The following is a 56,320-nucleotide window of genomic DNA, read 5'->3' as shown; positions in this document are numbered from 1 at the left end:
AAAGTCGGTCTGCGTAAAGCACGTCGCCGTCCGCAGTTCTCCAAGCGTTAATTTTACGCTATGCGGCAAAAGCGCCCAGGTCAAAGACCTGGGCGTTTTTTATTGGAATATCAAAAAATTATAGTGCTCATACCACCATTGTCCGGGGCGGTTGTTCTTGTGCAGAGCGCTTTGTTTTTTTAACATAGACCGTATTTGATATTCGTCGTCGCAAGACGCCTTTGCGACGGAACGGGTAAGCTGATGGGAGAAACCAGAAATGGCAGATAACGGCGTAAACAAAGGTCGGCGCCGTTTCCTCGTGGGCGCCACCTCCGTTGTGGGGGCGGTGGGCGCTGTCGGGGTTGCGGTCCCCTTTGTGGCATCTTGGCAGCCTAGTGCCAAGGCAAGGGCGGCAGGTGCCCCGGTTCAAGCAGATATATCTAAGCTTGAGCCGGGACAGCGTATGACCGTCGAGTGGCGTGGTCGCCCGATTTGGATTATTAACCGTACGCCTGAAATGATTGAGCGTACACAGTCGCTGGGTGCAGATAGCCTAGCGGACCCCGAATCGGAAGTGCCGCAGCAGCCCGCTTACATTCAGGGTGATTTGCGTTCTATCAAGCCTGAAATTGGCGTGCTGATTGGTATCTGTACGCACTTGGGTTGCTCTCCTCTGTTTCGGCCTGAGCCGGATGCGGAAGGGGTGGGTGTCGACAACTGGCCGGGTGGTTTCTTCTGTCCGTGCCATGGCTCTCGCTTTGACTTAGCCGGCCGTGTATTTAACAACGTACCCGCGCCGACTAACCTTGAGGTGCCGCCGTACCGCTTTGAGAGCGACGATATCATCGTGGTGGGCGAAGACGAGGAGAGTGCCTAATGGCTAATCCAAATAAGGCAAAGGCCGAAAGCGGCATCATGCGGTGGGTGGATGATCGATTCCCAGCCACCCAGATGATGCAAGACCATCTGACCAAATACTATGCACCGAAGAATTTCAACTTCTTCTACATTTTTGGTGTGCTGGCACTACTTGTGTTGGTAAACCAAATATTGACAGGTGTGTGGTTAACCATGAGCTTTAACCCGTCAGCTGAAGGCGCGTTCGCTTCAGTTGAGTACATCATGCGTGATGTAGAGTGGGGCTGGCTAATTCGCTACATGCATACCACGGGGGCGTCTGCCTTTTTCGTGGTGATCTATCTGCACATGTTCCGTGGCCTCATGTATGGTTCCTACAAAGCGCCCCGTGAGCTGGTGTGGATCTTTGGTATGGCCATTTACCTTGCCTTGATGGCGGAAGCCTTCATGGGCTATCTGCTGCCTTGGGGGCAGATGTCTTACTGGGGGGCTCAGGTAATTATTTCGCTGTTCTCTGCGATCCCTGGTATTGGTCCAGATCTTGCGCAGTGGGTACGCGGTGATTTCTTGATCTCCGGTATTACGCTTAACCGTTTCTTCGCGCTGCATGTCGTTGCGTTGCCTATCGTTATTCTGGCGCTGGTAGTGTTGCACATCATCGCATTGCATGAAGTGGGTTCTAACAACCCCGATGGCATCGATATCAAGCAGAAAAAAGACGAGACCGGTAAGCCGCTTGACGGAATCGCCTTCCATCCGTATTACACCGTGAAAGATTTGGTGGGTATTGCGGTCTTCCTGTTTGTTTTCTGTGTGGTGGTGTTCTACTTCCCTGAAGGGGGTGGCTACTTCATCGAGAAGCCGAACTTTGAGCCGGCTAACCCGCTGAAAACACCGGATCATATTGCACCTGTTTGGTACTTCACGCCGTTCTACGCCATTCTGCGTGCCATTACCTTCTCGCTGTTCGGGCTTGACGCTAAGTTCCTGGGTGTTGTGTGCATGGGTGCGGCAATCGCAGTGCTGTTCGTTCTTCCGTGGCTTGACCGTAGCCCCGTGCGCTCCATGCGCTACAAAGGCTGGATGTCTAAAGTCATGCTGCTGCTGTTCTCAATTAGCTTCATCATTCTGGGCGTGTTGGGCGTGCTGCCATCAACGGAAGGCCGCACGATTCTAGCGCAGGTATGTACAGCCATTTACTTCGCCTTCTTCCTGCTGATGCCGTTTTATACCAAGCTGGAGAAGACTAAACCCGTTCCGGAAAGGGTGACTGGCTAATGAAAAAGCAATTATTAGCACTGCTCTTCGCAATAGTGCCGGTAACCGCGATGGCGGCTGGTGGCGCAAGTGTGCCCCATAGCATGGAGCCCGATCTGCAGGATCAGGCATCACTGCAAAACGGCATGAAGCTTTATGTCAACTACTGCATGGGCTGTCACTCGCTGGAGCATCAGCGCTTTGCTCGTGCTGCTGAAGACCTAGACATTCCGCAGGACCTGGTAGAGGAGAACCTGATTTTCTCCTCTGACCTAGCGTTCAACGACCAAATGCACATTGCCATGGATAGTGGTGATGCAGAGTCCTGGTTCGGCGCTGCGCCGCCTGACCTGACTCTGGAGGCGCGTCTGCGTGGTACTGACTGGATTTACTCCTACTTGTTAGGGTTCTACAAAGACCCCAGCCGTCCGACTGGTGTGAACAACACGGTCTACGAGCTGGTGGCGATGCCTAACGTGCTGGAGCCTCTTCAGGGCGTCCAGGAGATGGTTTGTGCGGAGACCGATCAGCCGGTAGCGGGTCATGAGCCTGATCCTCTGTCGGGTAAGTATCAGTCCTGTGATGTGCTGCAGGTGACTCAGCCGGGTGCTATGGAACCCGCCGAGTTCGAGGAAGCGGTATACGACCTGACCAACTTCCTGGCCTACGTAGGTGAGCCGTCTAAGCTTCAGGCTCAAGCGTTAGCACCTAAGGTACTTATTTTTATCTTTATTTTTGGTGTGATTGCTTATCTGCTCAAGCGTGAGTACTGGCGAGACGTTCACTAATTAATAAAGCAAGATAAGTGCTTGGGCGCACGGTGAGAGCCGTGCGCCTTTTGCGTTTGTGCTCCACTGCGAGCTACCTTCCCATAAGAGGGTGCTGGCATGTTATTATCCAAGATTGTTTTGATGCGAGGATGCTTTCATGGGTGTTGTGGCCAAGCGGTCGTCAATGATCTTTTACTCAGGTAGTGATGATCATTTCAGTCATCGTGTACGCATTGTTCTGGCTGAAAAAGGAGTGGCGGTCGATATTGTTGATGTCGACGAAGACCAGCCGCCTGAAGAGTTGGCAGACCTCAACCCTTACAACAGCGTGCCGACACTGCTGGATCGTGAGCTGGTGCTGTATGAATCCAAGGTGATGATGGAGTATCTGGATGAGCGTTTCCCTCATCCACCGCTGCTACCGGTGTATCCGGTTGCACGTGCACAAAGCCGTCTGTGGATGCACCGCATCGAGCGCGAGTGGTGCCCAATGCTTGAGCAGATTCGCACCGGCGGTAAGAAAGAAGCGGATAAGGCGCGTAAAGAACTGCGTGAAAGCCTGATTGGCATTTCGCCCATTTTTGAAGATATGCCCTACTTCATGAGCGAAGAATTTACGCTGGTTGACTGCTGCTTGGCGCCGATTTTGTGGCGTCTACCCGAGCTGAACATCGAGCTTCCCGAAAAACAGGTGAAGCCGCTGCTAGGCTATATGGCACGGGTATTTGAGCGCGAAGCGTTTAAAGCATCTTTGAATGAGCGTGAAAAAGAGATGCGCGCTTGAATTCATTCGGCCTCTTAGCCTGCTGGGTAAGAGGCCATACTTGTTAGGAGGGGGGAGTCTTATGAAGTCGAGCCGTCCCTATCTCGCCCGAGCCCTCTATGAGTGGCTGTTAGACAACGACCTAACACCCTATCTGGTAGTTGACGCTACCCAGCCTGGTGTTGAAGTGCCGCGTCAATTTGTACAAAACGGGCAAATTGTACTCAATGCTGCTCCGACAGCAGTGCGTGACCTGTTTATGGAAAATCAGGCGATTGGTTTTAATGCTCGCTTTGGCGGTCAGCCTATGCAGGTGATGATTCCTATGCCCGCGCTGATTGCTATTTATGCTCGTGAAAACGGCGCGGGCATGGTATTTGGGCACGAGCCGGAGCTGGATGCTGCTGAGTCTGATGAATCAGAAACAGAGGATGAAGCAGCGACAGATAGCACTAAGCCTGAGCTAACGCTAACCGAGCCAGTAGCGGAAAAAGAGGCTGACACGGGAGACGCTAGCGAAAAGCCAAAGAAAAAACCGACGCTGCGGGTAGTGAAGTAATTTTAAAGACGTTGGCATCTGTTTAATAGAAAAGCCTCGCTAGGTTGTTCGCGTAGCGAGGCTTTTCAGCTCTGGATGCGCTAGTCGATATAATCGAATACCTTGACAATACGCTGCACGCCGCCAACAGCTGAAGCGGCATTCACGATGCGGTCAGCCTCCTCACGCGTCACCATGCCCATTAAATAAACGCTGGCATTTTCTGTAGTCACTTTCAATTTCGAAGAGTCGATGCGGTCGTTGGTTGCTAGGTGGCTGATGACATTGGTAGTTAACCAGGTGTCGGCTAAACGCTGAGTGGCTGGTAGATTGGCCGCAATGGTGAGTTCATTGTGGATTTTGTCAACGCCGCGCAGGTTGGATGCTACATTGCCTGCCATGTTTTTAAGTTCTTCACTCGGAACCTGACCAACCAGCAGCAGCGTGCCGTTATAGCTATGGGCGCGAATACGAGCATCACCTAAGCGAGCATCAGCACGCGTTAATGCACGCTCCACCTCACGCTCTATTGTTGCATCGACAGCCTCCACATCACTGCTGCGTTGACCATAATTGGATGGGTTCGAAGCCGTATTGTTAGCACATCCGCTGAGTATAAGCACACTGCAGAGTGCGACAGCTAACAGGGTTGGTGATGAAAAACGCAGGGCCATTGAAATGACTCCTATATCAGTGATTAATCGCAATCAGTGCGCTATTAGTCAGCGCCGCCAAACAGTTGTTCGTCAATTAAATCACAAAGGCAGTGTATGACGAGCAAATGAACTTCCTGGATGCGTGCGGTAGAGGTGGCGGGAACGCGAATTTCGCAATCATCCTGACCGAGTAACGACGCCATATTGCCACCATCGCGCCCCGTCAGTGCCACCACGGTCATATCTCGGTCGTGGGCTGCTTGTATCGCCTGAACAACGTTGGCGGAGTTACCGCTGGTTGAAATAGCCAGCAGGACGTCGCCCGGTTGGCCCAGCGCACGAATTTGTTTGGAAAACACCTCATTATAACTATAGTCGTTAGCGATGGACGTTAAGGTTGAGGTGTCGGTAGTTAGTGCCAACGCAGGCAGGCTAGGGCGCTCACGCTCAAAACGATTCAGTAACTCAGAAGAAAAGTGCTGGCTGTCACCGGCGCTGCCGCCGTTACCACAAGCCAGAATTTTCCCTTCATTAACCAAGCACTGCACCATCATCTGGCTGGCGACCTCAATAAAAGGAGGCAGCACTTCACTGGCGTAGGTTTTGGTGTCAATGCTGGCATTGAAATGGTTGAGTATACGGGATTGAAAGTCCATCAGGGCTTCCTAGTTAAGAGTATTAATAAGCGTCAAAAGCCGCTTTCTCCCAGTGAAATTCGAGAGTGGGCGGTCTGCCTGTAATGGCTAGAATATCAAAGCGACAGGGGCAAGAAAGGTTGTGCTTCGCGATATAAAGTGTCGCCGCGCGAATCAAGCGGCGGCGCTTTTGCGCGTTCACCATTTCTAATGGGTGCCCATGGCGCGTTGTGGCGCGGTGTTTGACCTCAACAAAGACCAATATATCCTGGTCATACATGACAAGGTCAAGTTCACCGCCTTTCACATGATGATTATTGGCGATTAGACGAAGGCCTTGCTGCTGCAGCCACTGAGCGGCTAACTGCTCAATGGCTGCGCCTCGATAGCGGGCGGTTTGCGGGCTATTGCTCATTGCCTAACAAGCCAGGTATTAAAATGGGGGATGGCGTGCCATTTTGAAACTTGGCCCAGGGAAGCTCGCGATGGATACGGCCATCGTCGGACAGCGAAAGCGTACCCGTGCTGCCGTTTAAACCGTTCAGGCTGGCTAGGTCTGACATGCGCTTAGCCAGCTCGTAGGCATCAACGCCCATGGCCATCAAGCGGAACATGGAAGCATCCGCTTCGTCTCGTAGCTGCTGATAAGTAGAGTAAAAGGGCAGCACTTCTTCACCACCTACGGCGGCGTCTGGAATTTGCCACGGAATATCCATAAACATCACATCGTTTAAGTCTTGGTCCAGGCGCGTTTGCAGCCGACCTTCGTGCAAGTGTGATGTGGCGTAGATAGGGAGATCGGGGGCGTAGTAGTAATCCAAGGTGGGCGGCACTTGGCGTGCATAGTCCGGCAGGGCCAGTAAGAAGAGTGCGTCGATGTTGCCGAGGCGGGCGCGTTCGCCGCTCACATTGAGCGCCGTCTGTACGGCGTTGGAAACAGGGCTGTTCGGGTTGTAGCGCACCGCATTGGTGATTTCACCGCCTAGGCGCTGGTACTCATTCCAGAAAGCCTCGCCTACCCGGCGGCCCCAGTCATTATCGGGCACCATAATCGACATTTGACGCTGGCCATCCTGATAGGCGCGGCGGGCCGCCTGGCGTGCTTCGTCTTCCGCCGATAAGCCGTACTGAAGCAGCCGCTGTGCCTGATTGCTTGCGCTGCTACCGTAGTTAAGTGCCAGCGTTGGTAGTGGCACGCTGTCGCGCTGCTCAAGCTGAGTCACCTGGTCCTTGTCCAGCGGGCCAATCATTAGCTGGGCATTCATTTGCTGAGCACGGCTGTACAGCTCATCTAATGAGTACTGGGCGGCATCAACAAAGCTTAGCTGAACACCATCGGCGCTGATCTCGTTATGGCGGCGCATAGCGGTAGCTAGTGTGTTGGCAACGCTGCTTAGCGGGCCAGACTCTGGCAGGGCGACAACGATGCGGCGAACCTCTGTACCCTCAAGCTCGGGTAGAGTGACTTGAACTTGATCTGGCTGCTGGTTCAGCGCTTGTTGTGCCCATTGCCGACGTTCGGCCAAGGTTCGCTGCTGATTCGCCTGCATAGGGAGTTCATCATCTAATACCTGCGTGGCGCGCAGTACGGCACGGGGCTCATTTAAACCACGGGCCAGCTCTGAAAATAGCATGGCCCAACGCACGCGATCGGAATCACTAAGCAGCGCTTCATCGATGCCGCTGGCGATATCAAAAGCATTTTCGCGCTGCCCTTGACGCGCCAAAATATTGGCGGCCTCTAAACGTGTACGAGCAGCCTGCTCCGGTGCTTGCTGTTCCGCTTGGCTGAGCAAGCGGCCGGCATCCTGGTCCGGTACTCGGTCAACCACGCTCGGCGGCTGCATGGCGCACCCGGTGATGAGAAGTGCCATGAAGGCAGTGGCCAACAGGCCACGGAGTGACTGTTTCATGTATCCTTCCTTAGTTTCCATTTGCGCTGTCGCGGTCTTTCAGCAGGTTAGCGTTGCTTTCCACAAGCATAGTGCACCGTCAGAGCAAGCCATTAACAAATCGGGAGTCACGATGACACACCAACATCCGGGCACATTGTACGTGGTTGCCACGCCAATTGGGAATTTGGACGACTTAACACCCCGTGCCGCTCGGGTCTTAGCCGATGTATCGCGCATTGCGGCAGAGGATACGCGCCACAGTGCACGGCTGCTCGCCCATTTGGGGGTGAACACACCAATGATCTCCTTGCACGAGCATAACGAGGCGCAGCGGGTTGATACGCTCGACGGTTGCTTGGCGGCTGGGGAGAACATTGCCTTGATCAGCGATGCCGGGACACCGCTGATTTGCGATCCGGGCTTTGTGCTGGTGCGTGAGCTGCGCGCCAGGGGGCGCCACATTGTGCCCCTGCCCGGGCCTTGCGCGCTGGTTACCGCGTTGTCAGGCGCGGGGCTGCCCACCGACCGTTTTACATTTGGTGGCTTTCTGCCTGCTAAGCCCAGCGCTCGCCGCCAAGCGCTAGAGAAATGGCAGAGCCGCGAAGAGACGCTAGTGTTTTACGAATCTCCCCACCGCATTGTGCATACTCTTGAGGCGTTGTGTGAGCAAATGCCCGAGCGCACGGTGGTGCTGGCGCGGGAGTTGACCAAAACCTTTGAAACTTTTCTTCAGGGATCACCGGCATCGCTACGCGACCAGCTTGCCGACGATCCTAACCAGAGCCGTGGCGAATTTGTCGTGATTATCTCGGGTGCGCCCCCGGCGGTGCAGGGGGATGAGCAGTCGATTGAAGCAAACGAGCTGCTAGCCGCCTTGTTGGCGGAAGGGGTCGGCGTCAAGCAGGGAGCTTCGATTGCCGCCAGAATGCTTGGTGGGCGCAAGCAAGAGTGGTATGCCCGCTTGCAGGCAATGAAAGGTCAGCATTGAGGCGAGGGCGGGGCGCTGGTATGCTTGCCGCCGGAGTTGGCCAGACAGTCGCCGCTAACAGGCCCGCAAGGGTTGTTAGGGGAGGAAAGTCCGGGCTCCACAGGGCAGAGTGCCAGGTAACGCCTGGGCGGCGTAAGCCGACGGAAAGTGCAGCAGAGAGTAGACCGCCTAAGCCCTTCGGGGCCGGTAAGGGTGAAAGGGTGCGGTAAGAGCGCACCGCGCGCCTGGCAACAGTGCGTGGCATGGTAAACCCCACTCGGAGCAAGACCAAATAGGGACCCAATGGCGTGGCCCGCGCTGGGTCCGGGTAGGTTGCTTGAGCGCTGTGGTGACGCAGCGCCTAGAGGAATGACTGTCCACGACAGAACCCGGCTTATCGGCCGACTCCCCATTTCCATGCAAGGCGTGCGTAGTACGTCTTCCCAAATATTGTGTGAGAGTAACATGCCTTCTGTTGACGCTGATCAGGTCACTCGCTTCCGTCATACCAGCGTTTTATTAGAAGGAGCAGTAGACACACTGGTCCATGATCCTGATGGTACTTATCTTGACGGCACCTTTGGGCGTGGTGGCCACTCCCGGCTAATTCTTTCGCGCTTAAGCGGGCAAGGTCGCTTATTGGCTATGGATCGCGACCCGCAAGCTATTGCCGCAGCGGATGAGATCGTTGACTCTCGCTTTCAGATTACCCAGCGTGAGTTTGCCCACTTGGCTGAGTTTGCCAAAGAGCAGGGGCTCTACGGCAAGCTGTCCGGCGTTTTGTTGGATGTGGGTGTTTCTTCCCCCCAACTTGACGATCCTGAGCGTGGCTTTAGCTTTATGCGCAACGGCCCGTTGGATATGCGCATGGACCCCACGCAAGGGGAAAGTGCCGCTGAGTTTTTGGCCCGCGCCAGTGAAGCCGATATTGCCAATGTCTTTAAAACCTACGGTGAAGAGCGCTACGCCAAACGGCTGGCTAACGCCGTGGTCAAGCGCCGTGCTGAAAAGCCCTTCACACATACGGTGGATTTGGCAGAGGTGCTAAAAGCCGCACACCCTGCCTGGGAAAAAGGCAGGCACCCGGCTACCAAAGCGTTCCAGGGGCTGCGTATCTATCTCAATGGCGAACTTGACCAGCTAGATGCCGCCTTAGATGCGGCGCTTGAAGCGCTGGCTCCGGGTGGCCATCTCGTGGTGATCAGCTTTCACTCGCTGGAAGACCGTCGCGTAAAGCGGTTTATCCGCCACCATGTTCGTGGTGACACCCACTTGCCACGGGGCGTACCCATTCGCGATGATCAGTTGAATCGCCGCCTTGAGGCGCTTGGTAAAGGCAGCCGCCCTAGCGACGAGGAAGTAGATGCCAACCCCCGCGCGCGCAGTGCCGTTATGCGGGCGGCCCGTAAGCGAGGCTAATCATGAGCATTGAGCGGCTAGTGCATTGGGCTTCCACGCTGCGGGCAGAGTGGCCGTTTAAGCTGCGCTTTCGCTTGTGGCCCATTACCATGATTGTGCTGTTCTTTGCCTGTTTGCTCACTGGTCTGGCGGTCGTTACAACGACCCATATGACGCGGGTGCAATTTGCAGAGCTACAGCGGTTGGAGCAGGAGAAAAACCAGCTACAGACCGAGTGGGGCCAACTGCTGCTGGAAGAGGGCGCCTGGTCGACACCAGCGCGAATAGAACAGATTGCCACGGAACGGCTAGAGATGCGCATTCCTGATGTAAATGATGTCGAGGTGATTCGGCCATGAGGCGTGAAGGTCGGGGAGGGAAATCCCGCCCATACCCTATTGCGCCGCCGCTTGCCGGTGGGCGCTTTTTCTTTATTTTACTGGCGGTCGGTCTTGCCTCTGCCATTCTGATTGGACGAATTACCTTACTGCAAGTGATTGATCGCCCATTTCTGCAGAGCCAGGGTGATGCACGCACGCTGCGCCATGAAGCCATTCCTGCCCACCGTGGAATGATCACTGACCGTAACGGCGAGCCGCTGGCGATTTCTACGCCAGTAGTAACCGTGTGGGCCAACCCTCAAGAGCTACCTACCGATGCGATCCAGCGGGTCATGCTGGCCCAGGCGCTGGGAATGACACTGGATGACTTCGAGACTCGCGTTGCACGCTACAGCGATCGGGAGTTTATGTATCTACGCCGCCAAATGACTCCCGATGCGGCTCAGCGCATACTCGATTTGCGCACCCCCGGCGTCTATCCCCAGCGTGAGTACAAACGCTACTACCCCGCAGGCGAAGTCGCCGCCCAGCTGCTTGGCGTCACCAACGTTGACGATGTTGGGCAGGAGGGCTTAGAGCTAGCCTATCAACCCTATTTAGCGGGCCATCCTGGCCAGCGCCGCGTGATTAAAGACCGGCGCGGTCGGCTGGTGCGGGAACTGGGCGTGATTCGTGAGGCGCAGCCTGGGGGAGAGCTAACGCTAGCGATTGATCAGCGCATCCAATACATGGCCTATCGCGAACTGCGCGCCGCTGTTGCTGAGCATGAAGCCGACGGTGGCATACTGGTCATGCTGGACGCTCGCACGGGCGAAGTACTGGCGATGGCGAACCTGCCTTCCTATAACCCCAATAATCGGGCGGGCTTGGATCCCAGAGGCTTGCGTAACCAAGCACTGGTGGATGTTTTTGAGCCAGGGTCAGTCATGAAGCCTCTAGCGATGGCCGCCATCCTTGAAAGTGGGGTGGTGGACCGAGACGTGGTGGTGGATACCTCGCCAGGTTGGATGCGGATTGATCAGTTTACAATCCGCGATATTCGTAACTACGGTGAGTTGAATTTAGCGGGTATTCTCGAAAAATCCTCCAATATCGGTATGTCGCGTTTAGCGCTTCAGTTAAGCGACACGGCAATTTGGGAAAAGTACAACCAGCTAGGCTTCGGGCAAAGTCCTGGTACCGGCTTCCCCGGGGAGTCAACCGGCAGTTTGCCAGCACCAGTGCGTTGGTCGCGCAGCGAGCGTGCGGCGCTCTCCTACGGTTACGGCTTATCCGCCTCTGCCTTGCAGCTGGCGAGCGCCTATACAGCGTTAGCTAATGATGGTGAACGGTTACCGCCTTCGCTGTTAAAGTTGTCGGAGCCACCGCAGGGGATTCCGGCAATAGCGCCTAATGTCGCAAACGACCTATTGGATATATTAGAGACCTCAGTGGGGGCTTATTCCGGTGGTCGTCGAGCGCGCGTTGAAGGGTATCGAGTGGGAGGCAAAACCGGCACCGTGCGTAAAACGGGCCAGCAGGGCTATGCCACCGATGCGTATCGCAGCGTATTCGCTGGAATTGCACCCATTTCAGACCCGCGCATTGTGACAGTGGTGATGATTGATCACCCCAAAGCGGGTGAGTTCTATGGCGGAGCCGTGGCTGCTCCGGTGTTCTCCAGTGTCACCGGCAATGCGCTGCGTTTGCTGGATGTGCCGCCGGACTACGAGGTCGAATAGTGTTTAAGGAGATGGCATGAGCGTATGCCCAGACCAGTTATGGAAAGCGTTACACCACGTATGGCCTAGCACCACGCTACCAACGTTACCTGACTTGCCAAAACAGATCAGCTTAATTACCGATTCGCGTAAGGTGACTGCAGGCGATGTATTTGTCGCTGTGCCGGGCAGTCAGCGCGATGGGCGGGAGTATATTGACCAAGCGCTGTCCAGTGGTGCGTCGCTTGTGCTGGCGCACACTAAGCAGCGTGACATTAGTTTGGAAGGGCGCGTGCTATCGCTGCCCCATCTCTCATTGCGGCTTGGGGAGCTAGGTCGCGCACTATTTGATGTTCCCAGTGGCCTTGAGATCATTGCAGTCACGGGTACGAATGGTAAAAGCTCTGTGACCCACTTTATTGCTGAGCTTAGTGAACTGCTGGGGACAGCAGCAGGCGTGATTGGCACATTAGGCGTTGGTCGGCCGGGTGAGCTACTGGAAAGCGGTTTAACCACGCCAGGCCCCTTAGCACTGCAAGCAACGCTGGGTGAACTAGCGCGCCAGGGAGTCAAGCGTGTAGCACTTGAGGCTTCGTCCCACGCGCTAGACCAACAGCGGTTAGATGCTGTCGATGTCAATGTCGGTGTGTTTACCAACCTTACGCGAGATCATCTTGATTATCACGGCAGTATGGCGGCCTACGCGGCGGCAAAAGCCAAACTATTTCGCCGTGCGGAGCTAACTCTTGCGGTTGTTAATGGTGATGATCCCTTGGCGCGCCTGATGTTAGCTGGGTGCGACGAGAGCGTCCGAGTATTAGCCACCGGTAGTGATGAAGCAGTGACGCTTCGCGTTTTGGATTGGCAACCTCATGCGCTTGGTCAGCAGGCGCTGGTGGCGACTCCCGAAGGCGAAAAAGCTCTGGAATTGGGGCTGATGGGGCGCTTTAACTTAGATAACGTACTACTGGCTATGGCGGTGCTTTATGGGTTGGGGGAGCCGCTTGATGCGCTGTTTGCAGCGGCGGCAAAGCTTTCCCCGGTACCAGGGCGTATGGCTTGTTACGGCGGTGGCAGCGCTCCTAGCGTGGTAGTGGATTACGCCCACACGCCGGATGCCTTGCAGAGTGCGTTAGGTGCATTACGTGCCCATTTGGGTGGCCAAGGCAAGCTATGGTGCTTGTTTGGCTGCGGTGGCGAGCGGGATACCGGCAAACGTGCCGAGATGGCTAAAGTGGCAGAGCAGTTGGCTGATTACATAGTAGTGACCGATGACAACCCGCGCCATGAACCTGCCGAGCAAATTCGTCAGCAAATACAAGAAGGTTTTACGGGGCGAGTGCCGGTGAATGATATTGGTGACCGCCGTCAGGCGATTCTCCATGCTATTCATCAAGCAGATCTCAAAGATGTGATTTTAGTCGCAGGTAAAGGGCACGAGGCCTATCAAGAGATTGAGGGCGTACGCTATGTCTATCAGGACGACGAGCAAGTGCTTCATGCCATCGCTACCCGTGGTGTTGCCTAATGTGGTCGGTCGGGGAGTTGGCAAATGTGCTTGGCTGCCAAGTAACAAAGCCTATTGCGGAAGTACCGGTGTCGGCGGTAGTCACTGATACCCGAAAGATTGTACCCGGCTGCCTATTTGTTGCGCTGAAAGGACCGCGCTTTGACGGTCATGACTTTGTGGAGCAGGCGCGAGAGCAAGGGGCCGCAGCGGCTTTGGTGGAGCGTAATCTGGAAAGTGCTCTGCCCCAGCTGGTTTTCGCGGATACCCGCTTAGGGCTAGGGCTTATTGCCCAGGCGTGGCGCAAGCATTTCCAACTGCCTTTGGTCGCAGTCACGGGCAATAGCGGAAAAACCACGGTAAAAGAGATGACCGCTGCGCTGCTTGCACCGTTAGGTAGCGTGCTGGCGACATCCGGAAACCTTAATAACGATATCGGCGCACCGCTGACCCTGCTGCGCTTATCTAAAGAGCATCAAGCGGGTGTTGTTGAGCTGGGCGCTAATCACTTGGGGGAAATTGCCTGGACAAGCCGGTTAGCGGCACCTCAGGTCGCCGTCATCACTAATGTGACCGGTGCACACGTGGGTGAGTTTGGCGGGATGGGGCAGATTGCCCAGGCGAAAAGCGAAATTCTCTCAGGCCTTGGCAGCGACGGTACGGCGGTGATTAATCGGGATGACCGCTATTACGCTTTCTGGGCGGCCTGTGCCGCCCCTAGGCAAGTTGTAAGCTATGGCTTACATGACGATGCGGACGTTCACGCACGGGCACTTTCCTGCGACCCTCAGGGGCGGTATGCTTTCACGCTTGTTGTTCACGGCCAAGCGCTGGGTAATGTCCGGCTACCGTTAATCGGCAAGCATAATGTCAGTAATGCACTCGCGGCATCGGCAGCCGCGCTGGCGTTGGGGGTGTCGCCACAGCAAGTGGTCGCAGGTTTAGGCGGTTTGAAATCCTTGTCAGGACGGCTGAGCGTGGTGCCAGGCTTACGTAACGCCACGCTGCTCGACGACACTTACAATGCCAACCCGGGAGCAGTGAAAGCGGCCCTGGACGCGCTGGCAAGTTTTCCTGCACCACGCTGGTGCGCGCTGGGAGCTATGGGAGAGCTAGGCAGCGAATCCCAAGCGCTGCATGCCGAGATCGGCCGCTATGCCGCATCATTAGGCATCGACTCGCTGCTAACATTTGGCGAGGATGCGCGTGCCGCTTCAGATGCCTTTGGTCGCGGGCAGCACTTTGACGACCACGAGACGCTAGTGCGTCATGTTATTAATACTCTTCCGCCTAACACCACGCTGCTGGTGAAAGGGTCGCGTAGTGCAGGCATGGAAACCGTCATTGCTGCGCTACGTGCGGATGACACAAGGTAAACGCCGTTCATGTTACTTCATCTGGCGAATTTCTTAGCCCACTATCAACCCGAATTTCAAGTTTTTAATTACCTTACGCTGCGCGTGATTTTAGCAGCGCTTACCGCACTCATGCTCTGCCTTTGGCTAGGGCCGTGGGTGATCCGGCGCCTTGTAGAAGGGCAGATTGGTCAAGCAGTGCGCGACGATGGCCCTCAGTCGCACCTCTCGAAGGCGGGAACTCCCACCATGGGCGGAGCGATGATTCTGCTGGCAATTGCCATTAGCACACTAATATGGGGGGATTTAACTAACCACTACGTATGGATAGTGCTCCTTGTCACCCTAGGCTTTGGCGCCATTGGCTGGGTAGATGATTATCGCAAAGTGGTTGAAAAGAACCCCCGTGGGCTACCTGCGCGTTGGAAGTATTTCTGGCAGTCGGTTGTGGGTATTGGTGCTGCTGTGGTGCTTTATTTTACGGCGGCAACGCCTGCTGAAACCAGCTTGCTTATCCCCATGTTTAAAGACATTGCCCTACCGCTGGGCGTGTTCTACATCGTGCTGAGCTATTTTGTGATTGTCGGTAGCTCTAATGCTGTCAACCTGACTGATGGCTTGGATGGCCTCGCCATTATGCCTACCGTTCTGGTTGCCATGGGGCTGTCGGTGTTTGCTTATGCAAGCGGTAATGCGGTATTCGCCAACTACCTGCATATTCCGTTTATACACGGCACCGGCGAGCTGGCAGTGTTCTGCGCCACGATCGCTGGGGCAGGGCTAGGCTTTTTATGGTTTAACACCTATCCCGCCCAGGTATTTATGGGAGACGTAGGTGCCCTTGCGCTAGGAGCCGCGCTAGGGGTAGTGGCGGTTATCGTTCGTCAAGAAATCGTACTGTTTATTATGGGCGGTATTTTTGTGTTGGAGACCGTCTCGGTCATCTTGCAAGTGGGTTCCTACAAGTTGACCGGGCGCCGCATCTTCCGTATGGCACCACTGCACCACCACTACGAGTTGAAGGGCTGGCCAGAGCCGCGAGTTATTGTGCGTTTCTGGATTATCACGGTAGTGCTTGTGCTGCTAGGCCTAGCCACGCTGAAAGTTCGCTAAATAGAGCAAAGGGGCAGTAAGCCGCCTTTGGCGTATGGCATAAGGAGCTACATGGTGCAGGTACCGAACGGATTTACGGTGGTCGTCGGATTAGGGCTCTCTGGTCAGGCGATTTGTCGCCACCTTGCCCGGCAGGGCGTCCCGTTTATGGTGGCCGATACCCGTGAAAAGCCGCCCGGGCTCGAAGCTTTCCGTCAAACCTATCCCGATGTGCAGGTGCATTGTGGTCTGCTCACCTCACTGGATTTGCGCCAAGCCTATGAGGTTGTGGTTAGCCCTGGCGTTGATCCGCGTACGCCGGGTTTGGAAGGACTGCTTGAGCGTCATAACCCTGCCACTGGCGAACCGATGTTGGTAGGAGAAATCGCGCTATTTAAACGCGTTGTTAAAGCGCCTATTGCCGCTATTACGGGTTCCAACGCCAAGTCCACCGTGACCACACTGCTCGGCGAGATGGCGGCTGAAGCGGGTGTCAACGCTGCTGTGGGTGGGAATCTGGGAACGCCTGCCCTGGACCTCTTGGCCCAAAATCCTACAGCTGACCTTTATATTTTAGAGTTATCTAGCTTTCAGCTAGAAACCACGCCCTATTTAGGCGCGGCATCAGTAGCATTTTTAAACCTCTGCGATGATCACCTTGACCGTCACGGCGACTTAGCTGGTTATCGTCGTGCTAAACAGCGTATCTTTATAGGTGCTGAACACGCGGTCGTGAATGCGGATGACCCACAAACATGTCCGGAGCAGCCGGTAGAGCGTATTGAGCGCTTTAGCATTCATGCACCTGATGACGAAGAAGCGTGGGGGCTTGTCGAGGAGCAAGGTCGCTGGTGGTTAATGCAGGGCAATACGCCGTGGCTGGCCGCCGACGAGCTGCGTATGGCGGGGCAGCACAATTACACCAATGCACTGGCCGCGCTGGCTATGGGCCGGGCCTTAGGGTTTGGCCAAGCGGGGATGTGTAATGCCTTGCGACGTTTTGCAGGGCTACCGCACCGCAGTGAAACGATTGCCGAGCTAAACGGCGTTCGCTGGGTCAACGACTCCAAAGGTACTAACGTAGGCGCCACACTCGCTGCCATTAACGGTATTGGTGCAGCGCTGCAAGGGAAGCTGATTCTGTTAGCAGGCGGTGTGGGCAAAGGGGCGGACTTTTCCCCGTTGGCGCCGCCGCTGGCGAACTGTGCACGGGCAGCTATTCTGTTCGGCGTTGATGCACCACGCCTTGCCCAAGCCTTGGAGGGCTTTCTCCCCGTTGAGCGTGTCGATCACTTATCCCAGGCGCTGGAAGCCGCTTTTGCCATGGCTGAGCCGGGCGACTGTGTCCTCCTGTCACCAGCCTGTGCCAGCCTGGACCAGTTTGCTAACTATCAGGCACGCGGTGACGCCTTTCGCCATTGGGTAGAGCAGAAGCGCAGTGAGATAACCCCATGAGCAGTGAGCATCTCAGCAGAGTGCAGCGTTTGCGCGCCGCATTAACCACGCGGCACTTACCCTGCGATGTTTGGCTGATTGTCGCGGTCGTCGCCTTAGCGGGGCTTGGCTGGGTCATGGTCAGCTCCGCGTCGGTTGGCTTATTGGAAAATAGCTACCACTACTCTCACCAACACGGCCTTTTTCTACTGTTAGCGACATTCGCCTGTCTATTTATGTTGTGTATGCCTCTAGAGGCGTGGCGGCAAAATGCGGCGCTGATTTTGCTGGTCAGTATTTTTATGCTGATGTTAGTGCTGGTGATTGGCCAAGAAGTGAATGGCAGTAAGCGCTGGATTTCACTACCTGGGCCACTGCCTAGTTTGCAGGTTTCCGAGCTAGCTAAAATAGGCCTTATTTTTTATATGGCGGCCTTTATGTCGCGCTTTACGTACGAGCTACGCCAGCGTGCCTTCACTATGTGGCGGCCACTTGCTGTGCTAGCCGTACCTGCAGGTTTACTATTTCTTGCCCCAGATTTTGGCGGCATGGTGGTTTACACCGTTTGCGTCATTGGCATGCTAATGATGAGCGGAGCTTCATTGACACTGTTATTAGGTAGCGGCAGTGTGCTGGCGCTTGGTGCGGTCATGATGGTCGCGATGGAGCCTTACCGATTGGCTCGTTGGACAAGCTTTCTTGACCCCTGGGCCGATCAGTTTGCGACCGGCTACCAACTCACCCAGGCACTAATTGCCTTTGGTCGTGGGCATGTCACCGGCACGGGGCTTGGCAACAGCGTCCAAAAACTTCACTACTTACCCGAGGCGCATACCGACTTTATCTTTGCCGTAGTGGCGGAAGAGCTGGGCATGCTCGGCGCGATTGCCGTGGTGCTACTATTTACGCTTTTCATCGTGCGTGCCATGTGGATAGGGCGGCGAGCGGAGTTGGCCGGACACCTGTTTGGTGCTTACGTTAGCTACGGCATTGGCTTTGTTGTGGCAGCCCAGGCGTTTATTAATATGGCCGTCAGCTCAGGCTTGTTGCCGACCAAGGGGCTCACTTTGCCGCTGATTAGCTACGGTGGTTCAAGTCTATTGGTGACAGGAATGATGATTGGATTGCTGCTGCGTGTTGATGCTGAAACCCGGCATCGTCCGCGCCGTACGCCGACTCCCTACCGGGCACGTCGAGAACCGCGTTTATCGTAAATACTCAAGGAGTCGTTTGTGACGACGAACTCACGTCGACGGATATTGATCATGGCCGGAGGGACCGGTGGACACGTTATTCCTGCACTCTCATTGGCGCGTGCGCTACAGGCCAAGGGCGTCGACGTTGAATGGCTGGGAAGTCCACGCGGTATCGAAAACCGGCTGGTGCCCGATGCTGGCATTACACTGCACACCATTGCGATCAAGGGGCTGCGAGGCAAAGGATTGGCTGGTTGGGGTAAGGCGCCTATCAATCTCTCCCGAGCGGTGATGCAGGCACGGGGCATCATTAAGCGCTTTAACCCCGATGTGGTTGTCGGGCTGGGCGGCTTTGCCAGTGGTCCTGGTGGATTGGCTGCGTGGCTTTCAGGGGTGCCACTGGTTATCCATGAGCAGAATGCAGTGGCGGGCTTAACCAATAAGGTGCTTTCGCGCATAGCTACTCGTACTTACGCCGCCTTTGAGGATGCATTTGGCAGCCGTGCCGAAGTCATTGGTAACCCTGTGCGTGAAGAGATCGCAGCACTAGGCGAATATCCTAAACAGGCAGCCGCAATGTCGCAAAGGCCGCTTCGGCTGCTGGTGGTGGGCGGTTCTCTCGGGGCTGTGGCATTAAATGAGCGTTTGCCCCCGGCGCTTGCCGCATTGCCTCCCGAGCGCCGTCCTGATGTGCGTCACCAGGCGGGAAAAGAGCGTGATACGGCAACTGCCCAAGCGTATACAGAGCATGGCATCGTTGCCGAAGTAAGCCCTTTTATTGATGATATGGCCGCCGCTTACGCATGGGCTGACCTGGTGGTTTGCCGGGCGGGCGCGTTAACCGTGGCTGAATTGGCCGCCGCCGCCAAGCCCGCGCTACTGGTGCCGTTTCCGTTTGCGGTGGATGACCACCAGCGGGTTAACGCAGAAGTGCTCGTCAATGCAGGTGCGGCGCAGTGCGTTGTTCAGTCAGCACTCACGCCCGAACGATTAACTCAACTTTTAGATGAATTACTTAACCCAGACAAGCTGGCGGAAATGGCATCTAAAGCGCGTCAAGCAGCATATTTAGACGCCACTGAGCGCCTTGCCGAAGGCTGTCTGGCGCTAGTGAAGCAAGGAGAAACTGCGTGACCGAGTCAGTGATTAATACGTCGCCGTCGCAAGCTCGTCCAGCTGGGCCGGGCATGCGTCGTATCAAGCGGCTGCACTTTGTTGGCATCGGTGGTGCAGGTATGTGTGGTATTGCCGAAGTACTTGCCAACCAAGGCTACCAGGTGAGCGGTAGCGATATGAAAGCATCTGCCGTGGTAGAGCGGTTACGCCAGTGCGGTGTGAGCGTAGCAATTGGCCATGCGGAAGAGCATGTGCAGGGTGCCGATGTGGTGGTGGTTTCCAGTGCCATCGATGAAACCAACCCTGAGATACGCTGGGCTCATGAGCACCGGGTGCCGGTGGTGCGGCGTGCTGAGATGCTCGCTGAGCTTATGCGCTTTCGCCACGGTATCGCCGTGGCAGGTACCCATGGCAAAACCACAACCACCAGTTTGACGGCTACTCTGCTGGCGGAGGGCGGCCTGGACCCGACGTTTGTGATTGGTGGAAAGCTGACCAGTGCCGGGACGAATGCACGCTTAGGGGAAGGTGACTACTTAGTCGCTGAAGCCGATGAATCCGATGCCTCGTTCCTTCACCTGCAGCCCATGGTGTCGATTGTGACCAATATCGACGCTGACCATATGGCCACCTATGGCGGTGACTTTGAGCGTCTGAAAAGCACTTTTATCGAATTTTTGCACAATTTACCGTTTTACGGCCTAGCAGTGCTGTGTATCGATGACCCTCATGTGCGTGGTTTGTGTGAGCAGGTGAAGCGCCAGTTCGTCACCTATGGCTTTGATGAGGATGCCGACTACCGCATCGTCGACTTTTCGCAACGGGGCGGGGAAGTGTCGTTCACCGCTCTACGCCCTGGTGGCGCTGCCCCTCTAGACGTTCGCCTTGCTATGCCGGGGCGCCATAACGCACTCAACGCAATGGCGGCTATTGTCGTGGCTACCGACGCGGGCGTAAGCGATGACGCCATACAGCGCGGGCTAACCGGGTTTGCCGGGGTAGGGCGGCGTTTTCAAGTGCATGGCCACTTTCCGGCACCTTCGGGTGGCGGCGACATCATGCTGGTGGACGATTATGGTCACCACCCTCGTGAAGTCGATATGGTCATTCAAGCCGTACGGGCAGGCTGGCCTGAGCGTCGTCTTGTCATGCTCTACCAGCCCCACCGCTACAGCCGCACACGGGATCTTTACGAAGACTTTGTGCGTGTGCTTTCACAGGTGGATACCTTGATCCTGCTGGATGTGTATAGCGCAGGCGAAGCAGTGCTGCCTGGCGCTGAAGGGAGAACGCTGGCAGGCTCCATCCGCCAGCGTGGCGAAGTCGATCCGCTATTTGTTGAGCATAAGCAGGAGCTGCCTGCTTTGCTAAACAATGTGCTGCGGCCTGGAGATATTTTGATTACACAGGGGGCGGGGGATGTCGGCGGTATTTCGCTCCGCCTTGCCCAGGCCAAACTGGAGCTTGACGAGGTGGCGCTATGAACAGTGGTCAAACCGGCTCTTTAGATCGTGTCGTGGTGGTTTATGGCGGCACATCGGCGGAGCGCGAGGTCTCTCTGAAAAGCGGTGCCGCTGTGCTTGCTTCCCTTCAACGCCAAGGGATTGAAGCGATTGGCTACGATCCGAAGGAGGGCGGTTTGGCTGGTCTTGAGCACCTTGCTCCCAGTGCCGTGTTTGTGGCGCTACACGGGCGTGGCGGAGAAGACGGCACGTTTCAAGGCGCGTTGGAGCTGCTCGGAGTGCCCTACACCGGTAGCGGCGTACTGGCATCCGCTCTGGGCATGGATAAACAGCGCACTAAGCAGGTGTGGCAGGCGGTTGGTTTGCCTACTCCTGAGAGCATTATGCTAAATGAAAACGCCGACTGGTCTGCAGTAGTTAACCAGTTGGGACTGCCGATGATGGTGAAGCCAGTGCATGAAGGTTCTACCCTGGGCATCAGCATTGTCAAAAGCCAGGATGAACTAAAAGCCGCCTATGCCGCCGCTGCCAATTTTGATGCGCGGGTCATGGCCGAGCGATTTATTGTCGGTGATGAATATACGGTCGCGCTGCTGGGGGATGACGTACTGCCTGCTATTCGTGTTGAAGTGCCGGGCGGTTTCTATGATTACGAAGCCAAGTACATCGCCAATACGACCCAATACCACCTACCCTGCGGTTTGACCCAGCAAGATGAGCAAACGCTGGCGACATTGTGCAAAGAAGCGTTTTTAGCGGTAGGTTGCGAAGGGTGGGGGCGTATTGATGTGATGCGCGATGCAGCGGGAAAATTCTGGCTGATCGAAGTTAATACTGTGCCGGGTATGACCGACCATAGCCTGGTGCCTCAAGCGGCGGCCTACGCTGGGATCGACTTCGACCGACTGGTCATGCGTATTTTACAGACCGCCATCCAGCCGAGCACCCCGTAATGGATGCTTTAGCAGTAGGTAAGTTATGAAAAGACGCAACGCATGGTTGGGCGTTGTGCTGCTGGCACTCCTGTTGGGCGCTGGTAGTCGTGCGTTATGGTTATGGCTTGACCGCCCGATTGAGCGTGTTTCTATCCGCGGCGAGTGGGAGTACGTCAGTGCAGATTATCTGCGCACGCAGTTGGCTCCGCTGGTGCAGGATACCACGTGGTTATCGGCAGATTTGGGAGAGCTACGCCGCCGTGCGTTGCGTATCGGTTGGCTAAATGAAGTGCGCATTGCCCGAGAGTGGCCTAATGCGCTGGTCTTTGAACTCGTCGAGCAGGTTCCTGTGGCACGCTGGAATGATGATTTTCTGCTTAATCCTGAGGGTCAGCCGTTTGCGTTTGCTCCCCTGGAAGCGCCTGCTGGGCTGCCCGATCTTTCTGGGCCTGCGGGCAGCAGTGAAGAGGTATTAGCTTACTACCAGCGTTTGACGCCCCACTTTGCCAGCCTGTCACTCTCACTTTCTCAATTGCGCTTAGAGCCTCGCGGTGCGTGGCGCTTACAGTTAGTGGACGGTGCTTGGGTTATGTTAGGTAGACGCCAACATGGAGAGCGTTTGGCAAGATTATCCGCCTCTTGGCAGCGTGAGCTGGCAAGCCTCAGTGAACATATTCGCTATATTGATTTACGCTATCCTAACGGTGTTGCTGTCGCTTGGCATGGTGAAATGAACCTCCAGCAGCGTGAACAAGAAGGTGATGAGTAACCGCTCATGGTAATGTGCAAAAAACAGGTAAATGTGAGTGGTTGCCAACGCCGAAAAACCCATGAATGGGGTTTAAATTGCCCTTCAAGCCAATTATCGTAGGTATGGGCTAGTCGTATTGCGACTATTGTTTCTATACTATGTCCCTAGCGGTGATGTGGGTGAGTTTCATTATCCTGTCCGCGGTCAGCTTGGTTAGATAGCTTTTAGTTAAAGTTTAATGATGGCAATTCAGGTATTGCGTAGGCGTTTTGCTGCCTATTTGCCATACCTGTACTATTCAAAACGATGGCAAGGAGATTTACCGACTCATGGCAGGCTCACCCAACGCATCCAATATGGTTGTCGGGCTGGACATTGGAACGTCCAAGGTCGTCGCAATAGTCGGTCAACCCACCGATGATGGAGGGATTGAGATTGCCGGTATTGGCTCCCATCCCTCGCGCGGTATGAAGCGCGGCGTTGTAATTAATATTGAATCTACCGTTCAGTCGATCCAGCGCGCGGTAGAAGAAGCTGAATTAATGGCAGGCTGTGACATCCATTCGGTATACGTAGGGGTGGCGGGCAGCCATATCAGCTCCATGAATTCCGACGGCGTTGTTGCGATTAAAGAGCGTGAAGTGACTCCCTCGGACATTGAACGGGTAATCGACTCAGCCCGCGCAAGAGCTATTTCGGAAGGTCAGCGCGTTCTGCATGTGTTGCCTCAAGAGTTCTCCATCGATGCCCAGGGGGGAATCCGTGAACCACTTGGGATGTCTGGGGTTCGCTTAGAAGCTCAAGTGCATCTAGTCACGGCAGCTTTAAATGCTGTGCAAAATATTGAAAAGTGTGTACGGCGCTGCGGTTTAGATGTTGATGCCATCATTTTAGAACAGTTGGCCTCTAGCATGGCCGTACTCACCGAAGATGAGCGCGAGTTAGGGGTGTGCATGGTCGATATCGGCGGCGGTACTACCGATATGGCGGTTTTCACCGAAGGGGCGATTCGCCATACGGCGGTGATTCCCATCGCAGGCGATCAGGTCACTAACGATATCGCCATGGCGCTACGTACCCCTACCCAGCACGCCGAAGAGATCAAAGTGAAATACGCCTGCGCATTAACGCAGCTGGCGGCAAGCGATGAAATGATTAAAGTGCCCAGCGTGGGTGATCGTCCAGCCAGGGATTTGTCGCGTCAGGCACTTGCGGAAGTCGTTGAACCTCGCTATGAGGAACTCTTTACGCTAGTAAGAGACGAATTACGCCGTAGCGGCTATGAAGATATGGTAGCTGCGGGAGTGGTGCTCACCGGTGGCACCTCGCGCATGGAAGGTGTAAGCGAATTGGCAGAGGAAATTTTTCACATGCCGGTTCGTATTGCCTGCCCGCAAAATGTCAGAGGCTTGGCAGATGTGGTTCGCAATCCTATCTATGCGACGGGCGTTGGGTTACTGCATTATGCACTGCAGGAAACGCGTCATGGGCAAGGCCTAGAAAGCCACGGGGGAATCGTTGCGGCCCACAAAGGACGTAACGAATTGGCCCGACGTGATATCAAGGATGGCGATTCAGCGCTGGCAAGAATCAAAGGCTGGTTCAAAGGAAATTTCTGATAGGGCCGCAAGCGCGGTTCAGGAGACGGGGCTTATGTTCGAATTGGTAGATAACGCACCCTCGAGCAGTGCGGTCATCAAAGTAGTGGGCGTTGGCGGCGGCGGCGGTAATGCTGTCAACCACATGGTCGAGAGCAATATCGAAGGCGTCGAGTTTATCTGCGCCAACACCGATGCTCAGGCACTCAAACGCGTATCCGCAAAAACGGTACTGCAGCTAGGTAGCGAAATCACCAAGGGCCTTGGTGCGGGCGCTAACCCGGAAGTAGGGCGACAGGCCGCGATGGAGGATCGCGAGCGCATCGCTGAGCTACTTAGCGGTGCCGATATGGTCTTTATCACCGCCGGTATGGGCGGTGGCACCGGAACCGGTGGCGCGCCTGTGGTCGCACAAGTGGCAAAAGAACTGGGCATTCTGACCGTTGCGGTCGTTACCCGCCCGTTCCCGTTTGAAGGCCCCAAGCGTATGCGTGCCGCTGAAGAGGGCATGAAAGAACTCTCCGAGCACGTTGACTCCCTCATCACCATCCCTAACGAAAAGCTGCTGTCGGTGCTGGGCAAAAATGCCACGCTGCTGACGGCCTTCAGCGCCGCCAACGACGTGCTGTTAGGGGCGGTACAGGGTATCGCGGAGCTGATTACCAGCCCCGGTATTATTAACGTCGACTTTGCCGATGTGCGTACCGTAATGTCCGAGATGGGCATGGCCATGATGGGCACAGGCGGCGCCACCGGTGAGAACCGCGCCCGTGAAGCGGCAGAAAAAGCCATTCGCAGCCCGCTGCTGGAGGATATTGACCTGCATGGCGCGCGGGGCATCCTGGTTAACATTACCGCTGGCCCAGATCTCTCTATTGGCGAGTTTAACGATGTGGGTGCAACGGTGCAGGAGTTCGCATCGCAAGAGGCGACCATCGTGGTCGGCACCTCGATCGATATGGAGATGTCTGATGAGCTGCGCGTTACGGTAGTGGCCGCCGGGCTGGACGGCAGTAAAGCCAAAGCCGCTGTGCGCGAACCTGCGCGTCGCTCCGCTGCGGATACCTCTTCTTCCGATTACCGCAAGCTGCAGCAGCCCACGGTCATGCGTCAGCAGGCCGCCGCACGGGCGGAAGCACCGGAGGCAGCACCAAAACCGCGTCCTGAAAAACGGCGTCCAGCGGATACGGATGACTATCTTGATATCCCCGCATTTCTGCGTCGCCAGGCGGATTAATCCACGCTATCAGGCTCATTGAGGCAGCAAACGAGAGTTTTATTGGTTAAAACGCTCGTTTGCTGTTAAAGTGAACACTGTTTGATAACTTTCTTTTCCCTGCGGACGTTGTAACGCCAAGTTACGAGCCGCCGTCATCAGAGCTTGACCACTACCCATGATCAGACAACGCACACTACAAAACGTCATTCGCGCCACTGGAGTGGGTCTGCACTCTGGCAAAAAAGTCCATATGGCTTTGCGCCCGGCGCCGGCCAACACCGGCATTGTGTTTGTCAGAACCGATCTGGACCCAGTGGTGCATGTGCCTGCTCGTGCCGAGCTGGTGGAAGACACCATGCTATGCACAGCGCTCTCCCATGAAGGCGTCAAAGTCGCTACCGTCGAGCATCTGATGTCAGCCTTTGCCGGTTTGGGAATTGATAACGCCTACGTCGATGTCAGTGCGCCCGAAGTGCCGATTATGGACGGCAGCGCCAGCCCCTTTGTTTTCCTAATTCAATCGGCGGGCATTTTGGAGCAGGACGCGGCGAAGAAGTTTATCCGCATCAAGCGTCGGGTTAGCGTGACGGATGGCGACAAAGAGGCTACCTTTTTGCCTCACCAAGGGTTCAAAGTCTCGTTTGCCATCGATTTTGATCACCCTGTCTTTGAGCAGCAGAAACAAACCGCGCTGATCGATTTCTCCACCACGTCTTTTGTTAAAGAGGTCTCCCGAGCGCGTACCTTTGGGTTTATGCGCGATTTAGAGTACCTCCGCTCTAACAATCTCGCCCTGGGCGGCAGCCTCGAGAACGCTATTGTGGTAGACGACTACCGTATCGTGAACGAGGGCGGCCTGCGCTACGAAGACGAGTTCGTTAAGCATAAGGTTCTGGATGCCATTGGCGATCTTTACCAGCTTGGCTACAGTCTAATCGGTGAGTTCCATGGCGTTAAATCCGGCCATGCGTTGAACAATCGGCTGTGCCGGGAACTGATGGCGCAGCCCGATGCGTATGAAATTGTGACTTTCGAAGAAGAGAAAGCGGTAGCGCCCATCTCCTACGCTGCGCCTGCCATGGCATAATCAGCCGCAAGGTAAAATATTGGAGGGTTGCATTGAAATAGCAAAACGGCCCCCCACCTTATAAAGCACCGCCTTGGCGGTGCTTTATGCATTTAAGAGCAATGTGTCCATTTAAGAGCAATGTGTCTAAGCGTAATGCGTTTAAGGGCAGGCCTACCTAGGGATTGGGTTCTTTGGGACGCGCATGTGAGGCAAGCCGCTCCAGGGCGTTTTTTAATGCGGGGTTGTCGGTATCCTTGGCGCATTCGGCCAGGGTTTTACCCGCATCATCTGATAGCGTGCGCGTATAACGCTTAGGCGGTTCGATAGGACGCACTGGCCGGACTTTAAGCGTAAACCCTGTGACGCTTTCAAAACCAGGCAGTTGATGAAGCAGCGTTAGCAGGCGTGCCTGCTCGTAGCGCAGCCATGTTAACCAGCTGGCCTGCCCGCTGATAAGCGTGAGCCGACCGTTGCTGAAGCCGCCAACAAAGATATGCTCGCGCATCTCTTCAGGCAAATGGGCGCGAAGGTGGCGCTGCGCTTGATCAATTAAGCGTGACTGGCGCATAAGCTGTCCAACGCCGCCTGACTTGGTCAGCAGTTGGGCAATGGGCTGTGCGCGAGAACGCTTAACCTTTATACTCATCAACTTAATTCCTAGGGTGTTGCTAGTGACGTCGTTCCGGCGAATGCAAACAGCGCCTGTGATTGATTGCCAATGAGAAGAGCCTAACACGCTCGGGAGCCAGCCCACAGCATGTCATCAACGCCAGATATCGTATCTGCTTCGCCCCGGCGTCAACGACGCTATGGCTTAGCGCGTTGGTGGCTGGCTGGCCTGCTGGTGAGCTGTTTACTGCCTGCCAGTTTACACCCTTCGGACGCACTGCGAAGCAGCGATCGCAGCGTCTGTATCTGTTTTTGGATGCCCGCGCTGTTGCGGGCTCAGTCGCACTGGATTGCTAAAAAGCGCCGAGCGCTCCGCCGCTGGGTTACCCGTCAAGCCCGTCGGTTGTTCGTTGCCCGCAATCGCCCCCTCTTGCTGCCACTGATCACGCTTCGTCTTGTAGCCGCCAGTGATGTGCTTACCCCGCGCGGCCCGCCCGTAGAACAACGCATTGGTTAAGTGTACCCCTATTTGCCTTGTATAAAGGGCGTACCCGGATGGGCGCTCACGATGATCTGGAAATTTCATGATTAATAATTTATTACGCAAAGTGGTCGGCTCAAAGAACGACCGTGAAGTAAAACGCATGCAAAAAAGCGTGCAGAGCATCAATGCGCTGGAAGAGTCCTTAGCGGGGCTAAGCGACGCGGAACTTCAAGCGAAGACTCCCGAGCTACGTCAGCGATTAGACGAAGGGGCGACGTTGGATAGCCTGCTGCCGGAAGCCTTTGCCGTGGTGCGCGAGGCAAGTAAGCGGGTGATGGGAATGCGCCACTTCGACGTGCAAATGGTCGGTGGCATGACCCTGCACCGTGGCCGTATTGCGGAAATGAAAACCGGTGAGGGTAAAACCCTAGTAGCAACGCTGGCGGTGTATTTAAATGCGCTGCCACGTAAAGGGGTTCACGTCGTTACGGTAAACGACTACCTAGCACGCCGGGACGCTGAGTGGATGCGCCCGCTATATGAATTCTTAGGGCTAACGGTAGGCGTGATCTTCGCGGGGCAGACCGGTGAAGAGAAGCGTCACGCTTATCAGTGCGATATTACCTACGGCACCAACAACGAATTTGGTTTTGACTACCTGCGCGATAACATGGCGTTCTCGCTGGAAGATAAAGTCCAACGCGGCCTGCACTACGCGATTGTGGACGAAGTCGACTCCATCCTAATTGATGAAGCACGTACGCCGTTGATTATCTCCGGCGCGGTAGACGAGAACACCGACCTCTACGGCATCGTCAACCGCCTCGCCCAACAGCTTGAGCAGGGTGAAGTCTCCGAAGATGACGAAGCACCGGTGAGCGGCGATTTCGTGCTCGACGAAAAGCAGAAGCAGGTGGAGCTGACCGAACAGGGTCACAATAAAGTCGAAGAGCTCATGCGGGCCGAAGGGCTGCTGGGCGAGGGCGAATCGCTCTACGCGGCGCAAAACCTCAACCTGCTGCAGCATATGCACTCTGCGCTGCGTGCCCGCCACCTCTACCACTTGGATGTCGATTACATCGTTTCCGAAGGTCAGGTGGTGATTGTCGATGAACACACCGGCCGTACCATGCCGGGGCGGCGCTGGTCCGAAGGCCTGCACCAAGCCGTGGAAGCCAAAGAGGGCGTCACGGTGCAGCGTGAAAGCCAAACGCTGGCTTCTACCACCTTCCAGAACTACTTCCGTTTGTATGAAAAGCTGTCGGGCATGACGGGCACGGCAGATACTGAAGCGTTCGAGTTCCGCCAGATTTATGGCCTGGATGTCATCGTCATTCCCACTAACCGCCCGCTGGCGCGTAAGGATCTCAACGACCTTGTGTACCTCAGTGCGGAAGAGAAGTACGAAGCCATCATCAAGGACGTTAAAGCAGAGACCGAAGCAGGCCGCCCGGTATTGGTGGGTACTGCCTCTATCGAAACGTCCGAATACCTGGCGCGCTTGATGCGGGAAGCCGGACTCAAATTCAACGTTCTGAACGCCAAGCAGCACCAGAGCGAAGCGGAAATCATCGCTCAGGCCGGTCGTCCTGGGGCGATTACCATTGCCACCAACATGGCGGGTCGCGGTACCGACATCATGCTGGGCGGTAACTGGGAAGCGGAAGCCGCGAAGCTGCAAAACCCCAGCCAGGCACAAATCGACGCGCTCAAAGCCGAATGGCAAAAGCGCCACGATGCAGTGCTGGAAGCCGGTGGTTTGCACGTGGTGGGCTCCGAGCGCCACGAGTCGCGGCGTATTGATAACCAGCTCCGTGGCCGTGCCGGTCGTCAGGGCGACCCGGGCTCCACACGCTTCTTCCTCTCGCTGGAAGACAGCCTCATGCGCCTGTTCGGCTCCGACCGGGTGAAGCGCTTGATGCAGGCGCTGGGTCTAGAGCGTGGTGAGGCCATTGAGCACAAAATGGTGTCCAATGCGGTTGAGCGCGCCCAGAAGAAAGTCGAAGGACGTAACTTCGATATTCGTAAGCAGCTGCTGGAGTACGATGACGTGGCCAATGACCAGCGCCGCGTGATTTACGAGCAGCGTAACGAAATTCTCGCCTCCGAGGATGTCTCGGCTGCGGTAGTCGGCATCCGTGAAGAGGTGATGGAAGACGCGATCAGCGATTACGTGCCGCCTCAGAGCCTAGCCGAGCAGTGGGACTTGCCCGGCCTGGAAGCGCATCTGAAAACTGAATTCAATCTCGACGCGCCGGTGGTGCAGTGGGCAGAAGAGGACGAGCGTTTCAGTGAAGAGAAGCTGCGCGAGCGCCTGCAGACCATGCACCGTGAAGCCTACGAAGCCAAAGTCGAGCTGGCTGGTGCGGCGCTGATTCGCCGCTTCGAGAAGCAGGTAATGCTCCAGGTGCTGGATACCCGCTGGAAAGAGCACCTGCAGTCTATGGACCACCTGCGTCGTGGCATTCACCTGCGGGGTTATGCACAAAAGAACCCCAAACAGGAGTACAAGCGCGAATCCTTCGAGCTGTTCCAGCATCTGCTGACCAATATCAAAGCCGATGTCACACGTATTCTCAGCCATGTACAGGTGCGTCAGCCGGAAGAGGTAGACGCCTTGGAGCAGAAGCGGCGTGAAGAGCTTGCTCGTGAAAAAGCAAGTGCAGCGAGCCGCCATGATGCCCCCGATGCCAACGAGGCAGCGCCAGGGGTGGATGGACGCCCGCTGCGTCGTGAAAGCCCCAAAGTAGGCCGTAATGACCCCTGTGTATGCGGTTCGGGTAAGAAGTACAAGCAGTGCTGCGGCAAGTTAAGTTAATCACACGCAGCGTAAGCGAACGTAGAGGAGAGAAAGCATGGCGGTGGGAAACCTTCCCTTTCCGGAGTTGCCACCCCTGACAGGGGTGCGCCTGGGCACTGCAATGGCGGGCATCAAGAAGCCGGATCGCCGTGATATGGTAGTCATTGAACTGCCAGACACAGCCACCGTGGCGGGGGTTTTTACCCGCAATGCGTTTTGTGCCGCACCGGTAGTGGTTGCTAAATCACATCTTGACGCGTGCGCCACTAGCGGTCTGGTGCCACGTTATTGGCTGATTAACACCGGTAACGCCAACGCGGGAACCGGCGAGATCGGCCTGCAAGATGCCTATGCCAGCTGTGCGGCGGTGGCGGAGCAGGTGGGGGTTGAGTCAACGCAGGTACTGCCGTTCTCGACGGGGGTCATTGGTGAGCCGTTGCCGATGGCCCGCCTGTTAGCCGGCGTACCCGACGCATTAGGCGCGTTGGCCAGCACAAGCCAGGCGTGGCAACAGGCGGGGGAGGGAATTTTAACTACCGACACCCGCGCCAAAGGTGCCACGGTCACCGTTGAGATTGGCGACCAGCAGGTCACCATCAATGGGATCACCAAAGGCTCGGGCATGATCAAACCCAATATGGCCACTATGCTGGGGTTTGTGGTCACCGATGCTGCCATTGAGCAACCCTTGCTGGCTACGCTGCTGCGAGAAACGGTGGATCGTTCATTCAACTGCATCACTGTGGATAGCGATACCTCTACCAACGACGCCTGTATGCTAGCGGCGACCGGTACGGGCGCGCGGATTGAAAGTGACGAGCACATTGCCGTTTTCCGTAACGGACTGCAGCGGGTGATGACTGAGCTTGCCCAAGCGATTATTCGTGATGGCGAAGGGGCGACCAAGTTCATCACGTTACAGGTGAATGAAGCCAACACTCGCCAAGAGGCGCTGGATGTGGCGTTTACCGTGGCCCACTCGCCACTGGTAAAAACCGCGCTATACGCTTCAGATGCCAACTGGGGGCGGATTTTGGCAGCGGTAGGCCGCGCACCGGTTGAGGCGTTTGACGTCAGTCGGGTCGTCATTGACTTAGGCGGTGTGCGCCTGGTGGAGAACGGTGGCCGCGCCAGCAGTTACACCGAAGCGGCGGGCAGTGCCGTCATGGCCCAGGAAGAGATCACAATTCGCATTAACTTGGGACGTGGTGACGAGGCCGCTACCGTGTGGACCTCGGACCTCTCCCATGACTATGTGTCCATCAACGCGGATTACCGCAGCTAAGGCTGCGGCAACGTGCTAACGCAGCGAGATAGCGCCGTGCTGTATTAAGGCGGCGCGCACAAAGTGGATAAGACGTAATGAGTGTAATGGTAAAACGACGGGTTCATGTCGCGGCAGCTGCAATGATCAGCGCCGATCAAAAGCACGTGCTGATCGCGCGCCGGCCTTCCAACGTCGATCACGGCGGCTTGTGGGAGTTTCCAGGTGGCAAGCTGGCCCCCTATGAGACTGGGCTAGAAGGCCTGAAACGTGAGTTGCACGAAGAGTTAGGCGTCGAGATTGTACGTGCCCAGCCGCTTATCCGCGTTCACCATGAGTACCCTGATAAGCATATCCTGTTGGATGTTTGGCAGGTGCATGAGTTTGCCGGCGAGCCGTTTGGCCGTGAAGGCCAGGCGGTGCGCTGGGTGCCGATGAACGAGCTGGTGAACTACCCGTTCCCGGCGGCGAATCTGCCCATCCTGCGCGCCGTGATGCTGCCCACCGAGTATTTAATTACCGGTGAAGAGGCCGACGACGAACGCTTCGAGGCGCTGTTAGAGCGTGCCTTGCGTGAAGACAGCATCCGCCTCGTGCAGCTGCGTGCCAAAAGTCTGGACGATGCAGCCTACATCGCCCGTGCCGAGCGCGCGCTTAAACTCTGCCGTGAGTATGGCGCGAAACTACTGCTCAACGGTGAGCCAGCGCTCCTGGATCAGGTCGATGCCGATGGTATTCATTTGACCAGTGCGCGTTTAATGCAGCTGGACCGTCGCCCAATTGCGGAAAACAAGTGGTTGTCAGCTTCTACCCATGACCAAAAGCAGCTCTCCCAAGCGGCAGTACTAGGATGCGACTTCGTAACACTGTCGCCGCTGCGTACCACGCCGTCGCACCCGGAAGTGGCCCCCATGGGCTGGCACGACTTCCAGCAACTGGTAGAGCGTGCCGGTATGCCGGTGTTCGCGCTAGGTGGTATGACCCGCTTCGACGCCAACCACGCTCGTGCGGTGGGTGCCCAAGGAATCGCGTCGATTCGCGATTTCTGGAAATAAGTGCCTGGAAGTCAGCGATCTCGGTTTAAGCGCTGATAACGAAAAACGCCTGCTCTGTTGCCAGAGCAGGCGTTTTGGCTTTCAAATTACTCAAATAAGTTTAATCGCGATAGCGGCGGGTTAAGTCGCCGTAAGCGTCGACGCGGCGATCGCGCAGGTAGGGCCAAATACGGCGGGTGTTTTCGCTACGCGCCATATCGAGGCTTACGACCAACTGCTCGGTCTCTTCACCAGCGTGGGCTAATAGCTCGCCTTGAGGGCCGCAAATAAAGCTGCCGCCCCAAAACGCGATACCGTCACCAACGCCGGAGTGGTCGGCCTCAAAACCAACGCGGTTGGCAACCAGCACCGGCAGGCCGTTGGCGACACCGTGGGCACGCTGAATCAGTTTCCAGGCATCTTTTTGGCGGGTTTTTTCGGCGTCATCGTCGTTAGGGTCCCAGCCTATGGCGGTGGGGTAGAGCAGCAGCTCGGCACCCGCCAGCGCCATCAGGCGGGCTGCTTCTGGATACCATTGATCCCAGCACACCAGAATCCCTAGGCGACCCACCGACGTGTCAATCGGTGTGAAACCCTCTTTGCGGGCATCGTCAGCGTCGCCAGGGGTGAAGTAAAACTTCTCATAGAATCCTGGGTCGTCTGGAATATGCATCTTACGGTACTGGCCAACGCGCCCCTTGGCACGGTCGTAAACCACAGCGGTGTTGTGGTAGAGCCCCGCCGCGCGTTTTTCGAACAGCGAGCCCACCAGCACGATATCGAGCTCTTTTGCTAGGGCCGCCAACTGCTGGCCGGTCGGGCCATCCAGGGGTTCGGCGAGATCGAACAGCGCCGGGTCTTCATATTGGCAGAAGTAGTGCGTGGCATGCAGCTCTTGCAGCAGCACCAGCTGCGCCCCTTGGCTGGCCGCTTTGCGGATGCCCGCTTCGCTTTCGGCCAGGCTGCGCGCTTTATCGGGCCATGCGGCTTGTTGAATCACCGCCACGTTGAGTGTCTGGGACATGCTGCCCTCCTTAAGAGTGGGTGGTAGCAGGAGCAAGCGTACCTTTGGGTAGCTGCATGGTTAAACAGTGCAGGCTGCCGTGCTGACGAATCACGCTGACGCACTCAATGGGGATCAGCGTATGCTCAGGGAAGGCAACGGCCAGCGCCTGGAGGGCGGTGACATCCGCTGGATCGCCATAGGTGGGTACCAGCACCGCATCGTTGATAATCAAAAAGTTCGCATAGGTGGCCGGTAGGCGATGCCCGTCTTCCGGGTCAAAGCAGGCCTGGGGCCAGGGTAGTGGAATGAGCCGGTAGGGCTCTCCGTTACGCTGACGGAAGTCTTTCAACTCCTGCTCCATCGCCTGCAGGGCCGTATAGTGTGGGTCGGTAGGGTCATCGCAGCGCACATAAGCAATGGTGGAGGGGGTGCAAAAGCGTGCCAGGGTGTCGACGTGGCTGTCGGTGTCATCGCCTTCCAGATGCCCATTGGCCAGCCACAGCACGCGGTCCACGCCAAAATCGTCGGCCAAGCGTGCCTCAACGTCTTCACGGGTGAGCGACGGGTTGCGGTTAGGGTTGAGGAGGCAGGCTTCTGTGGTCAGCAAGGTGCCTTCGCCGTCGGTCTCGATAGCGCCGCCTTCCAGCACCATCTCCCGAGAGGCCACCGGACAGGCCCATACGCCTGCATCCGCCAGCCACTGAGTTAGCTGGTTGTCCCGCTCGGCAGGGAATTTACCGCCCCAGCCGGTAAAGGTGTAATCCAGCAGCAGCGGCTGGTTATCTTCGTCCAATACCGTGATCGGCCCGTGGTCCCGCGCCCAGGTATCGTCGGTGGGTGCGACAATCAGCAGCAGCTGATGCTTGGGGATGCCATAGGCATCGAACGTAGCGGTCAGGCGCTGATGGGTCGCTTCGTCGGGCACGCTGATGAGCACACGCTGGTAACGTGCGGCGGCCAGCACAATGCGCTCAAGCGTTGCTTCGATACGCGATAGCATATAAGCCCAATCGCCATCTGGACGGGGCCAGGTGAGCTGCAGGCCATCTTGAGGGTGCCATTCGGGCAGTAAGCGGTGGGTCTTGGTAGCCAACGTCAAAGGTGCTCTCACTAGTCAGAATAAGCTTACCCAGCGGGCAAGAGGGTCGGGCGCAATTTAGGGGGTTGCCCCGCAACTTGCAAGCGTTACCGCTATAAAGGGAACGCTACCCAGAGGGGTGACTCTAAGGCTGCGTTTGCACATGCAGCCATGCTAAAAAAACCGTACCATGGACGCCCATTATTAAGGAATGAAGCCATGCTTGATCGTTTGCCTTTTCTGGTGGGGCTGCGCTATGTGCGCGCTAAACGCCGGAACCACTTTATCTCGTTTATTTCCCTGACCTCGATGCTTGGATTGATGCTTGGCGTGGCGGTACTGATTCTCGTCCTATCGGTCATGAACGGGTTTGATCACGAGCTGCGCACGCGCATTTTAGGCATGGTGCCCCACACCAAAATCGAGTCCCAGGAAGGGCTAGTGGAGTGGGAGGCGTTGGCAGAGCAGCTGGTGCAGCGCGAGCGAGTGATTGGCGCGGCGCCTTACGTTGAGCAGCAGGGCATGTTTTCTGCTGGTGGCCGCAACCAGGGCGCGATGGTCAACGGCATTCATCCAGATTGGGAAGACCAAGTTTCCATCATTGGTGAACATATGCGCCAGGGAGAGCTGGCCGACCTAGTGCCAGGCGAGTGGAACGTGGTGCTTGGCTCTATGCTCGCCCGCAGGCTCGGCGTTGGCGTAGGCGACCGAGTCACGTTGTTGGTGCCGGAGGCTTCCATTACCCCGGCAGGCGTTTTTCCCAGGCTCAAGCGGTTTACCGTCAGCGGTATCTTTAGCGTTGGTGCCGACTTAGACGCCAGCCTGGCCTATGCCAATATTGAGGATATGCAAACCCTGGCCCGTATGGGCGATGCGGTGGGCGGGCTGCGCCTTGAGCTGGATGACCTGTTTATTGCCGGTAGCGAAACCCAGTCCATCGTCAACGAGCTGGGCCCAGGCTATCGCGGCACCGACTGGACGTTCTCCCACGGGAATCTCTTCCAGGCGATCCAGATGGAGAAGCGCATGATCGCGCTGCTGCTGACCGTGATTATTGCGGTCGCTGCATTCAATATCGTATCTACCTTGGTCATGGTGGTAACCGACAAGCGCGCCGATATCGCCATTTTGCGTACCATTGGCGCCACGCCGCGCTCCATTATGGGCATCTTCGTCGTGCAGGGGCTAGCGATTGGGCTAATCGGGATTGCTGTGGGGGTAGTCGTGGGGATTTTGCTGGCGCTGACTATCTCCGACCTGATTGGCTGGTTTGAGAGCGCCTTTGGTATCCAGTTCCTGGATGCTGGGGTCTACTTTATCAGTGATCTGCCGTCTCGATTGGAGTGGAGCGATGTGCGTGACATTGTACTTGCCGCGCTTGGCCTGACGTTCCTCTCGACGCTTTATCCCGCATGGCGTGCCGCTCGGGTTCAGCCTGCCGATGTACTGCGCTATGAATAAGGATGCCCCGATGACGTCAACACCCCCTAACACCGTCATGCTGGAATGCCGTGAACTCACTCGCATTTACAGTGAAGGCCCCCAGGATCTCACCGTACTGGACCGGCTTGAGCTCACCGTACACGCCGGTGAGCGGGTCGCTATCGTGGGCAGCTCCGGTTCGGGTAAAACCACGCTGTTGAACCTGCTGGGTGGGTTGGACCGGCCCAGCGCCGGCAGCGTGGTGATCGGCGGTGAGCCCCTGTCGGGCCTGAACGAAGCCGCGCTTGGCCGCTTTCGCAATCAATATATTGGTTTTGTGTATCAGTTCCACCATCTGCTGGCGGAGTTTACGGCGCTAGAGAACGCCGCGCTGCCGCTGATTATTCGCGGCCAGCCTAAGAAGGTGGCCGAGCAGCGCGCCATGCAGCTACTGGAGCGGGTGGGGATGAAAGCCCGCGCCGACCACAAGCCTGGTGAGCTGTCGGGCGGTGAGCGCCAGCGGGTAGCGATTGCCCGCGCGCTGGTGACCGATCCGAGTCTTGTGCTGATGGATGAGCCGACGGGCAATTTGGACCAAGCCACCGCAGCGACCATCCTGGCGCTGATGGATGAGCTGGCCAAAGAGAGTGCCTGTGCGTTTGTCATCGTCACTCATGATGTGAGCCTTGCGGCCCATCAGGATCGGGTGATGAAGCTGGATGGAGGGCGCTTGGTGGCCCAGGCTGGGTGACTGGCTGACTTAATCGTCAAATTCTGATTCGATGCGGGCCCTGCGCCGCCGTCTTTTAACGCGGCGGCGCTTCCAGTGATGGGAGACGTGCCAGCGCCAGATAAGGCGAATGCTAATGTTCGCCACGATTGCAAGCATAATGGCCGTGATTAACGAGCCGAGTAAAAGCGGTGGCAAAATATCGTGCATCTGCTCGGCTACCCAGCGGGTCGAGATGCGGGACGGCGCCTCCCGTGCCGGCGCTCCTAACAGAAACGTGCCGATTCGATAGTTGACGTAAAAAATAAGCGGCATGGTGAGCGGGTTAGTGACCCACACAAGCCCTACTGAGAGGGCTAAATTGCAACGACTCAGCCGTGCGCCTAGTGCCGCCACTACCATTTGAAAAGGGATGGGCAGCATGGCGCAAAACAGCCCGACGCTAAACGCGTTCGCAACGCTGCGTCGAGTTAATAGCCACAAGCCCGGGTCCGCAATCAGCGGTGCCATAAAGCGCAACGAGCGTTGGCGCCTCAGCGTGTCGGGTTTTGGCATGTAGCGCTGCAGAAAACGGCGCGGCATGTCAGATACTCTTGCTTTAGATCGTTTCTATTATCCATATAGCGCAGGGCTACGGCTATGGCGTTGGGCATTAGGGGGGGCGGATGGAGCGGGGCATTGCAATGCCCGCAGCATTAGCAGCGCTTGGCGGTGGCCTGTTAGCGTGGTGTGCCGGTGGACAGGAAGGTGTATGGCTGCTGCCGATGGTGCTGATGGTAGTGGGGATAATAGTGGGCTTATGGCAGCCAAAGGGGCTGGTATGGCTGCTCATCGGCGGGGCCGTTGCCTTTAGCGTTCAGCAGGAGTGGAAACATAGGCTGCCCGCTGGGCTGAGTGGGCAGGACATAGAGGTGCATGCCCGCGTTGTTGATGTACAGAATCACCACGACACCAAGCGGCTAAGATTAACGATTGAGCGCTGCAAGGCTCCCGCCCATCTTCCTCACTGTGAACAGTTAAACAGCGTTCGGGTGAGTGCGTACGATCAAAATGCGTACATGGTTGGCGAACGCTGGCAAATGACGCTGCGCTTACGGCCTCCCTATGGTTTTATTAACCCTAATACCTTTAATTTTGAGCAGTGGCTATGGCGTGAAGGTATCCATGCTACGGGTTATATCCGCTCAGACCCTGCACCGCAGCGGCTTTCGCACGCCTCTCCTCAGCTACGCCAACGGGCATTCGATTTTCTAGCACAGCAGCCGTTAGAACCGCGTACCCAGCGCTGGCTGGCCGCATTAACGTTAGGCGATAGTGAACAGCTCACCCAAGATGACTGGGCGCTATTAAACGCCACGGGAACAACCCACCTGGTGGTGATATCGGGCCTGCATGTAGGGTTGGTGGCTTCGTTTGTACTGCTGTTAGGACGCTGGGCGGCTCGCTTGATGTCACCAACCAACTGGCGGCTTCGCACCTGGCCCTGGTGGCTCGCGGGGGCTGCCGCTGTTGGCTATGCCGCCCTGGCGGGTTTAGCACCACCGGCGATGCGCGCGATGATGATGACGCTGCTGGGCCTATGGGTGCTCAGCGGCCGCCATGCCCCTGGGCCTTGGCAAGCGTGGTGGCTAGCCTTGGCGCTGGTGCTGGTGGTTGACCCACTGGCGCTGTGGCGGCCAGGGCTATGGCTCTCGTTTTTGGCGGTAGGCTGGCTGATTATTATCTGGCAGGGGCGGGCCAGGCCCCGTGGTGCAAAGGGGTGGTGCTGGGCACTGCTGCGTTCCCAGCTGTTATTGGCGCCGTTAATGGCTGCGGCGGTGTTGTTTGCTTTTGGACGCGTGGCTCCCGCGGCGCCGTTGATCAATTTATTGGCAGTGCCGTGGGTCAGTTCCGTGATGGTGCCTACCGCGCTACTCGGCTGGCTGCTCTCGCCGTTGCCGGGTGTCCGGCTAGTGCCCTGGTGGGTGTTTGAGCAAGCGCTGGCGGTCTTCCATCAGCTATTGTGGGTTGCTGTGGGGGCCGCGCCGCTCTGGCAGCCGCCCGCACATTTAGCTTACCCACTGGCGGGAAGCTTGGTGCTGCTGTCGCTGTGCTGGGGCTTGCCCGCCGTGCCGCGTTGGCTGCGGGTTGGTGCAGTAGCGCTAGTGGTGACGATTCCCTGGTGGCCGAAAGAGCAGGCCATTCCCGATGGGCAGTTGCAGGTAACTGTTTACGACGTTGGCCAGGGGCAGTTAATCGAGCTACGCAGTGCGAATTTTCGTTTGCTTTATGACACAGGCCCGCGTTTTCGCAGCGGCTTTATGCCCCTGCAAAGCCTATGGCCCCCAGGCCAATATGTTGATCAGGTGATGGTCAGCCATGCGGATGCCGACCATGCCGGTGGCGTCGATGCGCTGCTGGCAGATCACCGAGTTAACCAGTGGTGGGCACCTGAAGGGGAGTCACTGCCTGTGTCCAGCCACTCTTGTGAGCAGGGGCAGCGTTGGCAGCAGGATGGGGTGGCGTATCGGATACTTTGGCCGCCAAGCGGCAGGAACGACCTATCCTCGAATGACCGCTCTTGTGTACTAGAAGTGCGTGTTGGGGAGCATAGCCTGCTCATTACCGGTGATGTAGGGCGCCAAGTGGAGCGGAGGCTTCTACCACAGCTTGATGGCCCTGTGAGCGTGTTAGTCGCAGGGCATCACGGTAGCACGACCAGTTCGGGGGTTCAGTTTGTGCGTGGGACACAGCCTAAACACGTGGTTTTTAGCGCCGGGCGGGGTAATGCATTCCGCCATCCCGCCGATGAAGTGGTGCGACGCTTCCGGCAACAGCAGAGCTGCCTATGGAGCACCGCCCATGATGGAGCCCTTGAATTCTCGCTTAAACCGCAGCAGCCCATTACGTTTCGGCCACTGCGCGCCCTGGCAGGTGGTCATAAGCGGTGTTGAAGCGCGTCACCATCAGGTAGAATCGCCCACACTGCACACTACTGCCGGGAGCCCGTGTGACTGATTCAGGTTGGATGCTTTATAAACGTTTATTGGGCTATGTAAAGCCGCACTGGCGTGCGTTTGCGCTGGCGGTGGTGGGGTTTGTGATTTATGCCGCCTCAAGCACCGCGCTGGCGGAAATGATGAAGCGGCTAATCGACGGGATCCAGAACCCCGATGCCGCTTTCCGGTTTTTCCTGCCGCTGTTCGTGGTGCTCATGTTTGCCTCTCGTGGGCTAGGCACGTTTCTTAGTACCTACTTTATGGCTTATGTGGGGCGCTATGTGATCCACACCCTGCGCTGCGATGTGTTTGCCCACTTGCTGCACCTGCCAGGGCGATTCTTCGACCACCACTCTAGCGGCCATTTGGTATCACGGGTTACCTACCACGTTGAGCAGGTAGCCGGCGCAGCGACCAATGCAGTGACGATTATCTTGCGGGAAGGGCTGTTTGTCGTTGGGTTGATCGGTTATCTATTTTGGACCAACTGGATGTTGACGCTGCTGTTTCTAGGGGTCACGCCGATTATTGCAGGGGTGGTGAGCTACGTCAGCAAACGCTTCCGGCGCATCTCCAAACGGATCCAGCACTCCATGGGCGATGTTACCCATGTGGCTTCCGAGGCCCTCTCAGGCTACCGAGTGGTGCGTACCCACGGTGCGGAAGCATATGAGAAGCAGCGCTTTGAGCGGGTGAGTGAAGAGAATCGCCGCCAAAGCATGAAGGAAGCGATGACCCGAGCGGTTAGCTCGCCTGTCGTGCTGATGCTGGTGGCGATCTCTATGGCGCTGCTAGTGTGGCTGGCCATGGCGCCCTCGCTGATGGAAAACATGACGCCGGGGGAGTTTGTAGCTTTCATCACCGCTGCAGCCCTGATGATCAAGCCAGTGCGCCAGCTTACCGAGATTAACGGTGAAATACAGAAGGGTATCGCCGCGGCTTCGGAACTGTTTGGCCTGCTGGATCTTGCTCCTGAGCAGGATGAAGGCAGTCGCATTCCCAACAAGCTGACCGGCCGTTTGGCGATCGAGAATGTTAGCTTTCGCTACGGTGACGATCAGCCCAGCGTACTGCACAACGTGAATCTTAACGTTGCTCCCGGCGAGCTGGTAGCTATTGTGGGCCGCTCGGGCAGCGGTAAATCTACCCTCGTCAGCCTGCTGCCGCGCTTCTATCGCCCTAGTGAAGGGCGCATTTTAATTGATGGCATTAATGCTGATGAGTACGCCTTGGGGCCGTTGCGCCAGAATATTGCCCTGGTGTCTCAGCAGGTCACCCTATTTAACGCCTCTATTGCCGATAATATTGCCTATGGGGTAGCCAATCCCGACCCTGCTGCCATTAAAGCAGCTGCCGAGGCGGCCTACGCCAGTGAGTTTATTGAAAAACTGCCGGAAGGCTATGCCACGGTGGTGGGTGAAAATGGAGTGATGCTCTCGGGGGGGCAGCGCCAGCGGCTTGCCATTGCCCGGGCCATTTTCAAAGACGCGCCCATTCTTATCCTAGATGAAGCGACCTCCGCACTGGACACCGAGTCGGAACGCTATATTCAAAAAGCGTTGGAACACGTATGCGAAGGGCGCACCACGCTGGTAATTGCCCACCGGCTCTCCACCATTGAACGTGCCGACCGTATTCTGGTGATGGATCAAGGACGGATTATTGAGCAAGGCACCCATCAGGCTTTGCTGGAGAAGGGTGGAGCCTACGCCGCCCTGCATCAGCTCCAATTCCAGGAGAGTGAATGAGCCTGGCGCAGCGCTGGTTAGATGCCGCCTACGGTGGCAGTGCCTGGTTGACACCACTTTACCCTCTGGGTGGTTTATACCGTTATCTTATGAGGCGCCGGGCACAGCGCTATCACGAGGGACACAAGCCGGTTTGGCAAGCACCGGTGCCGGTGATTGTGGTGGGCAACATTACGTTAGGCGGCACGGGTAAATCGCCGCTCGTGGCCTGGCTGAGCCGCTGGCTAATACAGCAGGGGTTTTCGCCCGGTATCGTCACCCGCGGCTATGGCGGAAAGGCGCCGCACTACCCGCTGCTGGTTTCTCCCGCAACAGACCCGCAGCACAGCGGTGACGAGCCGCTAATGCTGGCACAGCAAACCGGCGTGCCGGTGGCTGCGGACCCGCAGCGAGCGCGGGGTGCTGAGCTGCTGGTTCGGCAGGGCTGCGATATTTTGATTAGCGACGATGGCTTGCAGCACCTAGCCCTGGGGCGTGATATTGAACTGGTGGTGGTTGATGGTGCCCGTGGTCTAGGGAATCAGCGCTGCCTGCCCGCAGGGCCTTTAAGGGAGGCACCCGCTCGGCTTTCAAGCGTTGATGCTGTGATTGTGAATGGCGAGCTGCAGCACCCGCTGGCAGTGGCTAGCGTGGCCATGCAACTGGTGCCCCAGCGCTGGCGCCAGGTGGCCTCCGGGCGGCACTATCCGCTACAGCCGCTGCCCTTTGCGTTGCCGGTTCACGGGCTGGCGGGAATCGGCAACCCGCAGCGGTTTTTCAACACGCTACGAGAGTTAGGCGTTGCCGGGGAAATGCACCCCCTGGCCGACCACCAACCATTTGACGAACAAACCCTGCAATTTACGCCGCCGCGTCCAGTCGTTATGACGGCTAAAGACGCGGTAAAGTGCCAGGCGTTTGCTCCGCCTGACAGTTGGGTATTAGAGGTGGAAGCGCAGCTTCCGCAAGCATTTGAGGACTGGCTGGCGAACAGGCTGTCCGCACTGACACAAAGGGGATGCACCGATGGATAAGGAATTATTGGCAATGCTGGTTTGCCCGCTCTGTAACGGCAAGCTGAAGTATCACCGCGAAGCCCAGGAGCTTTGCTGCCACTATGACGGGTTAGCCTACCCAATCAAAGAGGGGATTCCCGTCATGCTGCCCGAAGAGGCGCGGCAAATGGATGCTGACGAAAAGCTGCCTACCTCGCCAGGCCGTACTGGGGAGGCGTAATGGCTGACGCTGCGCCGCAATTTATTGCCATTGTCCCCGCGCGTTTTGGCTCCTCCCGATTGCCGGGCAAACCGCTGCTAGAGATTGCCGGTGAGCCGATGGTAGCTCATGTATGGCGGCGAGCCTGTCAAAGCCAGGCAAGCCGTGTAGTGGTAGCGACCGACGATACGCGGATTCGTGATGCCATGCTGCCCTATGGCGCTGAAGTGGTAATGACCCGCGACGACCACCCGTCGGGCACCGACCGGCTTGCCGAAGTCGTTGAGCAGCTAGGCCTGGCCGATGACACCCTAGTGGTGAATGTGCAGGGGGACGAGCCGCTGATTCCTCCAAGCCTCATCGACCAGGTGGCGCTGCGCCTAGCGGATGACCCCGGGGCGGCGATTGCCACCCTGGCCGAACCGATAGCGGACGTAGACACGTTGTTCAACCCGAACGTGGTGAAAGTCGTGCGCTCGTTACAGGGGCGGGCGCTTTACTTCTCGCGAGCGCCGATTCCTTGGGACCGTGAGCACTTCAAAGCACAGCCAAACCTGTTAGAAACCGATGCTTGGCTGCGTCATATCGGTATCTACGCCTACCGGGCGAGCTTTTTAGCGGCCTACCGGGAGCTAGCGCCCTCCAGCCTGGAGCAGCTGGAACAGTTAGAGCAACTGCGTGCGCTCCAGCATGGCTACGCCATCCAGGTGGCGCTGGCGAGCGCGATAAACCCCGCCGGAGTCGATACGGAAGAGGATTTGGCACGGGTAAGAGCGCTGCTAGCGCAGAGCGAAGGGGGTGGTGCATGACGCGTGTGCTGTTTGTTTGCTTAGGCAATATTTGTCGCTCGCCAACGGCGGAAGGCGTATTTCAACAGGCGCTTGAACGTGCAGGGCTAAGTAAGCGTGTTGATATCGACTCCTGCGGTGTTGGCAGTTGGCATGTTGGCAAAGCGCCCGACCCCCGTGCCCAGGCAGCCGCGCTGCGCCGTGGTATTGATATTAGTCACCTGCGCGCCCGCCAGTTGAAAGCGAGCGACTTCCAGGCGTTCGATTACGTACTGGGAATGGACCGCGATAACCTGGCGGCGATGCAGGCGCTAAAGCCGGCCAACAGCCAGGCTAAGGTAGGGCTGTTGTTGGAGTATGCAGATCTCGCGAATACCGATGTTCCCGATCCTTACTACGGTGGAGAAGCGGGCTTTGAGCAGGTATTGGATATGATTGAGCAAGCCAGTGCCGGGTTGATTGCAGAGTTGACCCGTGGGCGCTAATCACTTGGACGAGGCAGTCGCCTGGGTGGATCTCACGGCGGCCAATACCCTTCGCCTACCTTGCCAGGCAGAGCGTTACATTGCACCGACGACGCTCTCTAGCCTTCAGGCCGCGCTCTATAGCGCACGTATCCATCAATGGCCAATTACCCTGCTAGGTGGTGGCAGTAATGTGCTGCTGCCACCAATGCTGCATGGTGTGGCGCTTCGCCCGGCGCTTCGCCACTGGTGGCTGGAGCGCAGTGGTGATGAGGTCACTGCCTATGTGGGTGCCGGTGTGAATTGGCATGCCCTGGTCATGGCGTTGGCGGCGCATGGCTTGTGGGGTACCGAGAATTTGGCGTTGATCCCCGGAGATTGCGGCGCCGCACCGGTACAAAATATTGGTGCCTATGGTGTCGAGCTCAGCGATGTGCTGAAAGCAGTGCAGGTGGTCGAGTTGGCAAGCGGCAAGATGCGCTGGTTGAGTGCGGATGCGTGCCAGTTTGGCTATCGCGACAGCATTTTCAAGCGGGCGCTAGCGGGTAAGGTAGTAATCACCCAGCTGGCGCTGCGGCTGTCCGCCACGCCGAGACCTGTGCTGGGTTATGGCGACTTGGCGGCCCGGGTGCCGGAATCACCAACCCCCCTGGCAGTCGCTCAAGCGGTCTGTGCGATTCGTCAGGAGAAACTGCCCGACCCCGCCGTGCTGGCGAATGCGGGCAGCTTCTTCAAGAACCCGCTCGTCAGTAACGACCATGCCCACCGGTTGCTGGAAAGCCACCCAGGGATGCCGCATTTCCCCCAACCCAATCGCCAAACGAAGTTGGCAGCAGGCTGGCTGATTGACCAGTGCGGCCTAAAGGGGCAGCGCCAGGGAGCATTTGGTGTCCATGAGCGCCAAGCGTTAGTGTTGGTGCACTTTGGGGGAGGAGATCGCGCGGGGTTGCTGCGTTTTGCAGACGCCATTGCCCAGGCGGTGGTTGACCGGTTTGGTGTCGTGCTGGAGCCTGAACCTCGTATCATGTAATCGTGAAGTAACTCCTAGTAACAACAAACCCCGCCGAAGCGGGGTTTGTTGTGATTGGCACTTACTCTTGCGAGTTTTGCTGTGCCTGCTGCTTGCGTAGTTCGCGCGGGTCGTTATGGGCACGACGACGGCGACGACGCGGTTTTGGCGTTTCCTCTTCGGCTGCCGATGCAGCGCTCACGGGCTCTGCCGCTGGCGCATTACCAGAGGGTGCAGAGGCAGAGGGTGCAGAGGCTTCCTCTTTCTCTTCTTGAGCAGGTTCTGCTTCCACGTTGGTAGCCGTCTCGGCGGGTGCTTCCACGGCGGGTGGCTCGCTCGTTTCTGCCGCAGGCGTTTGCTCGGCGGCTAACGGCGCTTCGCTTGCCGGTGACGTTGACGCTTTCTCCGTGTGTGAAGCGGTATCGTCAGCCTTGGCTGCGTGAGTGTCTGCCGCGCTATCCTGTTTGGCAGTCTCGGCAGTCTCGGCAGTCTCGGCAGTCTCGGCAGTCTCGGCAGTCTCGGCAGTCTCGGCAGTCTCCTTGGCTACCGGTTGGGCCGGCTGTGGCTCTTCGGTAGGCGCTGCGCTTTCGCCCGCTGCGGGCGCGCTGACGTCTTTGGCGGCCTCATTTTCGTTAGGCTCGCTCTTTGCGGTGTGCGGTGCTTCAGCGGCGTTTTGGGTGCCGGTTTCCTGGGCCACTGGCGCCTGTGCTGCTTTAGCGTCATCGGCTTTGGCAGCACTTGCCTGGGGCGCTTCAGCCTTGGGCTCTTCCACCTTCGCTTCGTTGGCGTCAACCTCGTCGGCCTTTGGCGCACTATCGGCTGCCGCTTCGCTGTTGTCAGCGTCGGCAGCCGCGTCGGGCTGGGTTGCCTCGGGCGATGCTTGACGGCGCTGGCGTGTCGGCTTGCGCGCTTTATCGGCGCTGCTGGCCGGGCGCTCGGCGGTTGTGCCGTCATCCGCTGCCGCTTGGGTTGGCTCGGCGCTATCGTCTTTTTCGCTATTGACGTGCTCGGCTGCGGGTTTAGCGGCCGGTGCTGCTGCGTTCGCATCAGGCGTGTTGGCAGCTTCCGGTGCGACGGTGTCTGCCGTCGCCTCTTTCTGTTGTTCTGCTTCTTCCGCTTCCGCCTGCAGTTTCCGCTGTTCCGCTTCCGCCTGGGGGTTCAGTGCCTGTTTGCGCGAACGGTTGCGCGGGTTGTTGCGGGTACGCTTCGGTTTGCCGTCATCCTGCTTGCTGTCGTCAGCCTGGGCAGCCGGTGCCTGGTCGTCACCCTTGGGCTTGGCATCACGCGGCTTGTCGCGGCGGTTATCCGGCTGGGTGGCGGCTTTTGGTGCTTCCTCTTTGGCAGCTTCCTTGGCAGTCGGCTCCTTTTGGCGTGTACTCTTAGGGGCGCTGTCTTGCGCCTTGCCATCCTCCTGCTGCGGATGACGGCGACGGTTGCGGGTGCGGCTAGGGCCGCTGCGCTTGTCGTTAGCCTCATCGTTACGGGGAGCGGCGTTGCTAGGGGCATTGCTGCGCTGCTCGTTTTTAGCCGTGTTATCGCTGCGCTGCTCCTGTTTTGGCGAGCTATCGCTACGCTCCTGGGCAGGCTTGGCACGGCGCTCGTTGCGCTGCGGGCGGCTTGGCTGCTCTGCCTGTTTGCGCGGGGCTGGAGCTTCCTGAGCCGGTGCCTGGCTGCTGTCGTCGCCGCCCAGTAGTTTGGCAAAACCGCGAATAAAGCGGCCTAGAACGCTTGTCTGCTCGGTAGCGGTAGGGGCCGACGCGGCCTCTTTGGCAGGCGTCTCTTCCGTTTGTAGCGATGCCGGTGCCGGAGCGTTGTGTACTACGCTCTTAACGGCCGCTTCAGCCCGCTGCGCGGGCGGCGCAAAGCTCGGGTCGGGCTCTTTGCCTACGTCGGTGTCGGTAGAGAGCTCGAAGCTGGACAGCAAGTGGCTGTCGTCTTCGTCCAGATGGTCGTCCCGCAGGCGCTGGACATCGTAGTGGGGGGTATCCATCTCAGGGCTGGGCAGCAGTACCACGCGAACCCCTTGGCGAGACTCAATATCCGCCAGCACGCTGCGTTTTTCGTTCAGCAGATAAGTGGCCACCGGCACCGGTAGGATGGCGCGAATCTGCGCGCTGCGCTCTTTCATGGCCTCTTCTTCAATCAGGCGCATGATGGAGAGCGACAGCGAGCGCACGTCGCGGATGGTGCCCTGGCCGTTACAACGCGGGCACACCACGCCGCTGGTTTCACCCAGCGATGGGCGTAGGCGCTGGCGCGACATTTCCATCAGGCCAAAGCGTGAAATGCGCCCAATTTGCACCCGTGCGCGATCCAGCTTTAGGGCATCGCGCATGCGGTTTTCAACTTCACGCTGGTTGCGCGCGGGCCCCATGTCGATAAAGTCGATCACGACCAAGCCGCCAATATCCCGCAGGCGCAGCTGGCGGGCGATCTCGTCGGCGGCCTCGGAGTTGGTTTGCAGCGCTGTTTCCTCGATATCGCTGCCCCGCGTGGCGCGTGCGGAGTTGATGTCGATAGATACCAGCGCTTCGGTATGGTCGATCACGATCGAGCCGCCCGATGGTAGCTTTACTTCCCGCTGGTAGGCGGTTTCGATTTGCGACTCGATCTGGAAGCGGGAGAAGAGGGGAACTTCATCCGCGTAAAGCTTAATCTTTTGCTGGTAAGAGGGCATGACCTGGCGAATAAAGGCCAGTGCCTCGGCGTGAATCTCGGGGCTGTCGATCAATACCTCACCGATATCCTGGCGCAGGTAGTCGCGCATAGCGCGGATGATAACGTTGGATTCACGGTAGATTAAGAACGGCGCAGGGCGCTTGCCCGCTTCTGTGGTAATGGATTCCCATACCTGCACGAGGTAGTCCAGGTCCCACTGCAACTCTTCCGGGCTGCGGCCAATGCCCGCGGTACGCACGATCAGGCCCATTTTGTCGGGTACGGTAAGCTGACCCATGGCGTCTTTTAGCTGGCTGCGGTCATCCCCTTCGATACGGCGTGAAATGCCGCCTGCACGGGGGTTGTTGGGCATCAGCACCAGGAAACGACCCGCGAGGCTAATAAAGGTGGTCAGCGCTGCCCCTTTGTTGCCACGCTCCTCTTTATCGACCTGGACGATGACTTCTTGGCCTTCCTTGAGCACCTCTTTGATGCTGGGGCGACCAGAGACGTCTTTAATGAAGTATTCGCGGGAGATCTCTTTCAGGGGAAGGAAGCCGTGGCGCTCGGCGCCGAAGTCAACAAACGCGGCTTCGAGCGAGGGTTCTACGCGGGTAATTTTACCCCGGTAAATATTGGCTTTTTTCTGCTCTCGGGCGCCTGATTCAATGTCCAAATCATACAGGCGCTGTCCATCTACCAGTGCGACCCGGAGCTCTTCGGGCTGGGTCGCGTTAATTAGCATCCGTTTCATGTTGTCTCACGTAGCATGGCGTGCCGACGGGCTTTAAAAGCTAACGTCGACGAATCGCTGGGTGCTGCGTGCTTGTGCTCGGCGCATGGTTATGCTGACGCATTAAGCCGGGAAGGCAGTCTTGCCGACCCGGCCGAAAGGGCGTTGAGTACGTGGCGGAGGCAGAACGTGTTTCGGTGGCTGTCACGTCCATCCGGCTCTGCTGACACCGCCCACACCTGGCATTCATCGATTCGCCAACGCCGGTTATCGGCACAGCGTTGATCTTTGAACCTCAGCGTGGCAGCGCCTTGTGACGAAAAGGGGCGGCCACGCTGGGGCGTAACGTTTATTTAATGACGGGCTCGCCGTTGCTGGCGTTGCCTGACGCTCTCTGCCGTTATACATCTGCTTAACGGCAGAGTTACTACATTTCAATACGTTATCAGCAGGCAGTGCGTACACTGGCCCCTGCTGTTTCGCTCTGACCTGCGTGTTTGTCGGGCAGGTGCTAAGGCAAAACGTGGGTAATTATTCGCCATACAAGGTTTATATAAGCGGGCCACGTTCGGCCCGGCCACGTTGGCCGATGAGCGCTCTGGAATATAACAGTAAAGACAACTACCAGCAATTGACGCAATGCCGGTTGGTCTACGTTAGAATGCCGTTTTTAGCCTGATGTTAAAGAATGTCACCAGGAGTGCGCGGCAATGTCCGAAGGGCGTGAAGTACAGTGGGTGGAGATCGCCCCGGAGCAAGCGGGTCAGCGAATCGATAATTTTTTAATGACTCGGTTAAAGGGTGCGCCTCGTGCATTGATCTACCGCATCGTCCGTAAAGGCGAGGTCCGGGTCAATAAGAAGCGGGTGAAAGTGGACTATCGTCTGCAGGGGGGAGATCTAGTGCGGGTTCCGCCTTTGCGCTTGGCACCCAAAGAGGCTGTCAAAGAGGTCAGCGATAACCTGCGTGACCTGCTGCTGGGCAGCGTTATTATGGAAGGGCCTGATTGGATGGTGCTGAATAAGCCCTCGGGTTTGGCGGTGCACGGTGGCAGCGGTGTGAAAATTGGCTTGATCGAGGCGCTGCGCCAGGTGCGTGATGACTTGGGCTTTTTGGAGCTGGTGCACCGCCTGGATCGCGATACCTCGGGCTGTTTGTTGCTGGCCAAATCCCGCGATGCGCTGGTCACCCTCAACGAAGCGCTAAAAAAACACGGTATGGATAAGCGCTATTTGGCGCTGGTGGCTGGGCGCTGGCCGGCTCGCAAAACCTATGAAAGCGCTCGGTTAGACCGCTTTGATGCGGGTAATGGCGAGCGGCGGGTTCGGGTGGATCCTAACGGAAAAGTGTCGCGCACCCACTTTTCGGTGGTAGAGACGTTTGAAAAAGTAACGTTGATAGAGGCTGAGCCTGTCACGGGGCGAACCCACCAAATTCGTGTGCACGCCGCCCATGCCGGCCACGCGCTGCTGGGGGATGACAAGTACGCCACCCGAGAGAGTGGCTTGTTAACCAAGCAGCTTGGGCTGGGTCGCTTATTTCTTCATGCCCGCTCGTTAACCTTCCCTGAGCCGGGTAACGGCAGGCCGGTGACGGTAAAAGCGCCGCTTCCTGAGGCGCTGGAAGAGACGCTCACGCGCGCACGTCAATAGGAGGCGCTGCTATGCGTTATGAGCTGATTATCTTCGATTGGGATGGCACGCTCATGGATTCCGTGCCGAAGATCGTCTCCTGCATGCAGGCAGCCGCAGTAGACGTGGAGTGGGGGGAGCTTGAGGTCGGCGCCATTGAAGACATCATAGGGCTTGGCCTGCCGGAAGCGATTGCCAAGCTCTGCCCGGGCATTGAGCCGGAGCAGGCAGAGCGATTGCGCCAGCGCTATGCCCACCACTTTGTCCATGGCAACACAACGCCCATGCCCTTTTTTGCAGGAGTGGAAGCGCAGCTGGCGAGACTGCGGGAGCGGCCACACCAGCGGCTTGCCGTTGCCACGGGGAAGAGCCGTCGCGGGCTGAATCGAGTGTTCAAAACAACGGGCAGCGGGTCGTTCTTCCACGCTAGCCGCACCGCCGATGAAACTCGCTCTAAACCGCACCCCCAGATGCTGCTGGAAATTTTGGCAGAGCTGCAGATTCCGGTAGAGCGGGCAGTCATGGTCGGCGATACCGAGTACGACCTTGAGATGGCGCGTGCCATTGGTATGGATCGGGTGGGGGTGACCTACGGGGTTCATACCCCCGCTCGCTTGGCTGCTAGCCAGCCGGTGTGGGTGGCTGAGGATGTACCCTCACTATTTGACTGGTTATATGGGTAGTTACCGACTACCAGTGCATAAGGGCGTTATGCCATAAACAGTAGGAACCGACGATGAGTGATGAACAGCAGCGCGGTGAGGACGGTAAAGAGCCCACTAGCCGGGGCGGCGAGAGCCAGCAGAGTGTCCATGATCGCTGGACCCAAGGTCCTGATGTCTCCACCCAGGCGCAAGAACCTTCGCTGCCGGGCGGGCAGGATGATGATGCGGAAATACTCAGGGAGCGCCAGCGTCTCGCCCAGTTGGAGATGATGGATCGCTGGATTGGTGGCGTGCTTACCGAGCAGCGGCGGAGCCGTCGCTGGAAGCTGTTCTTTAGGCTGCTGCTATTGGCGCTCGTGCTGGTGTCCATTACCACCACGCTATATCGTGTGTTTTTAGCCGAGCCTGCGGCCTCTGTGCCTGCACGGCAGCATTTAGCTTTGGTCGAGGTGTATGGCGTCATCGCCAGCGACTCCCCGGCTAACGCCGAACGTATTATCCAGGGGCTGAACCGCGCGTGGGAGAGTCAAAGCGCCTCGGCGGTGGTGCTGCATATCGATAGCCCTGGTGGTAGCCCGGTACAGTCCCAGCGTATTTACTCGGAGATTATGCGGCTGCGGGAGCAGGGCGATAAGCCGATTATCGCGGTGATTGAAGATATCGGTGCCAGCGGGGCGTACTACATTGCCGCAGCAGCGGATGAAATAGTGGCCTCTCCCGCCAGCTTGGTGGGCTCCATCGGGGTGATTTATGCCGGCTTTGGTTTCCAGGAAGCCATTGATGAGTTGGGCGTTGAGCGACGGGTGATGACGGCGGGCGAGAACAAAGCGTTTCTGGACCCGTTCCAACCCTTGGATGAGGAGGTGGCCCGCTTCTGGCAGGGCGTGCTTACCCAGACCCATGAACAGTTTATCAGTGATGTGCAGGCCGGACGCGGTGACCGCTTGAGTGATCGCCCGGAGATCTTTTCGGGACTCATATGGAGCGGTGAACAGGCGCTCGGTTTAGGCCTAGTGGATCAGCTGGCAAGCCTGGAGCAAGTGGCGCGTGCCCAGGTGGGCGAAGCGACGTGGGAGGATTACACGCCACGCCTGGACCCCTTCGAGCGTCTAACGCGGCGTTTTACCCAGGCGGCAGCGGAAGTGCTAGGCCTGCACAGCAGTCATGCACCGATAAAGTTTCAGGCGCAGTAGCGCTAGGCATCGCCAAGCGGGTTGATACCTGCTTGGCGAAGCATATCGCACAGGGCAATCAGCGGCAGCCCGATCAGCGCATTGGGGTCACGCCCCTCTAGGCGCTCAAACAGCGCAATACCTAGCCCCTCCATCCGAAAGCTGCCGGCACTGTCTAGCGGTTGCTCAATTGCCACATAGCGCTCGATCTCCTGCTCGCTCAGTGTGCGGAACACCACGTCAAACGGCTCGATATGCACTTGATGACGCTGGCAGCGCGTATCTAGCAAGGCGAGGCCGGTTAAAAAAGTGACTTTTTGGCCCGAGAAGCGGGCTAAGTTAGCGCGGGCGCGCTCTGCGGTATGGGGCTTGCCGAGAATATCCCCCTCAAACAGGGCGATCTGGTCCGAGCCAATAATGCAGTGATGGGGAAAGCGTTCCGCGACGGCATGGGCTTTGCCCAGTGCCAGGCGGTGGACAAGCGCCTGTGGCGACTCATCGGGAAGCGGAGTTTCGTCAATATCCGGCGAGCAGCACTGGTAGGGCAGCTGTAATCTATCCAGCAGCGCTTGGCGAAAGCGCGAGCTAGAGGCGAGCACTAAGGGAGCATTCTGAGTAAGCGGCACAAGTCTCTCCTGGTGGCCATAAGTAGCGTGGGGTGGCGTTGGAGGAGTGTAGCGAAAGCGCTGCAGTATGCCTATTTATGCTGTTTTCATCGATAAACCGATAAGAATTATGCCATGAGCTTTGACACCAAGAGGGCGAGTGCCTATCATTGCGCGCCTATGTTGACCTCACAACTCCCCAGCCGGGTTGAGCCTTATAAGCTTGCAGCCCGCCGCGAACGACTTGAAGGCTTAGTGGCGCTGAATAAGCTGCCCCGCCTTGCTGAAGAAGCAGGTGACCAAACTGGCGACTGTCATGTCGTACTCGAGTTTGGTGTGGATGCCCAAGGCCGTCGCGAAATTCGTGGCCATTTGCAAGCGACCCTGGCGCTGCCTTGTCGCCGTTGTCTGGTGCCGCTAAGCCAAGAAGTGTCCAGTGACTTCCTACTCGGAATGATTACAGACGAAGCCTTGGCTGCCGAGCTGCCTGCCAGTCATGAGCCGGTGCTGGTGGAAAATGAACAGCTGGACTTGCTGACGGTAATAGAGGATGAGCTTATCCTTAGCTTGCCGCAGGTGGTCTATCACGATGAGACCGAATGCCATGTCTCGGCGGAGCAGCTGGTCAGCAGGACCGAAGGCGCAGCGGATGAGTCCGCTCCGGCCAAGAACCCTTTCGCGGTGCTCAATGCTTTGAAAGGCAGCGGCGCTTTGAAAGGCAAAAAGTAAGCATCACTTACCCTACATACCTTGGAGTAAACACCCATGGCAGTTCAACAGAACCGTAAAACTCGTTCCAAGCGCGGTATGCGTCGTAGCCACGATGCGCTGAGCGCACCGACTCTGTCCCAGGACAAAGAGACGGGTACTACCCACCTGCGCCACCACGTCTCCCCGGACGGCTTCTACCGTGGTCGTAAGGTTGTTGAGGTTTAAACCTTAACTATCCTAGCGGGCGGTGGAGCAGAGTGGGTGCAGTGCGCCTAGCGATTGATGTGATGGGGGGTGACCAAGGCCCCTGTGCCATCATCGAGGGTTCTGCAAGGGCGGTAATGGATCGTCCTGACCTGGAACTTGCTCTGTTTGGCCCCCGTCAGCGTATTGTCGCTGAGCTTTCGCGCTTGCCGCAGCCTTTGGCTGCGGCAGCGTCACGTTTAGTCGTCAATGATGCGCCCGCCGTTATCTCTCAATCTGCCTCTGCCGCCTGGGCGTTACGCCGCGGTAGCGAGTCCAGTATGGCGCGGATGCTCCACTACCTTGCCAGTGGCCATGCGGCGGCTGGAGTAAGCGCGGGTAATACAGGTGCACTGGTTGCCTTGGCGAGGCGTGAGCTAGGCATGTTGCCGGGTTTTTCACGGCCTGCCATCAGTACCGCAATCCCGGCGAGGGGCGGCCGACGCTGCTACTTGCTGGACTTAGGCGCCAATGTAGACTCGCCAGCAGCACGGTTAGTCGATTTTGCCATGCTGGGTTCGGCAATGGCGCAGTGTGTCGATGGCATTGAGCGGCCCCGCGTAGCGCTGTTGAACGTCGGTTCGGAGGCAACCAAGGGGAGCGCTAACGTCCGTGAAGCTGACCAGCTGTTGCAAAGGCGTGCCGGTGGTTTCGGCTTTGCTTACCAAGGCTATGCGGAAGGGGGCGATATTTTCCAGGGCGAGCTGGACGTTGTGGTATGTGATGGTTTTGTCGGCAATGTGACGTTAAAGGCGAGCGAAGGTTTGACCCGTATGCTGGTGGAGCGCGTACAGATGGCGTTTGAATCACGCCTCAGTGGGCGTCTAGCAAGTTTACTGGCCAAGCCTGTGCTGAAGCGGCTCAAGCAGGAGCTTGATCCGGTTCGTTACAATGGCGCAAGCCTACTTGGTTTAAAACGCATTGTCGTGAAAAGCCATGGCGGTGCCCGTGCAGACGGGTTTTACTATGCTATTCAGCGAGCGTTACAAGAAGTTGAACATGACTTGCCTACTCGGCTTGCCGAGCGCTGGCCGCAATCTGTCTCCTAGATGGTCGGCTCCCTAGTGGGTAAGTGATAACAACATACGATGCAGCATGATTTTTTGCGGGTTACCGGCGGCAGCAGGAAGTGCCAACGGCCGCTTATGGCGGAGCCGGTAATGACGCCTATCGCTCAACTGAGCAAATGCCTACAAGAGCAAAGGTGAACGACATGTCTCAACCCCTTGCCCTCATTTTCCCCGGGCAAGGCTCTCAGCAGCTAGGAATGCTGCGGGAGCTGGCCGAGCGTTACAGTGTGGTGGGAACGACATTTGAGGAAGCGTCAGACGCGCTGGGCTACGATTTATGGAAGGTAGTCCAGGAAGGGCCGGAAGAAGCGTTGAATGCCACGGCTTGCACGCAGCCTGCGCTGCTGACCTCTAGCGTTGCCATCTGGCGCGTCTGGCAGGAGCTAGAAGGGCCTCGCCCCAGCGTCATGGCGGGCCACAGCCTAGGCGAATATAGCGCGATGGTTTGCGCGGGCGTGATGGGCTTTGCAGAGGGTGTCCAACTGGTACGCCTGCGTGGTGAAGCAATGCAGGAGGCCGTACCTGCCGGTGAAGGCGGAATGGCCGCCATTCTTGGGCTTGATGACAGCGTGGTGGAAGCCGCCTGCGAAAGCGCTGCCCAGGGCGATGTCGTTTCTGCGGTTAACTATAACTCCCCGGGACAAGTGGTCATTGCGGGTAGCAAGCAAGCTGTTGAGCGTGCTATTGCTGCCTGCCAGGAAGCGGGCGCCAAGCGTGCGCTGGCTCTCCCTGTCTCTGTCCCTTCCCACTGCGCGCTCATGCGGCCTGCCGCCGAGCGGCTCGCTGCAGCGATGCAGTCCATTGAGCTGCGCGCACCTCGCTACACGGTCATTCAAAATGTTGATGCCCAAGCCCATGCGGATGTCGACACGCTACGCACTCGTTTGATCGAACAGCTTTATCAGCCGGTGCGTTGGTCCTCCTGCGTTGAAGCCATGTCCGAGCAAGGTGCTAATGTCTTTATCGAGTGCGGCCCGGGCAAAGTGCTCACAGGTCTGAATAAGCGGATTGTACGCGGTGCCAAAGGGTTGGCGGTTAATGACCCGGATAGTTTGGATGCGGCGCTTGAGCTTGCGCGGGAAACGTTAGCGGGTAGCGCCTGATAAACGACTATTGTCAGCTACCCTTGCTTAGTTCAGTGGAAGGAAAAGTGTTATGACGCAAGAGAAACGGGTCGCCTTGGTGACCGGGGCTAGCCGAGGCATTGGCCGCGCTATTGCCCACGAGCTTGGCCGTCAGGGTCGAATTGTCATCGGTACGGCGACTAGCGAGGCAGGCGCTGAAAAAATCGATGCCGATCTAAAAGCCAACGGCATTGAGGGTGCGGGTATGTGCCTAAACGTCACCGATCAAGCAAGCATCGATGAGGTGTTAAAGACGATCGGCGAGCGTTTCGGGGCTCCGACTATTTTGGTTAACAACGCCGGTATCACCCGTGATAACCTCCTGATGCGGATGAAAGAGGAGGAGTGGGACTCCGTCATGGATACCAACCTCAAATCCGTATATCGCGTCAGTAAGGCATGCCTGCGTGGCATGACCAAGGCACGCTTCGGGCGGATTGTATCGATCAGCTCTGTGGTGGCAACCATGGGCAACCTGGGCCAAACTAACTACGCTGCTGCTAAGGCAGGCATGGAAGGTTTTAGCCGTGCGTTGGCGCGGGAGGTTGCTTCCCGTGCGATTACCGTAAACACTGTTGCGCCTGGCTTTATCGCCACCGATATGA

Annotated in this window: 53 protein-coding genes and 1 other RNA gene (2 of these 54 cut by a window edge); 44 read left to right on the top strand and 10 right to left on the bottom strand. The window is 57.3% G+C overall.

Annotation, left to right across the window (positions count from 1 at the left end; translation table 11 throughout):
• The 6 genes from rpsI to LG300_RS09435 all read left to right on the top strand — a co-directional run.
• Positions 1–51: the 3' end of a 30S ribosomal protein S9 gene (gene rpsI / locus LG300_RS09460; RefSeq protein ID WP_404374835.1), read on the top strand. The gene continues 339 nt to the left of window position 1, outside the view; 51 of the gene's 390 nt are visible here — the last part of the coding sequence; its start codon lies beyond the left edge, outside the window; the stop codon is at positions 49–51.
• A gap of 208 nt (positions 52–259) precedes the next feature.
• Positions 260–859: a ubiquinol-cytochrome c reductase iron-sulfur subunit gene (petA, locus tag LG300_RS09455; RefSeq protein ID WP_404374833.1), complete on the top strand. Its 600-nt coding sequence runs from the start codon at positions 260–262 to the stop codon at positions 857–859.
• Positions 859–2,118, top strand: coding sequence for a cytochrome bc complex cytochrome b subunit (locus tag LG300_RS09450; protein WP_404374831.1), 1,260 nt, complete (start codon positions 859–861; stop codon positions 2,116–2,118). Before petA ends, LG300_RS09450 begins: the two co-directional genes overlap by 1 nt.
• Positions 2,118–2,885: a cytochrome c1 gene (locus LG300_RS09445; protein WP_404374828.1), complete on the top strand. Its 768-nt coding sequence runs from the start codon at positions 2,118–2,120 to the stop codon at positions 2,883–2,885. The genes LG300_RS09450 and LG300_RS09445 overlap by 1 nt, the downstream gene beginning before the upstream one ends.
• 139 nt (positions 2,886–3,024) lie before the next feature.
• Positions 3,025–3,651, top strand: a complete 627-nt coding sequence (gene sspA / locus LG300_RS09440) for a stringent starvation protein SspA (RefSeq protein ID WP_404374826.1) — start codon at positions 3,025–3,027, stop codon at positions 3,649–3,651.
• A gap of 61 nt (positions 3,652–3,712) precedes the next feature.
• Positions 3,713–4,189: a ClpXP protease specificity-enhancing factor gene (locus tag LG300_RS09435; protein ID WP_404374824.1), complete on the top strand. Its 477-nt coding sequence runs from the start codon at positions 3,713–3,715 to the stop codon at positions 4,187–4,189.
• Positions 4,190–4,269: 80 nt separating this feature from the next.
• Here LG300_RS09435 and LG300_RS09430 read toward each other — a convergent pair whose 3' ends face one another.
• The 4 genes from LG300_RS09430 to LG300_RS09415 are packed head-to-tail and all read right to left on the bottom strand — an operon-like array spanning position 4,270 to position 7,372.
• Positions 4,270–4,842 carry a BON domain-containing protein gene (locus tag LG300_RS09430; protein WP_404374822.1) on the bottom strand — a complete coding sequence of 191 codons (573 nt, stop codon included), beginning with the start codon at positions 4,840–4,842 and terminating at the stop codon, positions 4,270–4,272.
• Positions 4,843–4,886: 44 nt separating this feature from the next.
• Positions 4,887–5,480, bottom strand: a complete 594-nt coding sequence (locus LG300_RS09425) for a phosphoheptose isomerase (protein ID WP_404374820.1) — start codon at positions 5,478–5,480, stop codon at positions 4,887–4,889.
• Between the two features lie 22 nt (positions 5,481–5,502).
• On the bottom strand, positions 5,503–5,874 hold the full coding sequence (locus LG300_RS09420; protein WP_404374818.1) for a YraN family protein: 372 nt from the start codon (positions 5,872–5,874) through the stop codon (positions 5,503–5,505).
• Positions 5,864–7,372: a penicillin-binding protein activator gene (locus tag LG300_RS09415; protein WP_404374816.1), complete on the bottom strand. Its 1,509-nt coding sequence runs from the start codon at positions 7,370–7,372 to the stop codon at positions 5,864–5,866. Before LG300_RS09415 ends, LG300_RS09420 begins: the two co-directional genes overlap by 11 nt.
• A 112-nt stretch (positions 7,373–7,484) precedes the next feature.
• Between LG300_RS09415 and rsmI the strand changes: the two genes are divergently transcribed.
• The 17 genes from rsmI (at position 7,485) to lpxC (ending at position 26,513) form a co-directional block, all read left to right on the top strand.
• Positions 7,485–8,342: a 16S rRNA (cytidine(1402)-2'-O)-methyltransferase gene (gene rsmI, locus LG300_RS09410; RefSeq protein ID WP_404374814.1), complete on the top strand. Its 858-nt coding sequence runs from the start codon at positions 7,485–7,487 to the stop codon at positions 8,340–8,342.
• Positions 8,343–8,374: 32 nt separating this feature from the next.
• An RNA gene (gene rnpB, locus LG300_RS09405) (RNase P RNA component class A) lies at positions 8,375–8,734 on the top strand.
• Between the two features lie 52 nt (positions 8,735–8,786).
• Positions 8,787–9,740: a 16S rRNA (cytosine(1402)-N(4))-methyltransferase RsmH gene (gene rsmH, locus LG300_RS09400; protein ID WP_404374812.1), complete on the top strand. Its 954-nt coding sequence runs from the start codon at positions 8,787–8,789 to the stop codon at positions 9,738–9,740.
• A 2-nt stretch (positions 9,741–9,742) separates the two neighbouring features.
• On the top strand, positions 9,743–10,078 hold the full coding sequence (gene ftsL, locus LG300_RS09395; RefSeq protein WP_404374810.1) for a cell division protein FtsL: 336 nt from the start codon (positions 9,743–9,745) through the stop codon (positions 10,076–10,078).
• Positions 10,075–11,781: a peptidoglycan D,D-transpeptidase FtsI family protein gene (locus LG300_RS09390; protein WP_404374808.1), complete on the top strand. Its 1,707-nt coding sequence runs from the start codon at positions 10,075–10,077 to the stop codon at positions 11,779–11,781. The genes ftsL and LG300_RS09390 overlap by 4 nt, the downstream gene beginning before the upstream one ends.
• A 16-nt stretch (positions 11,782–11,797) precedes the next feature.
• The gene (locus LG300_RS09385) at positions 11,798–13,288 is read left to right on the top strand and encodes a UDP-N-acetylmuramoyl-L-alanyl-D-glutamate--2,6-diaminopimelate ligase (protein WP_404374806.1); all 1,491 of its coding nucleotides are present in this window, start codon (positions 11,798–11,800) and stop codon (positions 13,286–13,288) included.
• Positions 13,288–14,643, top strand: a complete 1,356-nt coding sequence (gene murF, locus LG300_RS09380; RefSeq protein WP_404374804.1) for a UDP-N-acetylmuramoyl-tripeptide--D-alanyl-D-alanine ligase — start codon at positions 13,288–13,290, stop codon at positions 14,641–14,643. Before LG300_RS09385 ends, murF begins: the two co-directional genes overlap by 1 nt.
• A 9-nt stretch (positions 14,644–14,652) precedes the next feature.
• Positions 14,653–15,735 (top strand): phospho-N-acetylmuramoyl-pentapeptide-transferase, encoded by a 1,083-nt coding sequence (gene mraY, locus LG300_RS09375; protein ID WP_404374802.1) that lies wholly within the window; start codon positions 14,653–14,655, stop codon positions 15,733–15,735.
• 51 nt (positions 15,736–15,786) lie between these two features.
• Positions 15,787–17,169: a UDP-N-acetylmuramoyl-L-alanine--D-glutamate ligase gene (gene murD / locus LG300_RS09370; protein ID WP_404374800.1), complete on the top strand. Its 1,383-nt coding sequence runs from the start codon at positions 15,787–15,789 to the stop codon at positions 17,167–17,169.
• Positions 17,166–18,362 carry a putative lipid II flippase FtsW gene (ftsW, locus tag LG300_RS09365; protein ID WP_404374798.1) on the top strand — a complete coding sequence of 399 codons (1,197 nt, stop codon included), beginning with the start codon at positions 17,166–17,168 and terminating at the stop codon, positions 18,360–18,362. Before murD ends, ftsW begins: the two co-directional genes overlap by 4 nt.
• Positions 18,363–18,380: 18 nt before the next feature.
• The gene (murG, locus tag LG300_RS09360) at positions 18,381–19,478 is read left to right on the top strand and encodes an undecaprenyldiphospho-muramoylpentapeptide beta-N-acetylglucosaminyltransferase (protein ID WP_404374796.1); all 1,098 of its coding nucleotides are present in this window, start codon (positions 18,381–18,383) and stop codon (positions 19,476–19,478) included.
• 53 nt (positions 19,479–19,531) lie between these two features.
• Positions 19,532–20,944 (top strand): UDP-N-acetylmuramate--L-alanine ligase, encoded by a 1,413-nt coding sequence (gene murC, locus LG300_RS09355; protein ID WP_404378018.1) that lies wholly within the window; start codon positions 19,532–19,534, stop codon positions 20,942–20,944.
• On the top strand, positions 20,941–21,876 hold the full coding sequence (locus LG300_RS09350; RefSeq protein WP_404374794.1) for a D-alanine--D-alanine ligase: 936 nt from the start codon (positions 20,941–20,943) through the stop codon (positions 21,874–21,876). Before murC ends, LG300_RS09350 begins: the two co-directional genes overlap by 4 nt.
• 25 nt (positions 21,877–21,901) lie before the next feature.
• The gene (locus LG300_RS09345) at positions 21,902–22,627 is read left to right on the top strand and encodes a cell division protein FtsQ/DivIB (RefSeq protein WP_404374792.1); all 726 of its coding nucleotides are present in this window, start codon (positions 21,902–21,904) and stop codon (positions 22,625–22,627) included.
• A gap of 311 nt (positions 22,628–22,938) precedes the next feature.
• Positions 22,939–24,228, top strand: coding sequence for a cell division protein FtsA (ftsA, locus tag LG300_RS09340; protein ID WP_404374790.1), 1,290 nt, complete (start codon positions 22,939–22,941; stop codon positions 24,226–24,228).
• Between the two features lie 34 nt (positions 24,229–24,262).
• Complete coding sequence (gene ftsZ / locus LG300_RS09335) at positions 24,263–25,444, top strand: cell division protein FtsZ (RefSeq protein WP_404374788.1); 1,182 nt, start codon at positions 24,263–24,265, stop codon at positions 25,442–25,444.
• 157 nt (positions 25,445–25,601) lie between these two features.
• Positions 25,602–26,513, top strand: coding sequence for a UDP-3-O-acyl-N-acetylglucosamine deacetylase (gene lpxC, locus LG300_RS09330; protein WP_404374786.1), 912 nt, complete (start codon positions 25,602–25,604; stop codon positions 26,511–26,513).
• 157 nt (positions 26,514–26,670) lie between these two features.
• Here the strand turns inward: lpxC and LG300_RS09325 are convergent, their stop codons facing one another.
• Positions 26,671–27,141 (bottom strand): DUF721 domain-containing protein, encoded by a 471-nt coding sequence (locus LG300_RS09325; RefSeq protein ID WP_404374783.1) that lies wholly within the window; start codon positions 27,139–27,141, stop codon positions 26,671–26,673.
• A gap of 111 nt (positions 27,142–27,252) precedes the next feature.
• Between LG300_RS09325 and LG300_RS09320 the strand changes: the two genes are divergently transcribed.
• The 4 genes from LG300_RS09320 to LG300_RS09305 all read left to right on the top strand — a co-directional run bounded on the left by LG300_RS09320 (position 27,253) and on the right by LG300_RS09305 (position 32,707).
• On the top strand, positions 27,253–27,621 hold the full coding sequence (locus LG300_RS09320) for a hypothetical protein (protein ID WP_404374781.1): 369 nt from the start codon (positions 27,253–27,255) through the stop codon (positions 27,619–27,621).
• A gap of 67 nt (positions 27,622–27,688) precedes the next feature.
• Positions 27,689–30,406: a preprotein translocase subunit SecA gene (gene secA / locus LG300_RS09315; RefSeq protein WP_404374779.1), complete on the top strand. Its 2,718-nt coding sequence runs from the start codon at positions 27,689–27,691 to the stop codon at positions 30,404–30,406.
• 37 nt (positions 30,407–30,443) lie between these two features.
• Positions 30,444–31,673 (top strand): bifunctional glutamate N-acetyltransferase/amino-acid acetyltransferase ArgJ, encoded by a 1,230-nt coding sequence (gene argJ / locus LG300_RS09310; RefSeq protein ID WP_404374777.1) that lies wholly within the window; start codon positions 30,444–30,446, stop codon positions 31,671–31,673.
• Positions 31,674–31,750: 77 nt separating this feature from the next.
• Positions 31,751–32,707 carry a Nudix family hydrolase gene (locus LG300_RS09305; protein WP_404374775.1) on the top strand — a complete coding sequence of 319 codons (957 nt, stop codon included), beginning with the start codon at positions 31,751–31,753 and terminating at the stop codon, positions 32,705–32,707.
• A gap of 100 nt (positions 32,708–32,807) precedes the next feature.
• Here LG300_RS09305 and LG300_RS09300 read toward each other — a convergent pair whose 3' ends face one another.
• Together LG300_RS09300 and LG300_RS09295 are read right to left on the bottom strand one after the other, a co-directional pair.
• Complete coding sequence (locus tag LG300_RS09300) at positions 32,808–33,710, bottom strand: carbon-nitrogen hydrolase (protein ID WP_404374773.1); 903 nt, start codon at positions 33,708–33,710, stop codon at positions 32,808–32,810.
• A 10-nt stretch (positions 33,711–33,720) separates the two neighbouring features.
• On the bottom strand, positions 33,721–34,791 hold the full coding sequence (locus LG300_RS09295; RefSeq protein ID WP_404374771.1) for an agmatine/peptidylarginine deiminase: 1,071 nt from the start codon (positions 34,789–34,791) through the stop codon (positions 33,721–33,723).
• 198 nt (positions 34,792–34,989) lie between these two features.
• Between LG300_RS09295 and LG300_RS09290 the strand changes: the two genes are divergently transcribed.
• Positions 34,990–36,231 (top strand): lipoprotein-releasing ABC transporter permease subunit, encoded by a 1,242-nt coding sequence (locus tag LG300_RS09290; protein ID WP_404374768.1) that lies wholly within the window; start codon positions 34,990–34,992, stop codon positions 36,229–36,231.
• Between the two features lie 10 nt (positions 36,232–36,241).
• Positions 36,242–36,943, top strand: coding sequence for an ABC transporter ATP-binding protein (locus tag LG300_RS09285; RefSeq protein ID WP_404374765.1), 702 nt, complete (start codon positions 36,242–36,244; stop codon positions 36,941–36,943).
• Positions 36,944–36,952: 9 nt separating this feature from the next.
• On the opposite strand, the gene LG300_RS09280 is transcribed toward LG300_RS09285, so the two are convergent.
• Positions 36,953–37,504 (bottom strand): DUF2062 domain-containing protein, encoded by a 552-nt coding sequence (locus tag LG300_RS09280; RefSeq protein ID WP_404374763.1) that lies wholly within the window; start codon positions 37,502–37,504, stop codon positions 36,953–36,955.
• A gap of 101 nt (positions 37,505–37,605) precedes the next feature.
• Here LG300_RS09280 and LG300_RS09275 point away from each other — a divergent pair, with 101 nt between their 5' ends.
• Genes LG300_RS09275 through murB form a run of 7 tightly spaced genes read left to right on the top strand, consistent with a single transcriptional unit; the run spans position 37,606 to position 45,124 of the window.
• Entirely contained in the window at positions 37,606–39,855 is a 2,250-nt protein-coding gene (locus LG300_RS09275) for a DNA internalization-related competence protein ComEC/Rec2 (protein ID WP_404374761.1), read from the top strand.
• Positions 39,856–39,911: 56 nt separating this feature from the next.
• Entirely contained in the window at positions 39,912–41,648 is a 1,737-nt protein-coding gene (gene msbA, locus LG300_RS09270) for a lipid A export permease/ATP-binding protein MsbA (protein ID WP_404374759.1), read from the top strand.
• On the top strand, positions 41,645–42,661 hold the full coding sequence (gene lpxK / locus LG300_RS09265; protein ID WP_404374757.1) for a tetraacyldisaccharide 4'-kinase: 1,017 nt from the start codon (positions 41,645–41,647) through the stop codon (positions 42,659–42,661). Before msbA ends, lpxK begins: the two co-directional genes overlap by 4 nt.
• Positions 42,654–42,863 carry a Trm112 family protein gene (locus LG300_RS09260; RefSeq protein ID WP_404374755.1) on the top strand — a complete coding sequence of 70 codons (210 nt, stop codon included), beginning with the start codon at positions 42,654–42,656 and terminating at the stop codon, positions 42,861–42,863. The genes lpxK and LG300_RS09260 overlap by 8 nt, the downstream gene beginning before the upstream one ends.
• Positions 42,863–43,651 carry a 3-deoxy-manno-octulosonate cytidylyltransferase gene (kdsB, locus tag LG300_RS09255; protein WP_404374753.1) on the top strand — a complete coding sequence of 263 codons (789 nt, stop codon included), beginning with the start codon at positions 42,863–42,865 and terminating at the stop codon, positions 43,649–43,651. The genes LG300_RS09260 and kdsB overlap by 1 nt, the downstream gene beginning before the upstream one ends.
• On the top strand, positions 43,648–44,115 hold the full coding sequence (locus LG300_RS09250; RefSeq protein ID WP_404374751.1) for a low molecular weight protein-tyrosine-phosphatase: 468 nt from the start codon (positions 43,648–43,650) through the stop codon (positions 44,113–44,115). The genes kdsB and LG300_RS09250 overlap by 4 nt, the downstream gene beginning before the upstream one ends.
• The gene (gene murB / locus LG300_RS09245; RefSeq protein ID WP_404374749.1) at positions 44,105–45,124 is read left to right on the top strand and encodes a UDP-N-acetylmuramate dehydrogenase; all 1,020 of its coding nucleotides are present in this window, start codon (positions 44,105–44,107) and stop codon (positions 45,122–45,124) included. Before LG300_RS09250 ends, murB begins: the two co-directional genes overlap by 11 nt.
• A gap of 61 nt (positions 45,125–45,185) precedes the next feature.
• Here the strand turns inward: murB and rne are convergent, their stop codons facing one another.
• Entirely contained in the window at positions 45,186–48,515 is a 3,330-nt protein-coding gene (gene rne / locus LG300_RS09240; protein ID WP_404374747.1) for a ribonuclease E, read from the bottom strand.
• A gap of 689 nt (positions 48,516–49,204) precedes the next feature.
• Here rne and LG300_RS09235 point away from each other — a divergent pair.
• From LG300_RS09235 to sppA, 3 genes are read left to right on the top strand one after another with little or no spacing between them, the layout of a single operon-like run.
• Complete coding sequence (locus LG300_RS09235; protein WP_404374745.1) at positions 49,205–50,146, top strand: RluA family pseudouridine synthase; 942 nt, start codon at positions 49,205–49,207, stop codon at positions 50,144–50,146.
• A gap of 11 nt (positions 50,147–50,157) precedes the next feature.
• Positions 50,158–50,808 (top strand): HAD family hydrolase, encoded by a 651-nt coding sequence (locus tag LG300_RS09230; RefSeq protein WP_404374743.1) that lies wholly within the window; start codon positions 50,158–50,160, stop codon positions 50,806–50,808.
• Between the two features lie 53 nt (positions 50,809–50,861).
• A complete protein-coding gene (gene sppA / locus LG300_RS09225) occupies positions 50,862–51,983 on the top strand; it encodes a signal peptide peptidase SppA (protein ID WP_404374741.1) in 1,122 nt (373 codons plus the stop codon).
• Between the two features lie 2 nt (positions 51,984–51,985).
• On the opposite strand, the gene LG300_RS09220 is transcribed toward sppA, so the two are convergent.
• Positions 51,986–52,588: a Maf family protein gene (locus LG300_RS09220; protein WP_404374739.1), complete on the bottom strand. Its 603-nt coding sequence runs from the start codon at positions 52,586–52,588 to the stop codon at positions 51,986–51,988.
• 159 nt (positions 52,589–52,747) lie between these two features.
• Between LG300_RS09220 and LG300_RS09215 the strand changes: the two genes are divergently transcribed.
• The 5 genes from LG300_RS09215 to fabG form a co-directional block, all read left to right on the top strand.
• A complete protein-coding gene (locus LG300_RS09215; protein ID WP_404374737.1) occupies positions 52,748–53,296 on the top strand; it encodes a YceD family protein in 549 nt (182 codons plus the stop codon).
• A gap of 36 nt (positions 53,297–53,332) precedes the next feature.
• On the top strand, positions 53,333–53,503 hold the full coding sequence (gene rpmF, locus LG300_RS09210; RefSeq protein ID WP_009099300.1) for a 50S ribosomal protein L32: 171 nt from the start codon (positions 53,333–53,335) through the stop codon (positions 53,501–53,503).
• A 41-nt stretch (positions 53,504–53,544) separates the two neighbouring features.
• On the top strand, positions 53,545–54,570 hold the full coding sequence (gene plsX / locus LG300_RS09205) for a phosphate acyltransferase PlsX (protein ID WP_404378017.1): 1,026 nt from the start codon (positions 53,545–53,547) through the stop codon (positions 54,568–54,570).
• 164 nt (positions 54,571–54,734) lie between these two features.
• The gene (fabD, locus tag LG300_RS09200; RefSeq protein WP_404374735.1) at positions 54,735–55,694 is read left to right on the top strand and encodes an ACP S-malonyltransferase; all 960 of its coding nucleotides are present in this window, start codon (positions 54,735–54,737) and stop codon (positions 55,692–55,694) included.
• Between the two features lie 52 nt (positions 55,695–55,746).
• A protein-coding gene (fabG, locus tag LG300_RS09195; RefSeq protein ID WP_404374733.1) for a 3-oxoacyl-ACP reductase FabG crosses the window boundary here: on the top strand, positions 55,747–56,320 show its 5' portion. It continues 170 nt past the right edge of the window; the window shows 574 of its 744 coding nt (coding positions 1–574); its start codon is at positions 55,747–55,749; its stop codon lies beyond the right edge, outside the window.

Source organism: Vreelandella aquamarina, assembly GCF_044805175.1.
GTDB lineage: Bacteria > Pseudomonadota > Gammaproteobacteria > Pseudomonadales > Halomonadaceae > Vreelandella > Vreelandella aquamarina_B.
This window is presented reverse-complemented; position numbering and strand designations above follow the sequence as displayed.

Bases quoted from the DNA above. Each gene is read 5' to 3' on its own strand.
- petA (WP_404374833.1), top strand. From the start codon at position 260: ATGGCAGATAACGGCGTAAACAAAGGTCGGCGCCGTTTCCTCGTGGGC.
- LG300_RS09450 (WP_404374831.1), top strand. From the start codon at position 859: ATGGCTAATCCAAATAAGGCAAAGGCCGAAAGCGGCATCATGCGGTGG.
- LG300_RS09445 (WP_404374828.1), top strand. From the start codon at position 2,118: ATGAAAAAGCAATTATTAGCACTGCTCTTCGCAATAGTGCCGGTAACC.
- sspA (WP_404374826.1), top strand. From the start codon at position 3,025: ATGGGTGTTGTGGCCAAGCGGTCGTCAATGATCTTTTACTCAGGTAGT.
- LG300_RS09435 (WP_404374824.1), top strand. From the start codon at position 3,713: ATGAAGTCGAGCCGTCCCTATCTCGCCCGAGCCCTCTATGAGTGGCTG.
- LG300_RS09430 (WP_404374822.1), bottom strand. From the start codon at position 4,842: ATGGCCCTGCGTTTTTCATCACCAACCCTGTTAGCTGTCGCACTCTGC.
- LG300_RS09425 (WP_404374820.1), bottom strand. From the start codon at position 5,480: ATGGACTTTCAATCCCGTATACTCAACCATTTCAATGCCAGCATTGAC.
- LG300_RS09420 (WP_404374818.1), bottom strand. From the start codon at position 5,874: ATGAGCAATAGCCCGCAAACCGCCCGCTATCGAGGCGCAGCCATTGAG.
- LG300_RS09415 (WP_404374816.1), bottom strand. From the start codon at position 7,372: ATGAAACAGTCACTCCGTGGCCTGTTGGCCACTGCCTTCATGGCACTT.
- rsmI (WP_404374814.1), top strand. From the start codon at position 7,485: ATGACACACCAACATCCGGGCACATTGTACGTGGTTGCCACGCCAATT.
- rsmH (WP_404374812.1), top strand. From the start codon at position 8,787: ATGCCTTCTGTTGACGCTGATCAGGTCACTCGCTTCCGTCATACCAGC.
- ftsL (WP_404374810.1), top strand. From the start codon at position 9,743: ATGAGCATTGAGCGGCTAGTGCATTGGGCTTCCACGCTGCGGGCAGAG.
- LG300_RS09390 (WP_404374808.1), top strand. From the start codon at position 10,075: ATGAGGCGTGAAGGTCGGGGAGGGAAATCCCGCCCATACCCTATTGCG.
- LG300_RS09385 (WP_404374806.1), top strand. From the start codon at position 11,798: ATGAGCGTATGCCCAGACCAGTTATGGAAAGCGTTACACCACGTATGG.
- murF (WP_404374804.1), top strand. From the start codon at position 13,288: ATGTGGTCGGTCGGGGAGTTGGCAAATGTGCTTGGCTGCCAAGTAACA.
- mraY (WP_404374802.1), top strand. From the start codon at position 14,653: ATGTTACTTCATCTGGCGAATTTCTTAGCCCACTATCAACCCGAATTT.
- murD (WP_404374800.1), top strand. From the start codon at position 15,787: ATGGTGCAGGTACCGAACGGATTTACGGTGGTCGTCGGATTAGGGCTC.
- ftsW (WP_404374798.1), top strand. From the start codon at position 17,166: ATGAGCAGTGAGCATCTCAGCAGAGTGCAGCGTTTGCGCGCCGCATTA.
- murC (WP_404378018.1), top strand. From the start codon at position 19,532: ATGCGTCGTATCAAGCGGCTGCACTTTGTTGGCATCGGTGGTGCAGGT.
- LG300_RS09350 (WP_404374794.1), top strand. From the start codon at position 20,941: ATGAACAGTGGTCAAACCGGCTCTTTAGATCGTGTCGTGGTGGTTTAT.
- LG300_RS09345 (WP_404374792.1), top strand. From the start codon at position 21,902: ATGAAAAGACGCAACGCATGGTTGGGCGTTGTGCTGCTGGCACTCCTG.
- ftsA (WP_404374790.1), top strand. From the start codon at position 22,939: ATGGCAGGCTCACCCAACGCATCCAATATGGTTGTCGGGCTGGACATT.
- ftsZ (WP_404374788.1), top strand. From the start codon at position 24,263: ATGTTCGAATTGGTAGATAACGCACCCTCGAGCAGTGCGGTCATCAAA.
- lpxC (WP_404374786.1), top strand. From the start codon at position 25,602: ATGATCAGACAACGCACACTACAAAACGTCATTCGCGCCACTGGAGTG.
- LG300_RS09325 (WP_404374783.1), bottom strand. From the start codon at position 27,141: ATGAGTATAAAGGTTAAGCGTTCTCGCGCACAGCCCATTGCCCAACTG.
- LG300_RS09320 (WP_404374781.1), top strand. From the start codon at position 27,253: ATGTCATCAACGCCAGATATCGTATCTGCTTCGCCCCGGCGTCAACGA.
- secA (WP_404374779.1), top strand. From the start codon at position 27,689: ATGATTAATAATTTATTACGCAAAGTGGTCGGCTCAAAGAACGACCGT.
- argJ (WP_404374777.1), top strand. From the start codon at position 30,444: ATGGCGGTGGGAAACCTTCCCTTTCCGGAGTTGCCACCCCTGACAGGG.
- LG300_RS09305 (WP_404374775.1), top strand. From the start codon at position 31,751: ATGAGTGTAATGGTAAAACGACGGGTTCATGTCGCGGCAGCTGCAATG.
- LG300_RS09300 (WP_404374773.1), bottom strand. From the start codon at position 33,710: ATGTCCCAGACACTCAACGTGGCGGTGATTCAACAAGCCGCATGGCCC.
- LG300_RS09290 (WP_404374768.1), top strand. From the start codon at position 34,990: ATGCTTGATCGTTTGCCTTTTCTGGTGGGGCTGCGCTATGTGCGCGCT.
- LG300_RS09285 (WP_404374765.1), top strand. From the start codon at position 36,242: ATGACGTCAACACCCCCTAACACCGTCATGCTGGAATGCCGTGAACTC.
- LG300_RS09280 (WP_404374763.1), bottom strand. From the start codon at position 37,504: ATGCCGCGCCGTTTTCTGCAGCGCTACATGCCAAAACCCGACACGCTG.
- LG300_RS09275 (WP_404374761.1), top strand. From the start codon at position 37,606: ATGCCCGCAGCATTAGCAGCGCTTGGCGGTGGCCTGTTAGCGTGGTGT.
- lpxK (WP_404374757.1), top strand. From the start codon at position 41,645: ATGAGCCTGGCGCAGCGCTGGTTAGATGCCGCCTACGGTGGCAGTGCC.
- LG300_RS09260 (WP_404374755.1), top strand. From the start codon at position 42,654: ATGGATAAGGAATTATTGGCAATGCTGGTTTGCCCGCTCTGTAACGGC.
- kdsB (WP_404374753.1), top strand. From the start codon at position 42,863: ATGGCTGACGCTGCGCCGCAATTTATTGCCATTGTCCCCGCGCGTTTT.
- LG300_RS09250 (WP_404374751.1), top strand. From the start codon at position 43,648: ATGACGCGTGTGCTGTTTGTTTGCTTAGGCAATATTTGTCGCTCGCCA.
- rne (WP_404374747.1), bottom strand. From the start codon at position 48,515: ATGAAACGGATGCTAATTAACGCGACCCAGCCCGAAGAGCTCCGGGTC.
- LG300_RS09235 (WP_404374745.1), top strand. From the start codon at position 49,205: ATGTCCGAAGGGCGTGAAGTACAGTGGGTGGAGATCGCCCCGGAGCAA.
- LG300_RS09230 (WP_404374743.1), top strand. From the start codon at position 50,158: ATGCGTTATGAGCTGATTATCTTCGATTGGGATGGCACGCTCATGGAT.
- sppA (WP_404374741.1), top strand. From the start codon at position 50,862: ATGAGTGATGAACAGCAGCGCGGTGAGGACGGTAAAGAGCCCACTAGC.
- LG300_RS09215 (WP_404374737.1), top strand. From the start codon at position 52,748: ATGTTGACCTCACAACTCCCCAGCCGGGTTGAGCCTTATAAGCTTGCA.
- rpmF (WP_009099300.1), top strand. From the start codon at position 53,333: ATGGCAGTTCAACAGAACCGTAAAACTCGTTCCAAGCGCGGTATGCGT.
- fabD (WP_404374735.1), top strand. From the start codon at position 54,735: ATGTCTCAACCCCTTGCCCTCATTTTCCCCGGGCAAGGCTCTCAGCAG.